The organism is Neglectibacter sp. X4 (assembly GCF_009917365.1).
In the GTDB taxonomy this organism is placed as follows: Bacteria; Bacillota; Clostridia; order Oscillospirales; family Acutalibacteraceae; genus Acutalibacter.
On sequence record NZ_QWLE01000003.1, the window covers coordinates 114175 to 171134 of the forward strand.

A 56960-nucleotide genomic window follows, 5' to 3' on the forward strand; every position below is an offset into this window, starting at 1 on the left:
TCATTGAATCCCATACCTGTGCCATTTCTGCCGCCGAGGTAGTTGTATTCACTCCACAGGGCCTTGCGCTCCGGCGTCCACATGGCTTTCTTGGCGTCAGATTTCCATTTGACGGCTTTTACCTCGCCGCTGTAAAAATGGAACTCCATCGTATCTTTTCCGATGATGACGATGCTCTCAATATGCTCCGCAAAGGAGCTCTCATCAAACTCATCAGTGCCAAGCACATCGGCGCATACACTTTTTAACAGTTTCTCAGGAATATCCCTCGCACCGCAGCTTTCGGTCCTGCCTTTTTTAGAGCCGCAGGTCCAAATAACGTAACCACCCTGTTTCCGCGCGGATCGCACAAAGCTCCGTCCACAGTTCCCGCATTTGATTTTGCTGGAAAAGCAGGACAGATTCAGAGCCTTATTCGCAAAACAGCCAAGCTCTCTGCGCCGCGTCATCTCCTCTTGAACATAGTCAAAAGTGGCCTTGTCGATGATGGCAGGATGCGTGTTTTCAACGTAATACTGCGGTAATTCACCGTGATTTTTCTTCTTATGCTTGCTGATAGGGTCTTCAATAAACTCCTTCTGCAAAAGCAGATTGCCTGTGTAGGTAATATTAGTGAGGATCATCTTGATGTTGGAATCCCGCATCACACAGCCATTTATGCTGCGGATGCCCTCCGCCTCAAGCTCCCGCTCGGTTTCCAGCCGGGATTTTCCATCCAGAAAGTTCTGGAAAATCCTACGGACAACAGCAGCTTCCTCCGGCACAATTACCAACTCATCACCCTCCCAGCGGTAGCCGAGAATTCTGAAATGCCCGTTGGGAATTCCTTCCGCCATGCGCTTGCGGATACCCCATTTCACATTGTCGCTGATGGACCGGCTCTCCTCCTGGGCAAAAGACGCCAGAATTGTCAGCATCAATTCACCATCTCCGGTGAACGAGCTGATATGCTCCCGCTCGAACCGAACCTCCACGCCGATGTCTTTTAGGTGCCTGACAGTTTCCAGCAAATCAACAGTATTCCTGGCAAACCTGGAAATGCTTTTTACCAGAACAATGTCGATCTTCCCGGCCTCACAGTCCGCAAGCATACGGTTGAACTCATCTCGCTTTGCCGTTCCAGTACCGCTCACAAAATCGTCCGCGTAAACCCCTGCATATTCCCACTCGGGGTTCTTCTGAATGAGCGAACTGTAGTAGCTAACTTGGGCAGACAGAGAATGGTTCATCTTCTCGCTTTCGACTGAAACGCGAGCATAGGTGGCAACCTGTTTCCGCTTTTCTAGGCTTGGAGCCTTTGGCTCTACACGGCTTATTTTTGCCATGAAATCACTTCCTTCCGCCACTATATATCCCTCTTTACGCCCTGGAAGTCAACGACAGATCGGAGAATAATGTGCCGAAAACAGGCCGGTATTTCTCCAGGAAGATCGTATCAATCTGACGATACTCTTCCTCCGAAATCAGGCCGTCATGGAGCATTTTTCGTACCATACTCATGGTGGCCTGATAGAGCTTTTCGCTCTGGAAATCATTTCTGCTCACATTGCCCACCTCCGAACCGATGGCTGATGTAGCACTCATGGGAACAGTATTTTCGATGAGAGTTTCCATAGACTTCAAACTCCCGGCCACAACCGGGGCACTTGTATTTGTACACAGCTTTCCGTTTTACGAGGCCGAGGTGTGAATTCCACCACTTGTTCCGGCAGGCATCGGAGCAGAACCGCTTTTTCTTGTGTCCGAAAATCTGATGTATTTCCTTCCCACAGCATTCGCAGAAACTCGTGCCTGTTTCCAAAGGCTCATCCATTGCCACAGGGGACACGGAGTCAGCGCCAATGTTATTCCTGCGGCAGTAGGACTTGACCGTATTCGGGGAGATGCCCAGGGCAAGAGCGATTTTGCCGTAGCCATCACCACGACCGCGAAGCTTAATGATCTCCTGTTTCTGACTAGCCGTCATAGAGCATCGCCTCCGTGCAGTACCATTTTACCCTTCAACTTCCTATGGACACTTTTTTGGGGGTTGGACGGATTTTTTGTAAAAAAATATCCGCCCAGGATCACTCCCGGGCGGATCAGCAAGTCAAATATTCGGTCTATCCATAGCCGCTGTGACAGTTCCCTCTTGTCACTCCATGCTGTTTGTCACGCTGCTTGTCGCAGGAGAAAATCCAGTAATCATGCGGCTTTCCGCGGTTTGTTGTGACAATGTAACATAAAAATCCTTTACGCGCGAATACGCGTGTGCGCCTTATATGCGCATATATGCTATACTATTATATTTTTATTATATATATAAATCTTGTCACAGTTATCACAGGATGGCCACAAACCTAGCAGTATCAAGGCTTCTGGGCGTGTGACAACTCCAGTGACAGCACTGTGACATGACAAGCTCCGCTTGGCCTCGCAAGACGAAGCACGGGGTGTAGCTGCACCACCGCGGCTTGGAGCTCAATTTTTATTCCTTTCAATGAACTGCTCGGCCAGCCTCAAAGCCACGACAGCAGACTTAGCCTCGCTCCTGGTAAGCCCCAGCCTGCCATTTCCAGTGCCCTTTATGGCACTAATGTCCATCAGCTTCTCAATGTCCGTGCGCCAATAGCTGGGCACATCAGCCAAGGTGTTGTAGGTCGGATTTAGCCTGCTGCACTCGTCTTGGACCAGCTTCTTCACCTGTGCTTCTGTCAATTCAGATTCCTCCTTCTTCGTCCCAGTTATGGCCGGATAATCCTTATAAGCCCAATTAGCATCAAAGGGATAACCTCCCACCATGAGCTTATCCGTGAACTGCCAGATGCCGTAGGGCTTCTTGTAGTCACAGGTGGAATTCCACTGAGCCACCCACCTGTCGTATTTGTCCAAGCGGCTGTCGCTCAACTGGTTGTTGAACCAGCTGAGTGAAGCGTAAATGCCCACATAGTACCCAGCGCTTTGCAGCTCCCGACAGAAGGTGTCGCAGATATCCACCAGCGTGTTGTTGCTGGGCATCCCTCGCCGAGCCTTGTAATCGTCCGCATCCTCCATATCGAACCATACGCCGTATGCAGGGTGGTCTATCTGCCCAAGTAGCCGGAGCGTGTGTGCTGCTTCACTCCTGGCATCGGCCACAGTCAGCGCGTAGGAGTAAAGGTACACGCCATAGGGAATGCCAGCCGCCTTGGCCTTGCGGACATTTTCAAGGAAGCGGCTGTCATCCTGGCTCACAATGTCGCTGCCATAGCCGCAGCGGATCAAAGCAAACTGCACCCCCATAGCCTTCAGCTTCTCAAAATCCACCACGGGATTGTTCTCGCTGATATCCACACCTTTAATCGCCATTTTCGTCATTCTCCTTCCCATCAGATTCACTCCGGTCATGGAGCTGCGCCAGAATGTCTTTCATTTTCTTGGGTATAGGAAGTCCCAGATGCCCTGCATTCTCCAAAAGGCTCACACCTTCATTGGAAAGGTAAAAGAAAATTACCGCTGTACGCAAGACGCAGCCCGCGCCTATGATATTTGCGTCCAGGATGTTGGCTACCCCCACCAGCAGGAAAATCAACACCTTCCGGCAGATGCCCCTAAAACCCACCTCGCTGGACAATTGATGGTCAGCTCCCGCGCACATGACGCCGGTTATGTAGTCGATGACCACAAATGCAATCAGCGCGTAGAGCAAGCCGTCACAGCCACCCAGAAAGTATCCCAGCCAGCCGCCAATGGCAATAAAAATGAGTTGTGCAGTGTTCCATAATTCTTTCATGAACTATCCCTCCATATAGATTTCAAAATTACCAGAAATGGAAGATACCCAGCAGGCATCCCCATCTTCCGCCCTTCCAACTGTGACCCTGACATCCAGGCCGTGCTTTCCAGAAAGGTCAAGGTCATTCACAAAAACATAGACGTTGCCCTGCTCTACTGCATCGGTGCAGTCCTCCCAGACCGGCTCCGGAGCATATGGATTGTTACAAACCTCCACCTTAAAAGTGCTGCCATCGCTTATATTTCTCTCCACCTCCAGGCGGGCTCTCCGAGGCATCTTTTCCGCTGGAAATGGCCGGACAGGGGAGACCACAAAGTAATCCGTCTCCTTTTTGAAGCGCAGCATTTTACTCGTACTAGCGCCGTATTTGTCCGTGGCAGTAATATAAGGGGAATAGGTACGTCCATTCCCCGTCAGCACAGCAAACCGCTCCCCGCTCATGTCCAGTTCATACTCCACGCCTGGCTTGGCGGGAAATTCGCGGACGGCTGTATACTTGAAAGCAGATGAACTTATCGGTACAGGAATTCTCTCCGTTACTGTCACCGCGTCGCCATCCGGATCTTCTACTATATAGCGGTACACAAAGCCCTCGCTCATCGTACCGAAGTCCTCGCTTGTGGCGGTATCCCCATTGATCACTGGCTTGTTGTTCTGTACCACGGTAACTGAGGGTGAAACTGTATACCCACTCTCGCTGCCATTGCTGTCTTTAGCCTTGACCCGGTACTGCGCCTTCCCGGCCGTGTGGGAGCTTATGCTGTACTCTGTCTTAGTGCTGCCGCCTATCAGCAGGCTGAATTTACCTCCGTTCACGGAGCGCTCCAAGGTGTAGGAAACCTTATCGCCATCCGGGTCCTCCACAGCATCCCAGCTCAAAGTGAGCTTCTCAGTGCTGCGAATGCGCTTGCTGGAGACGGCCAGCTTGGCGGGAGCAGGCGGAGGGCGGTTGTCCAGAAGGTTCCCGTCGTCGTCCAGCCAAAGGCCGCTGCCGTCCAGAATAAGCATGGGCCGGATGCCTCGAGTGACAATGACTTTCGCCGAATCCCAGCTGCCGCTCTCGTCTGTGTAATTGACCCAATCGCGAGGAGCAGCTATGCTGTGTATTTGGGTGCGCTGCCAGAACGCGACGGGCATACCGTCCAGCGTGGCCTTGCGCAAGGCCGCAGCCTCATCGCTGTCGCCCTGCAGGAAGTAGGCCAAGCAGGCACCGTCTACAGGCATCTTCCCGGCATAATAATCATGGGTGTGGCCCAGTTCGTGCATAGAGGGGATAAAAACCTTGGTCGTTAAGCCGTTGGCCTTGGTCTGGTCAGAACCGTCCGCACCACCTTTGCGGTATGGGATTTTTACGTTCTTTATATGGGACTGCACCTTGGGATCTATCCCTAAGAAGAACTCACCGTTCCTCGACTAATACACACCAGCTTCGAGCGGGTGGCTTGAACGCCACCCGCTCCATTCATGAAGGAGATAAATTATCATGGAAAACTACACCTTTATGATCCAGCCAACCTGCGTCATCAGGGGCAATCGGCTCAAATTCGAGCCGATTGCCTTGTGAGGAGGTGCTGAAAATTGACTGCAATAAAAATCCTGGCTCTTGACTTGGAAACCTTTTCAGATGTGGACTTGAAAAAATCCGGCGTGTACCCCTATGCAGAATCGCCTAGCTTTGAAATCCTGCTCCTGGGTTACAGCGTGAACGACGGCAAAATCCAAGTGGTCGATATCGCCCGCGGCGAGACTGTCCCGGACGAGGTGCTGGCAGCTTTGGCGGATAGCTCTGTGGAGAAATGGGCGTATAACGCACAGTTCGAGCGTGTCTGCTTGTCCGTCTGGCTCCGGCGAAACCATCCGCAGTACTTTCAGAGCTACAGCAGTCCAGAGGATACCGTTGGAAACTACCTGGACCCCTCATCCTGGAAATGCTCCCGCATTTGGGGCGCATATATGGGACTTCCCCTCTCTTTGAAAGGCATCGGTGCCGTGCTGAAACTGGATGAGCAGAAAATGGAGGAAGGCGCTGACCTTATCAAGTATTGTTGCTGATTTCTCTGCTATCGAAGCCAGGGTACTCAGCTTCCTTGCTGGGGAGCAATGGCGCATTGATGTGTTCAAGGATGGGAAAGACATTTACTGCGAAAGCGCAAGCAAAATGTTCCATATTCCTGTGGTCAAGAATGGTATCAACGGCCACCTCCGGCAAAAGGGTAAAATTGCGGAACTGGCCCTCGGCTACGGCGGTTCAGTTGGCGCTTTGAAAGCGATGGGTGCGTTGGAAATGGGGCTGGCAGAGGAGGAGCTTCAGCCGCTGGTGGATGCGTGGCGGCAGTCCAACCCGAACATCACTCGTTTCTGGTGGGATATCGATGCCGCTGTCAAAAAGGCGGTTTTATACAAGACCGCCACAGAAACCCACAGCTTTCGGATTTACTATAAGAGCGGAATGCTGTTTATCAATTTGCTCTCTGGTAGACGGCTGTGCTATGTCAAGCCCCGTATGGGTATCAACCAGTTTGGCAGCGACTCCGTGACCTACGAGGGTACAACTACGGGCAAGTGGGGGCGGATTGAAAGTTATGGCCCAAAATTCGTAGAAAATATTGTCCAGGCGGTCAGCAGGGACATTCTCGCCTATGCTATGAAAACGCTCCGCCACTGTTTCATAGTCGGCCATGTCCATGATGAGCTTATCATCGAGTGTAGCCCAGCCGTTTCCTTGGACGCTGTTTGTGAGCAGATGGGTAGAACGCCGCCTTGGATTAAAGGGCTGTTGCTTCGGGCGGATGGGTACGAGTGTGAATTTTATCAAAAACAATAAAAATACCCCAGAGTGTGCAATTGTGCTCTCTGGGGTATCGTTATTGTTGTGTGTATTGATTAGAAATGACAAGAAACAGCAGCAAATCGCAGCAAACCCATTGCAAATTGCGCCGACATATGATATAATATAGAATGGTTTATTATAATAAACACTCGGAGGTGCAGAGATGGCAGATGTCACTAACGATAAATGGATAAACATTGATGAAGCTGCAAAATATCTGGGGGTCAAGCCTGGGACTATTCGTGATTGGATTAGAAAGGACAAAGGTATTCCAGCCCACAAGATAGGAAAACAGTGGAAATTCAAATGCTCCGAATTAGACGATTGGGTTGCAAGCGGAAAAAGCGCAATGGAATGAATGGCGTTGTATCTAACTCGAGAAGGAATGGTATGTAGCATGATTCGATACGCGGAGTTTTGTACAGGAGTTGGCGGTTTCCGACTTGGGATAGAGGCATCCGGGTTAAGGGCTGCATCCGTCTATACAAACGAAATTGACAACAATTGTGAAAAGACTTATAAGAAGAACTTCGGGCTTGGCTTTGACTCCAAGGATATTTTTGAGGTTGATCCATCTGCTTTGCCTGATTTTGATATGCTGTGCGCAGGCTTTCCATGCCAGCCATTCTCAGTTGCGGGAAAAGAACTCGGATTCAGGGATTCACGAGGAACAATCTTTTTTAAGCTGCTATCCGTGATTGAAACGAAAAAGCCGCAAATAGTTTTTTTAGAGAATGTTCCAAACTTGGTGAGACATGACAAAGGTAGAACATTTCGAGTCATAACTGAAAAGCTGACGGATGCGGGATATAGCATATCTTCTGCCATATTGGATAGTGCATACTTTGGAATTCCTCAAAGTCGCTCCCGTATCTATATCGTGGGATTGCGTAAGGATATCTACGGGGAATGTTTAGTTGCGTTCACGGAGAAACGAACAGAAAAAACATCGTTTCGATCTTTTATTATTCATGGTGATCGTTCTATTCCTGTCACGAAGAGATGGGATGAGTATATTGACTACTATTTGGGAATCAAGACCATAGAGGAGATGTCGTTTGAGGTTCCGCGAACAAGGAAGGCATTGGAGCGTATCGCAACTAATTGTGACCTTAACGATTGCGTTTTTCAGGTGAGGTCAAGTGGCGTAAGAGCATTATCTATTGACAGTCCTCTGCCTACTCTTACAGTCTTGAACTCAGGTGGAGGTGCGCATATTCCGATTCTTTCAAAAGAACGTCGGCACTTGAGCGTTAACGAAATGAAAAGAGTGATGGGATTCCCTGACGATTATGATTTTAGTGCGGTTTCTCGAACGGATGCCGCTAAACAATTAGCCAACGCTGTTTGCCCACCTGTAATTGCGTCCGTGTTCAGGGACATTATAGCAGCAATTGGTTACTGGGAGGAGTAACTGGTTTGAGCAAAAAGAACACGAATATTTATCTTCAGAGACTGAATTCATTCAGCAAAAAAGTTGAGTATAAATATAACTGCATCAGTCTGTTCAGTGGTGGCGGTGGTCTTGATCTCGGCGCTCATTTTGCTGGGTTTAAGACGCTCTTAGTGAGCGACATTATTCCATCCTATACGGAAACAATAAAAACAAATCTGCCTCATGTTTCTGTATATAACGATGATGCAATGGATTTGACTGCTGAAAAAATCAGAGGCCTGGCTAAAATTAATGGTGATGTAGACCTGATTATTGCCGGGCCACCCTGCCAAGCTTTTAGCATTATGGGAAAAAGGCAATCCCTGGATGATCCAAGAGGTAGATTGACAATAAAGTATTTTGAACTTGTTTCCGGCTTAAAACCGAAGGTGTTTCTGTTTGAAAATGTTCCTGGTCTGATGACTGTAAACCACGGAGAGGATTTTAATAATCTTTTGGAGTTTATCGAAAACGAAACAAACTATCAACTGTATAGAACCAAGTTAAATGCATCCGACTTTGGTATTCCGCAAGAAAGGGAGCGGATTTTTATTGTTGGCTTTAGACCTGACATATCATGTGAATCATTTTCTTTTCCAACAAACGCAACCGGATCTTTACATGAGCAACTTCCTGATAAAATGCCAAGTAAATTTGCATTGGAAAGTGTAGAGGGCTTACCCAATCAAGTCATAAGAGTTCATACAGAGGCTGTAAGAAAGCGTTTTGAGGCAGTCCCTCAAGGGGGCAGGGATCGGGGTTCCTACTCAGACAGACTTAGACCGGATATGCCATCGGGTACGGTAATGATTGGTTCCTCCGCAGGAGGAGCAAGACCGTTTATTCATCCATATGAGCCAAGGGCGCTGACCGTAAGAGAAACTGCGCGCCTGCAGAGCTTTCCTGATTGGTATGAGTTTTCTGGCTCAAGGACTGAGCAGTATAGACAGGTAGGAAATGCTGTGCCGCCTTTATTAGCGTATGAAATACTATCGGCGATAAAAAAAGTGTTGGAGGGGAAAAATGTATCCTAATATTCCATATGAAGGTTTATCGTGGCCAATTACTCAACACGCCGGTGTCCTTAAAGTCGAGGTATTTGACGGCTTACTGAATGCTTGTCTCCTATGCAAAGGAGATACTGTAGATGCGGAGAAAATAAATGGATACCTCGTTAATAACGGAATCCTTACAGCCAATGTTCGGGCGGATAGCAATCAAGTCGATGCTTGGAGAGACTATCAGCAGATTTTGAGTGAGTTTGGTCTCATATACTCTACCAGGCTAAGTAAGGTGCTTACACTTACGCCCATAGCAATGGCCTATTTGAACCACAGCCTTTCTTACTCCGAATTGATTACATTACAATTGTTAAGATATCAGTACCCGAATGGGCATAAGTCCCAACTAAGCCCATCCTTGATGCAAAGTTATGGTAAAAACTTTAACTATGAATCTTTCACGGAGTTGCAGGCACATTACAACATACAAGTAAGACCAGCAGTACTGATATGGAAAATTCTATATAAACTGTGGGAGAGTGGCGAACAGCCAATATTGTCATTGAATGAAATGCAGGGCTATGCAGTACGGTGTACGGCCATGTCAGACTATTTTTCTTGCGCTGAAAGCATCATAGAATCTCGGCATGATGGTCAACAGCTTCAGCCATTAACAAGAGCCAGAAGAAATATGGCTGATTGGATGAAATTGCTTTCACAAACACTGCTTTTTAATGTCAGCGGGGATGGAAATACCATAGCATTATCCCCATATTCGATAAAGGAAAGAAAAGCTGTAGATTATGTTTGTAGCCGTCTTTCCGATCCGTTTTCTTTTTGGGAGTACAAGGAAGATAACTACAAACAGGATTGGTTCGATTTTTATGGGGACTACGATAATAGCATCGAATACATCCTTAAGGAAAGTCAATAAAGGGGGATTGAATTATGCCACAGGAATCAATGATATATGAACAGGCGGCAAATTTGGTGATGGAATATCCTAATACCCATACCGTCAAGTTTGAAACCTCTAAGGATGAAATCGTTAGTTTGCTTAACGGCTTTAAAGAGAAATTTGCCCCGGAAGTCCTAAAATCCTTAAGTGACAATGAGTTGCTTGGCTATCTTTTCTTAACTGTAGATGGCAATAATGACAGCCTATGCTATCATTTGGAGTTTAATCCGAAACTGAAAAGGACGTTCGGAAGCATTTCGGGTGGCTCGTCCTTTAAGTTCGGTCTCTTCCAGCGTCAAGAAGATGGAACATGGACTACTGGCGCTCCAAAGACACCACAAGTTCTTTCAGAGACAGAAGCATTGCAGCTTGGCAAGACAATCCGTGACAATCTTGTAAATGCTTGTGAGATGATTCAATCTCAAACGCTTAATTCTGTCGAAGATTATGAAAAGCTGGATGATGACTTAAATGCATTGATGGGGAAATTCGCTTCCTACGCATGGGTACAGAAATATTTTCACATGATTTTTCCTGATAAGTTTATCGGTTGGTATGTAACCGACTGGCTTAAGCATATTCTGTTTGGGTTTGGGATAAATCCAAGCGAAAAATACTATGGAATGAACGGACAGCTTACTCTTATCAAAAAGAGGACAAGCTATATGTCGCCCAACTTCCAAGATATCTGCTATGCGATGTTTGGAGAAATACGCCATTTTTACAGATTGGGATCATCTGATGAGTCTGAACACTACGCCGAAAAATGGAAGGAAAAGGGCATTATTGCTATAGGGTGGAAAGAAACCGGCGACCTACTTAATTATATTAAAAATGGATCTCTTGACAGAGATAAGGTGTCAGAGGCTTTATTGGCGCATTACTATCATAGCGACAAAAAGACGGCATCACGAAAAGCGGGAGAAATGAAATCTTTCTATGAAACATCCTCCTCTTCCGTTATAACCGTGATGGATGGCTCTCAATTGATAGCTTTTGTTGATGGCCTGTCCCCGTATTTCTATGATGTGAGCGAGAATATGGCGCATCAAAAATCTGGAGTTTGGCATTCCTCATTTGATGAATCGGATAGACTCCCGGAGGATGAAGGATACTTAACGACCTGTTACGAGATAAAAGAGCCTGAAAATCTTCTGTTCTTGTATAAAAAGTATTACTGTTCGAACAAATCAGATGGTTCTGCAACTACGATTGACGAGTGTATCCAAATAAAATTTAACACGGGATATCAGTCATCTTTTGAGAGGAATCGCATCCTGTTTGGCGCACCTGGAACGGGCAAGAGCTACACAATCAATAAAGAGTCAAAAGAACTTGTCGGCGAAAACAATGAGGATAATTATGAGCGTGTTACCTTCCATCCGGATTATTCCTATGCGCATTTCGTAGGTACATATAAGCCTGTACCCTCCAAAGACAGTCAAGGTAATGACACGATTACCTATGCCTATGTACCCGGTCCATTTATGCGTGTATATGTTAAAGCACTGAAAAATAGTCGAACTACAAATATCAGACCCTTCCTTCTTATTATCGAGGAGATAAATCGTGCGAATGTTGCCGCTGTCTTTGGAGACATATTCCAGCTCCTTGACCGTGGTGCCGACGAAGTAAGTGAGTACCCTATTCAAGCATCTGAAGACATAAAGGCTTACCTCGCAGGGGAATTAGGCGGGAAACCTGACGATTATGCGAAATTGCGCATCCCAGACAATATGTTTATTTGGGCTACGATGAATAGTGCCGATCAAGGTGTTTTCCCGATGGATACTGCATTTAAGAGACGCTGGGATTTTACATACCTTGGCATAGATGATAGTGATGAACTAATCAGCGGGAAATTTGTATATCTTGCAAATGACAAGTCACAGAAGGTGGAATGGAATAAGCTACGTAAAGCCATCAATAATTTCCTTGCAAAAGAGAAAATCAATGAAGACAAGCAGCTTGGGCCCTATTTCATTTCGAGAAGCATTGTGGTACCGTCAGATGGAGATGAAATCGACAGGGATAGGTTTATCCACGTCTTTAAGAACAAAGTCATTATGTACCTTTTCGAAGATGCCGCAAGGCAAAAACGGCCTAAGTTATTTGAGGGATGTTTCCAAAACAGCACTCGTTACTCCGAGATTTGCAGGGAATTTGATTTGAGGGGCATTGGAATCTTCAACCACGACATCCAGCTCGAAACTGAGCCGGAAGAACCACAATGGACGCCACCTAACGAAGAAAACTGAGGAGGTCGCAATATATGATCTCTGAATTTGTAAGAGAGCAACAAAGATATACCCAAAAAGACCTCTGCAGGATATTGGATTGTTTAGAGGAAAAGGCAATCCCGCTGATTCGGAAGTTAAAAGAATTCGGAGTCCTGAAAGCTGTACGGGCATCAGACCATCAAAGAGATATGTCCAATCTTTTGGATGAAGATATCGAAGTCGCGGATGTTGAAGTGGGCGAAGATGAATACTATTATGTTTTCACATTTGTGGGAGTTATAGTAGTTGCTGGGCATGTCCTAAAATGCTATCCAAAGTATCTGCTCCACTCCAATCAGCTTAAAGAAGAACTTCGCCAGGTGCTGAAGGTCCTTGAAAAATACAATACCAAGGAGCAGATTGTTCGGATGTTCAATGACAGTAGCGAAAGTAGTGCATTTAATCTTCTTGCTGTGCTGCTGTTTCTGTTGCAGGATTATTTTGAAAACGGCGTTTATAACAATACCGAGGATATTATCGAGAGCAATGGTTCTGGTAAAATTTTGTGGGACAAAACAATAAATGAGACTTTCACCATGCTCTCGAATAACCGACCATATTATACTGATCTCCAGACAAGGAAGCGTATTACTGATGACTTCGATTATTTTAAACGCTTACATGAATGCATATTGACCAGGGCGTCTGAAGAATTAAGGGATGCAGAGCTTCTTGATCTTTTTGAAATTACAGGAGTGGATTTGACGGAGGAGGAACTGGATGATTTTGGCGATAAGGAATTCATTCTCTACCGAATTGAGAAGGAATTGAACACCCAGTTCAACACAAGGAAACAGCTTGTTCTGAAAACAATTTATGCCTATATCTACCATAGCGGAAACCTGTATGATACAGACTGCTTGTCGCTCTTTGGAACAAATAGCTTCAATCTCGTATGGGAAGGCATCTGTGCCGACATTATGGATAACCAGCTTAATGTAAGACTTGGCGCACTTCCTTTACCAATACCGCTAAAAGCAGAATATGACAAGAATCAAAGACTTGTAGATTTGATTGAAAAACCCTTGTGGACAGTAACAGGTAAAACCGCAAATGATACGCTGAAACCCGACTTGATTTCTATAAGAGACGGTCAGTTCATCATCTTCGATGCGAAGTATTACAACGCACAGCTCGAACGTGATTGTGTTCCGAAAGGACAGCCTGGCATCGAGTCGGTCACTAAGCAGTACCTCTATCAATTGGCATATCAGAAATTTATAAATGACCACGGCTTTATTACTGTTAAAAATTGTTTTCTTATGCCGACAGAAAAAATGGCGATAGAAGATCGCGGGGAGGCATCAATGGAGATACTTTCAAATCTTGGCTTGCAAAACATAAAAGTGCGTTTTCTACCCGCAAAAATAGCATATGAATATTATCTATCAGGAAGAAAAATGGATGCTGACATTCTTGCACTTTAGTTTTAGGAAGGAGGACGCAAGATGAAACAAATCTGCCTGGGTACGATGATTACCCTCATCTATCAAAGCAGAAGACGCAACGCAGATAAGGTGAAGGATATCTGCCGCGGTATCTTTGCGGCCTATGGACTGGATATTAATGTTTATAACGCGGGCCTTCCGAGCCATTTGAAAAGTGGGCATGATTCTGTACCAAAGGATTTAGAGGATGCGGCGACAACCCTCTCCATTGATGAGATTGATGAAGGCTTTGATAAATATGTTATTCCTCTAATTCATAACGAAAAGCATGAAGCCTTGGTACGTGGTATCAGGGATGTACTGCGTGATGACACGACGATACTTGGCAATACAGTTGTTGGAATTTCTCCGGGATTTGAGAAGGACAATATCCTGAACTATAATTCTTTCGATGAGTCCGCACTTCTTGCGAATGTTGTCACTTACGCAATACGCAGTACCGAGAACAACAAAATGGGTGCAAGCATCAGGGAAATCGCAACTGGCTATGTGGATGGCTTTATCTCCAGCACCGAAGAAATTTACTTTCTCAGTCCAATCGTGGAGCAGGATACTATCATGCCCTTGAAACGGACATTAAAGGACCCGCTGTTCGACCGTGTTTTCAAGATGGCAACGGATGTTACGATTGCTGGACTGAGCAATCCCACAAGAGCGTGTGTATTCTATGTTGATCCAACAAACTGCAAGTTTCGTTTCGGAGACTTGAAGGATTTTATCATCAACAATATCGGCAGCTATGTCTTTTCAAGAGCAGAGAAAAAACGGCTGGTAGACCGGACGAAGAATGAAGCGGCTGTCGGCGCACAGGCAATGCTGAAATTCATACAGAAATATGGCTCCAATGCCGAGACTGTTCTTGGTGAAATCATGCTGTATACATTCTTGGAACAGGAACTTAATGCACCAAAGATTATGAGCAGAATAGAGTTGGATGGGAATCTGCGTTCTGTCAGTAAAAGCGATGGTGTGCATCTGCTCTCTCTGAACCTTACTGGTCAGCCTTTTCATCAGCTTGTGTTCGGCGCATCGGATATCACCGGCAATCTTACTGCAGCCATAGACCGTGCGTTTGACAAGATTGCAAACATTGAAGCCGGTTACAATGATGAAATGAAAATGGTAGAGAACACTCCGCAATGGACGATTTATGATCCTGCAGCGACTACTTTTATGGTCGATCTTATGACTCCGCAGCGTGGTGGTGGCTACAAGCCGGACATGGCATTTGGTGCTTTTCTTGGATACACCATTCAGCTGGATACGCCGGAATACGATAGCCAGAAATACCGGACAGCTGTGAAAGAACAGCTGAAGAAAGACATTGATGCTGCTCAGCCGCATATCACTGATTTGATTAATAAAAAAGGTTTGATGGGACATAGCTTTTATTTCTACGTGTTCCCGTTTAATGATGCGCCAAACGAAAAAAACAGCATCATCCAGGAAATGCTGACGGGAGGTGTTGTGTAATGATTCAGGCACCACGGAACGCAACTCTTGCAGAGGCGCTTTATAGGAATATCGACAAGAACGAGTATTTGCAGGAAATCTACGGAGACCTTCTATACAATTATTCGATTAAACTATTCCATACTGACCGCAGACCGCGAGACATCCCCGTGAAGGATGCATTGCGGTTTGCTGACTTGCTGTCCAAATCCGTTCACACACCTACCGCCGATAGGGACAGGCTGTGGGGACAGGAAATAGCCATACTGCTTCGGCTCCTATATCCGGAAGATGCATCCGCAAAATATTATCTCGGCTCTGTGCTTTCGGCGGTAGGAAACTATCGTGGCTTGAGATCCAAAACGGTCGAGGGCTTTGAGAGCGAAAACCTTCTTGACCAGATTTTCTACGAATATGATAAAGAAGAACACAGGATTCCCGGAAAGAATGATGAATATTTTTTCAATGACCAGATGCTTGTATATAAGGGCATGAAGGAGAAATTCTTCAGCTACTCCGGTCCCACCTCGATGGGGAAATCCTTTGTTGTTCAAACATACATTCAACAGGAAATAGAGAATGGCTCAACCGATAACTTTGCCATTCTCGTCCCAACCAAGGCACTCATCAATGAAGTAAGGAGCAACCTGATCGGTGCCTTGCAGTCAAAATTGAAGGAACTGAACTACCGTATTGTGACGGCCTCCGGAGATCTGGTTCTGCAGCAGGATCACCATTTCATTTTTGTGATGACGCCAGAACGCTTGCTCCATATGATGATCGAGCGAGAGAACATACACATTGACTTCCTATTCATTGACGAAGCGCATAAAATTTCGGCTCGTGGCGGCAGAAGTACATACTACTTCAAGGTGCTTACGCAATTGGGTAGACAGAAAACGCTCCCCACTGTAATTTTTGCATCTCCCAACATACCCAATCCAGAGGTGTACATGAACATCATCCCTGGAATCGAAAAAGCAGATATGAAGAAGCTGGCATCACGGTTTGCACCGGTGTGCCAATTTAAATATTTCCTGAATGTTCCGGGGCGTGGTGGGTATTACTACAATGATTATTCAAAGCAATTCGAGAGGTGCTATACCATACCTGAAGGGCAGGAGTTATGTGATATAGTTGCCACGGTCGGACAGGATAAGCAGAATGTGGTTTATTGTAGTTCCCGCAGAAGTGTTCTGGAGCAGGCGGTAAAATATGCAAGAAATATTCATCCGAAGAATGATGAGACACTGAACGCTTTAGCCACAGAAATCCGACAGGAAGTCCATGATGACTGTTATCTTGCGGATTTGATTGTCAGAGGTGTTGCCTATCATGTAGGATACCTTCCTGCAAATATCCGTCTGCGAATTGAGAAGAGTTTTGAAAAAGGCGATTTGAGGACCATATTTTGCACGAGTACGCTCATTGAGGGTGTAAATCTTCCTGCCGATAATCTCTTCATTACCAGCTATCGTAACGGTCAGAGCAACATGGACGAAGTGGAATTCAGAAACTTGGTGGGGCGTGTCGGCAGAATCAAATATAACCTCTATGGCAATGTCATTCTTGTGAAACTGGATGAAAAACTTAAAGAGGAGCGTTACAAGGAATTACTGCAGACGGATGTGCCGCCACAGGAGTCTGCTCTCGATATAAAGCAGAACACGGACTATATGGGTGCATTGGTCAGGGATCTTGCTGATGGCGATATCGAGATGAGTACATGCCATGATGCAGCGACCGAGACTGATTTTGAAGCCCTGCGTAAGTTCGGGCTGATTCTTACCCGTGATTTGGCATCTGGCAAAGTGACGCCGGTGACGCAGAAATTCGAGAATTTCCTTTCTAATCGGCAGAAACAGCGGATCATAGAGAACTTCCCAATTCAACGCACCAGTGATGATATTACCCTTTCGTATGACCAGGCAGAAAACCTGCATGATGCCATCGTGAATGAAGGCCTTCATTACCCTGAACTTAAGGGTGAAGATGACGAGGTCGATTTCGAAGAACTGGTGGAGTTTATGATGAAGCTTCGGCGGCTGTTTAAGTGGGATATCTATGAGAAACAGACATTAGGTAAACCCGGTACAAACAGACTGGATTCTGTCATACGATGGTATTCCACAATATTGCTCCGATGGATTCGCGGCAACGGTCTACGTACCATTATCCTCAGTGCAATTCGCTATAAGGAGAACAATCCCGAAACAGGCGTTTGGTCGGGACAGTATAAGGTAGCGGACAGATACAATTCGGAGTCAAAGTACCATAAGAACTTGGTAATCGCCGAATCCTTGAGCGTGATTGAGAATGTACTGCTGTTCAGCATTTCCAACTATTTTAGAAAGGTATCCCTGGAATATAAAGCTGTTCACGGAATGGATCACTTTGAAAATGACTGGTACGAGTTTGTGGAATATGGCACAACCAACCCTGACACCATCTTTCTGCAGCAGAGCGGTTTCTCACGTGAAGCATCGATATTCATCCAGAAACCGTCAAACTATAGTAAGTACATCTTGGAAGTCGATGGCAAGAAACGAATAAAGCGCAGCATACTGGAATGCGGAAATATCGGCGTAGAAACCGAGGCTACGGACATTCAGTTTAACATTCCTGAATTATTTATAGATTAATATAGTCACAGAGACCGTTGAGCCTCCTGCAATGATGCAGGGGGCTTATTTTTTTGCTCATTTTAGAATTTTTCTATTCTCCCAAGTCCTACCCAAGTCTTACCCAAGAACATCCCAAATGGTCACATCGCAGTTGCACGCCGTTCCAAGTACAATGAAAGCGCAACGAGATTAGATTCAAACGAATTTCTCAATATGGGAACATGTGTCCTTAGAGTATTGAGGACTCGAATGGATTTGGCCATCGAGACGACTGCACAATCATATGTGCAGTTGTCTGGGCGGTCAACGCTCAAATAAAAATTGTATACGGCCGGAGTGACGTCCGAAGGCAGGATACTACATACCGTTTTCAGGAAAACCGACAGGACTTTTCTGGAAACGAGTCTGGTACCCTCGGTTTCGTGCGTTCTATTTCGACCGTCTGGGGGTATCGCTCCCAGGTATATGCCAGTTTTCTGCCTTATGACCCTCGCGGCCAGAAAGGACGAAAACATGGCAACAAGAGTCAAAAAATTTACGGTCAACTACAACGGTGATCCAATTCGGGAAGGCGAGGTCATGGTGCCTTTCCCCTACACGGAACTTGATGCGGAATGTTGCGTCAACCGTGAGTGCATCAGTTCTGTAACGCAGGGCGGCAGGGTTTTTCGTGTGATTTACAAGGCGGTTCCTGAACGCTGGGCGAAGGTAGCCCGCTCCGCCTTGAATTTGGTGGAGAATGAAGAACTTGGTCACTATGACATCCCGAATTCTATCTCGATGGACAAGCTGTTCGATGAGTTCAACATGGAAGTGGGAACATCTCCCTCCGCCGAGGACATCTTGCTCGGTGATGATGATCAGGATTTGGACGACATGCTATCCACCTTTGGATGTCTTGTTCAAGCGCATCTATGAGGACATGGTGGCGGGACGGCTCAGCCCGGAGCGGTTTGACAAACTCTCCACGCAGTATGAGGAGGAGCAGAAGCAGGTACGGCAGGTCATTGGGGAACTGCAATCGTTGATTGACGATGGTGAGCAGGAAGCCCACGACCTCCGGCAATTTCTGAAAAGTGTCCGCAAGTACACCGACCCGGAAGAATTGACGGCGGAAATGCTGAACGAACTGGTTGACAAGATCATCGTCCACGCTCCTGACAAAAGTAGCGGACACCGCAGGCAGAAGATTGAGATTTACTACAAGGCCGCTGGGATCATCGACATCGCTGACAACCTCTGTGAAGCCGGGGACGGCAGAGGACAGTGGCGTAAAGAGCGGAAAACGGCCTGAAAAAGCAGGACTGTGACCTTTTACAGTCACAGCCCTGCCTTACATAGAATACTTCGTTGCGGCACTTTGCCGTTATGGCGGCGCGCCTGCTTTTTGCCATTCACTGTCCGCTGCTTTCCTGCAGGTTTTTCCAGCCTGCCGGGGTCAGGGCGTTTTTGCAGTAGCTTTCCAGTTGGGCCTTGGTGCAAAGCTTTGCACCGCTCTGGATAATCTGCTCCTGCAGAATAACAGGCAAGGTATTGAAATAGGATTGGGCGGCCCTGTCCATGCCGGGAATTTGTTTCTCCATGCTGCATCATCCTTTCATGGTGGTCTTTTTGTAGCCTGCCCGGTTTTGCCGCCGGTATGCTTAGAAAAACTTTCCCATGATATATCTGTCAAAAACCTTACGATTTTTTTAACTTTCTTGCATGGCCTGTGTGTTTGCAGTAAAATAGGACAGGACGCTCTATTTATTATGTTTTTTGCGGCTGGCTCTTGACACGATATTTATATGATATTATAATAATATCAAGTCAGGCAGGAAATAGAGCTTGCAGGGCAGGCAAACCTGTCTTGGCAAAAAGGAGAAGGGGGTTATTTTGCTATGCTATCCATTAGCGGTGTAACAAAGAAGTATCGGAAAACCTTGGCAAACGACAATATCAGTTTTGCCGTAGGGGACGGGCAGATTGGCATCCTGCTGGGGCCAAACGGCGCGGGGAAATCCACCATCATCAAATGCATTACAGGCCTTTTGCGCTTTACCGGGCGCATTGAAATCAACGGCCTTACAAACACTTCAACAGAGGCCAAGCGGCAGTTGGGGTACATACCGGAGATGCCCGCTGTTTACGACCTGCTGACAGTGGAAGAGCATCTGGAGTTCATCCGCCGGGCCTATAAGGTGGAGGATGAAGCCTACACCCAGCAGCTTCTGGAGCGGCTGGAGCTGTGGGACAAAAAGGATAAGCTGGGCAAGGAGCTTTCCAAGGGTATGCAGCAGAAGCTTTCCATCTGCTGCGCCTTGTGCCACAAGCCCAGGGTGGCTATTTTTGACGAGCCTCTTGTGGGCCTGGATCCCCATGCCATCAAAGAATTGAAGGCTATTTTCCGGGAATTGAAACAGAGCGGCTGCTCTGTGCTTATCAGCACCCACATGATAGACAGTGTGGAGGACTATTGGGATGTGGCAAACATTATGATAGGCGGCCGGTTTGCCGCCACCCGGTATAATGACGGCACAGAGGGCCAGGATTTGGAGGAACTGTTCTTCCAGATTACCGAAGGCAAAGCTCCTGAGGGAGGCGAGTCCCTATGAGAAACGCCTTGGGGTATCTGACACGCACAAAGCTGAAAAACCAGATAAAAGATTTGCTGCACTCTCCGGCAAAGCTGATTTACGTGGTGATAATGTTGGCCCTCCTGGTTTTTTCCGTTATGGGCCGCAGCGGCCAGGAGCTGGAAACGCCCCAGCCCATGTACCAGCTTACTGCCATGCTCACTTTGTTCTACAGCTTCACGTTCCTGATGGCACTGGCAACCGGGGGCAATTCTGCCAAAACACCTATGTTCACCTTGTCGGACGTGACCCTTCTCTTCCCTGCCCCCCTGCACCCTAACCGGGTGCTGGTATACGGGCTTATGCGGCAGTTAGGGCTTTCCCTGGTGATGGCCTTGGTTCTGGCGTTCCAGTATGGCTGGCTGAAGGTGGCGTTTGGCATCACCTGGGGGCATATGGCACTGATTATCCTGGGGTTTGCCATCTGCATTTTCCTGGCTGCCTTCTGCTCCATGGCCATCTACAGCCGCACCAGCGGCAAGGAAAACGCCACCACTACGCTGCGGATATGCATTTATGCTATAGCGGCCCTTTACCTTGTGTGGATGGCTTACACCTGCCGGGACTCCCTCCTCCCCCTGCTTTCCGGCGGAAAGGATTTCTATAGCGCCATGGACAGTTGTGCTTCTTTCCTGTCCTCCTTCCCGGGAATGCTGTTCCCAGCTGGGGGCTGGTCAGCGGCTATTATCGGAGGCGCTCTTACAGAGGATATGCCGATGATCCTTGCTGGGGCCGCACTGTGCCTGGTGCTGATAGCAGCGCTGGCTGTGCTTATTGTCACCTGCAAAAATAACTACTATGAGGATGTGCTGGAAACTGCCGAGCTGGCCCAATCCAATGTGACCGCCCAGAAAGAGGGCAAGGTCAATGAGTTGGTGCCCAAGAATGTGAAGGTGGGCAAGACTGGCCTCCGCAATGGCTGGGGCGCCAGCGCCCTCTATTACAAGCACCGCATTGAAAACCGGCGGGCCGGGGTATTCTTCCTGTCCAACATGTCCCTGATTTTCGTGGTAATCATCCTCTTCTTTGCCTTTGTGATGAAGCAATCCATGGAGGGCGATACCGGGGCCGCAATTATTGCCACATTTTCCATGGCTACCTACATGCAGATCTTCTCGGAGAGCATGGGCCGCTTTAACCTGGAGCTTATCAAGCCTTTCATCTACCTGATGCCTGAACCGCCTCTGAAAAAGCTGCTGTACTGCATGAAGGAAACGCTTATTTCAGACGTGATGGAAGCCGTTATCATCTTTGTGCCCGCGGGGCTACTGGTGAAGGCTGATGTGCTGATCATTGTGCTGTGCATTGTGGCGCGGATTTCCTTCTCGCTGCTGTTTACGGCAGGCAATATTTTGGTGGAGCGGGTGTTCGGCTCGGTTTCTTCCAAAATGATGGTCTTGTTCTTCTACTTCCTGGCGCTGATTGTAATGGCCCTGCCTGGGATTGCGGCTGGCATCGGCCTGATGTTCCTGCTGCCAGAGTCCTTTGGGTTTGCCGGCATGTTCCTGGGAATGACAGCCGTCAATGTGCCCCTATCCCTGCTGGTCATGTACCTGTGCCGCAATTTACTTCAATACGCGGAACTGAATAACCGATAACAAACATGCGGCCCCCTGTCGTTGTGGCAGGGGGCCGCATACATATTATATTTCTTCCTGTTCCTTTTCCAAAAGCCATTGCAGGCCTGTATACCGCCGGGTTTTCCGGTCATTTTCAATCATCGCGGCAATCGTAGACTTCCGTCCTGCCAGAATCAGCAACTGCTTTGCCCGGGTGACCCCGGTATACAGCAGGTTCCGGTAACACAATTGGCCGGGAGGGTTGAGCACAGGGATAATGACAGCGGTGAACTCATTGCCCTGGCTTTTATGTACTGTTACAGCATAGGCAGGCTCCAATTCATTGGCGGCATGGTCAAAGTCATACAATACTTCTTTGTCGTCTATCTCTACCCGGATAGCGCCGCCGGGTTTATCAATCTCCGTGATAACCCCCATGTCCCCGTTGAACACCCCTTCCCCGGAGGTGCCGTCCTCCCGCGTCCAGGGAAGGTTATAATCATTTTTCACCTGCATCACCTTATCCCCCAGCCGGAAAAGCTGCCCGTTTATCCGCGCTTCTGTTTTTCCCTTCCGGGGCGGGTTCACTGCCTCCCGCAAAAGCTTGTTCAGCTCTACTGTGCCCAGCTCTCCCTTACGGCCCGGACACAGCACCTGGATATCGGAAACGCTGGAAAAGCCATAGCTTCTAGGCAGGCGCTGGGCGCAAAGGGAAACAATCAACTGGGCTGTCTCTGCCGGATCTTCCCGGGGCATAAAGAAAAAATCACTGTCCCGGCGGCGAAGCTCCGGCAGCTTCCCCTCCACAATGCGGTGGGCGCTTAAAACAATCAGGCTTTCCATGGACTGGCGGAAGATTTCCTTTAGCTGCACTGTGGGAAAAAGCTGGGAGGCAATTAAATCCCCCAGCACATTGCCCGCCCCTACAGAAGGAAGCTGGTCGCTGTCCCCCACCAGAATCAGCCGGCAGGAAAGGGGCAATGCCCGCAAAAGGCTTTCAAACACATAAGCGTCCACCATGGAAAGCTCGTCTACCACCAGGCAGTCGCATTCCAGGGGATTGCGCTCGTTGCGGGTGAAGACGGGGTTATCCTGCTCGTCCCAGTCTACCTGGAGCATCCGGTGGATGGTTTTGGCCTCCTCCCCAGTCAGTTCGCTCATGCGCTTAGCGGCCCGGCCTGTGGGGGCCGCCAGCAGCACCTTTTCCCCGGAAAGCTTCAGGATGTGGATGATGGCATTCAAGGTGGTGGTTTTGCCTGTGCCCGGCCCCCCCGTGAGGATGAGGATTCCCTTTTCCATAGCAGCCCGGATGGCCTCTTTCTGCTTTTCCGCATATTGTACGCCCTTACGGGCCTCAATAGCCGCAATCTGCACGTCGGCCCCGCCAAGAGCCTGGGGAGGAATACGGAGCATGGCCTTCATCCGGGCAGCTATATAAGACTCGGAAATATGCTGGCGCTCCAGAAAGATAAAGTCCTTGCCATCTACGTTCTCGCATCTCAACTGGAAGCTTTCGCACAGGGTATACACCGCGTCCTGGGCCATTTCCAGCTCTACCCCCAGCATCTGAGCGGCGGCACTGCACAGCTTGTCCCAGGGCAGGCAGGTGTGGCCGTTGTCCAGGTTGTGCCTCAGCACATACAACACCCCAGCCTGCACCCGGCCCAAATCATCCCTGGGCTTTTCCATAGACTCCGCTATCATGTCCGCGATGGTAAAGCTGATGTTCATGCCATCCTCGCACAGCCGGTAAGGGTCTTCCTGAATGCAGGATACGGAATCCTGCCCATAGGTTTTCCACACCTGCACCGCCTCTTCCGGGCGCACCCCATAGGCCCCCAGGTAGGCCATCAGCTCCCGGATGCCGTATACACGCTTCAGTTCCTCCCCAATGGACTGGGCCTTCTCCTTTGTAATCCCCTTGATTTGGGAAAGACGCTCCGGCTCCCGCTCCATCACCTCCAAGGCCTTTTCCCCAAAGGTTTCCACAATGCGCCGGGCCGTGGCAGGGCCTACGCCTTTCACCGCTCCGGAAGCCAGATATTTCATCATGGCAGCGGCTGTGGCAGGGCGGGCACGCTCAAAGGTTTGGGCCTTAAACTGCTGCCCAAAGGAGGGATGGGTATCCCATCCGCCGTATACCTGCAGTTCCTCCCCTTCACTGACAAAAGGGAACTCCCCTACCACTGTCACCAGTTCTTCCCCTGCCGCCATCTCCAGCACAGTATACTGGTTTTTATCGTTGTGGTAGACCACATGCTCCACTGTCCCACTCAGCTCTAAAAGCCCGTTTTCAGCCAAGTTTCCACATCCTCCACTCTCTAAATCCAGCCCGCTGACTTCAAAAGCACCCTGTCAGCCGCGTCACGCTCTCCGGGTTCTTACAGTTCTTCCCATATATGGTATAGCAAATCTTCCTTTTTGGAAACCCGCAAATAGGGATATTGAAGCTGCAAGAACCGGCAGATGCTTGAAAGTTCCGGGTTCTCCTCCGGCAGCAAGCAGATAAGACTGCTGCCGCAGCCCATCCACCGCACCCGCTCTGCTGCCGCCCGCACCATGGCTTCACAGTCGTCCTCTCCCGCAGGGGCCACCACCAGGGCCATCCTCTGGCCTCCTATGGGCCGGGTGGCCCAGAAGGTTATCAGGCGCACAAGTTCCGCCGCGCCCAGAATCATCAGCACGACTCCCGCCACACATAAAAGTATGTTGATACAGAACACCCCCTATGTCCATGGAGGGGGCCGCAAAGGGCCGCTGCCCCCTTTGCTCCATCCTATGCAGAAGGAAGGCGTCCTGTGCCCATGGGGAGCGGGGGCTTTTTAAGCAGAGTTCTTTTAGAGCGTGTTCACACAAAGCAATCACACGCGCCTGACGCTGCGGGGCTTATCCCTGGTATACTGCCACCAAGGCTGTGCCCCTATGTACCCGGATAATCGCCCTGTCAGCGGTAATGCTGTTGCTTACCCCCATCACCAAACCGCCCACAGTGAGATCCTCCCGGGTCAAGGGATACTGCAGCCCTGTATAGCTCACATTGCAGTTTGCGCATCCATAGGGGAAAACAGAAACAGTAGCCCCCTTCATGCCGGTAATGGTCAGCTTTTCATCATACAGCAGGAACACCTTGGTGCGCTCGTCTGCTAAAAAGCCATGGCCGCCATGATCCCGGATAAACCGCAGCACCTCCAGGTTTGCCAGGGTGTGGTCAAAGCGGGGCCCGCCCAGGCACCCCAGCAGCACAAAGTCCCTGTAACCCTTGGAAAGGCCCTTCATGGCGGCAAACATGGTGTCTGTCACGTCCTTTTCCACGGGAAGGGTCATGCACTTCACGTCTTTGGGAGGCGGAGCCTTGGCGGAATCGAAATCGCCCACCACCAGATCCGGCTGCACCCCATTTTTCTGGGCTGTCTCAAAACCTGCGTCCGCGCAAATTACATAATACTTTTCCAGTTCATACTCTTTAAAGACCTGCCCGCCCCGTATGGGCGAAGCGCCTATAATCATACATTCCCTTTTTTCTGCTGCCATTGTTTGACATCCTTTATCTCTTGATACATTTGTACATAGCTTTCAAAGCGGCTTTTTGCCACCAGTCCTTTTTTCACGCCTTTCAGCACCGCGCACCCCTTTTCGCAGGTGTGGGAGCAGGAGGTGAATTGGCAGCCTGCCGCCAAAGGGGCCATTTCCCGAAACCCCTCTATCAGCTTTTCCTTATCTGTCAGCCTGTAGCGCTGCAGTTCAAAGGTGGAAAAGCCCGGCGTATCCGCCACATAACTGCTTCCATCTATTTTGTAAAGCTCCACTTCCCGTGTGGTATGCCTGCCCCGGCCCAGCTTCCGGCTCACCTCCCCGGTTTTCAGGGACAGCTCCGGAAAAAGGGCGTTTAAGAGGGTAGACTTGCCCACCCCGGAGTTCCCGGTGAAAGCGGAGACGCAGCCTGTGAGTATCTCCCGCACCTGCCCTATCCCCTCCCCGGTGACCGGAGAGACAAGGCAGCAGGAAAGCCCCGCAAGCTGGTAGCCCTTCATCAGCTCCTCCAGGGTGCCGTCGGACAGATCTGCCTTAGTGAACACCACTACTGGATCGATGCCGGAAAGCTCTGCCGCCGCCACGGTCTTGTCAATGAGCAGGGGCACCGGGGCAGGATCCTTAGCGGCGCACACCACAAAGAGCTTATCCAGATTTGCTAAAGGCGGGCGCACCAGGACATTTTTCCGGGGATAAATTTCCACCAGCGCTCCGGTTCTGTCCTCCTCGGTAACGCTTACCCGCACCCTGTCCCCAGCGCAGGGGGAAACCCCCTCCTTGCGAAAGCGCCCCCGGGCCGTAACTGTATAAAAGCCTTCCGGTGTTTCCACTGTGTAGAAGCCGCCTACACATTTCCGCACCAGCCCGTCTGTTTCCCGGTATTCCATTCCCGGCTATTCGCCCCCTTCCCCACCGTCTCCCTCCCCGCCGGAGGGTTCATCTGGTTCCTCGTTATTGCCGCCGCCCAAGTTCACCTCATAGGTGTGTACCACCACTGGCTCCTCCCCTGTGTCGAAATTAAAGGAAAGCTCCATATAGGTCTGGCCGTCCAGGGTGATAATCACTGTGTCCACCCCGCTGGTGCCTGTAAAGGCCACCCGGTAGCTGCCAGCCAGGGCGGGGTTGATGGAAAGCTGCTCGGTGACAACGCCGTTGCGGTATACCTGGAGGTTTACATTGGCGTTAACGCTGGCAGGCAGGCTAATGGTCTTTTCCAGCGTTTTTTCCGCGCCCTTGCCAGAGCTTACAATGATATCCACTGTGGCCCCTTCGGAAACCTCCGCGCCAGACTCGGGATTCGTGCTGATCACGATGTCCTTGCCTTCCTTGCTGCTGTCATCATAGGTCACATTGCCCACCACCAGGCCCGCGTCCTCCAGGGTGGCAGTTACGTTATACAAAAGCTGGCCCTTCAGGTTATCCGGCACCTTTACCTTCTTTTTGGCCGGGCCTTTGCTTACCCGCAGGATAACGATGGATCCCGCGTCTACCATTTCGCCGCTGGAAGGCTCTGTGGAGACGATTTTGCCCACTTCCATGTCGTCGTCAGCCACGGTTTCCGTCTTATACTTCAGGCCAATCTCTTTCAGCAGGGCAATGGCGTCAGCGTCTGTGCGCCCTACCACGTCGGGCACAGGAACCTGCTCCACCTTGCCGTTTACCATCAATTCCACCTGCCGGCCTTTCTTCACCATAATGCCAGCGGCAGGGGTCTGCTTTAAAATTTCTCCAGGCTGCCTGTCCGGATCATTGCCCTCGGTGGTGGTAAACTTGAAAAAGTCATTATATTCTTCGTTGCCGATAACCTCTTCGTAAAGCTTTCCTTCAAAGCTGGGCATTTCCATCTGCTCCGCCGTCTCCCCCTCCAGGAGGGTTTCCCAGTTGTTCAAAAGCCACACAGCGCCTACAGCCAGCAGCACAATGATGGCTGCGGCTATTACGCCCTTCACCGCCATGGCCCCTCTGGCTCCCCGGCGGGATCGCACAAACTCCTCCTCATACTCATAGCTGTCGTCATAGGTGGGAGTGAAACGGGTGTTGTCATAGGCGTCCATGCCCCGGGCAGCATCATAGCCGGGCTGGGCATGAAGGTCATAGTGGAAGGACATAGCAGGGTTGCGGCGGAACATATCCAGATCGTCCAGCATCTCCCCGGCGCTCTGGAAACGGTTGACTGGATTCTTCTCCATGGCCCGCATGGTAATCTGCTCCAATCCCCGGGGAATGGAGGGGTTCACTTCCCTTGGCTGGGCAGGCTTTGCCTGTAGCTGCATGAGGGCTACAGACACGGCGTTTTCCGCCACAAAGGGCAGCTTCCCAGTGAGCATCTCATACAGCACTACGCCCAGGGAATAGATATCCGCCTTATCGGTAATATAGTCCCCCCTGGCCTGCTCCGGGGCGATATAGTGTACAGAGCCGATGGCCTTGTCGGTCATGGTCTGGGTTTCGCTTTGGGAAAAACGGGCAATGCCGAAGTCTGCCACCTTGATGGTGCCGTCCTGAAGCAGCATAATGTTCTGGGGCTTAATGTCCCGGTGGATGATGCCCTTCCCATGGGCGTGCTCCAGGGCCAGAAGGATCTGGGTGGTGAAATGCAGAACCTCCTGCCAGCGGATGGTGCCCTCCTGCTCGATATATTCCTTCAGAGAGATGCCGTCAATATACTCCATGACAATATACTGAAGCCTGTCTCCAAAGCTTACATCGAACACCTCCACAATATTGGGATGGGAAAGCAGGGTGATGGCCTTGGCCTCGTTGCGGAACCGCCGGAGGAAATCGCTGTTGTCGGAAAACTCTTCCTTTAAAATTTTGATGGCCACCCACCGATCCTCTACCCTGTCATAGGCCCGGTATACATAGGCCATCCCGCCCACGCCCAAAAGGTCGTGTATTTCATACTTTCCGTCCAGGCGCTTCCCGATAAATTTGTCCATACTTTTACCAAACCTTTCGAAATTTTGCTGTGGCATACAGCCGCTGCTTCCTGGCGCAGCGCCAAATCAAAGTGCCAAGTGAAAATACGCAGAAGGGGCAAAGCCCTTTGCAAAAGCCCCTTTTCTATATCTATCATACAGCCGCGCCGTTTTAGTCCGCGAAAATCAGCGCTGCTGTAATATTATCAGAACCGCCGCAGTCCAGGGCATACTGGATAAACTGCCGGAGAAGCTCTTGGGAATCGGCGGCATATTTCTCCAGATACGCCTCCATCAAGGCGTCATCCACGTAATTGCTCAAGCCGTCCGAGCAGGCAAGGGCTATGTCCCCGGGGCGGAAGTTACAGAAAGTATAGTCCGGACGGACGGTTTCATGCACGCCCAGCACACGGGTGATAATATTCCGGCGGGGATGGCGGCGGGCCTGCTCTCGGGTTATCTGCCCAAAATTCACCAAATCCTGCACATAGGAGTGATCCTCCGTTATCTGGGTGAGGCCGCACTTGTTGCGTATATAAGCCCGGCTGTCCCCCACATGCACCACGTGGAGAACCCCCCCTGCCGCCGCCATCACCACAGCGGTAGTGCCCATGCCCCGCAGCTCCGGGCGCTCCAGGGAGAGCTTATACACGCCGTCATTTGCCCAGCGCAGGGCGTTTAGAAGCAGGCTTTTCATGCTGCCCCCGCTCAGACCTTCCCGGAAATTTTTCGCCAGGTATTCCTCAATGCGCTCCAAGGCCAGGGCGCTTGCAACGCTGCCGCCATTTGCGCCCCCCATGCCGTCGCAAACCACAGCCCATGCGCCGTCTCCCGGAAGCTGCCCGCCCTTGCAGGCATCCTCATTCGCTTTTCGGACGGCCCCAACGTGGGTGTCATGCACAACCCTCATGCCCAGTCCCTCCTTCATGTTTTCGGCGGAGCTGCCCGCAGGAGGCCTCAATATCCGCCCCCAGCGTGCGCCGCACTGTGGCGGTGACGCCATGTTCCTGCAATACCTCTACAAACCGCCGCTGCCGGCGGATACCGCTTTTTTTATACCCGGTGCCTGTCACGTCGTTGACAGGAATCAGGTTTACATGGGCCAGGATCCCCTTAAGCCTTTGGGCCAGTTCCCTGGCGCACCCATCGCTGTCATTGACCCCGGCTATCATGGCATACTCAAAGGAAATGCGCCGCCCGGTTGTGCGGGCATAATACCGGCAGGCCTTCAGCAGCTCCCCTATAGGCCATTTCCTGTTTACGGGCATTGTACGGGAACGGATTTCATCATTGGGGGCATGGAGGGATACCGACAGGGTCAACTGCAGCTTCCTGTCCGCCAAATCGTATATCCTGTCTGCCAGCCCGCAGGTGGACAGGGAAATGGCCCGCATGGAAAGGTTCATGCCCTCCTTACAGGTGGCAAGCTCCAAAAACCGCAGCACGTTTTCATAGTTATCCAAAGGCTCGCCCATGCCCATTAACACAATATGGGAAACGCGCTCCCCTATGTCTATCGACCCTGACTGCACCTGAGATAATATTTCCCCGGCAGATAAGTTCCGGGAAAACCCGCTTTTTCCCGTAGCACAGAAGCTGCAATTCATTTTACACCCAACCTGGGTAGAAATGCAAATGGAAATTCCGTAATGATAGCGCATGAGGACAGCTTCCACATGTTCCCCGTCAAAAAGACGGAAAAGATATTTAATTGTCCCGTCAATTTGTGAAACCTGCTTGCGGACAATCTCCACACCCCGTACCGCATAGTGTTCCGAAAGCTGCTCCCGCAATTCTTTGGAAAGGTCGGACATCTGGGAGAAGCCTTCTGCGCCCCGGGAAAGCCACCGGAACACCTGCCCGGCCCGAAAGCGGGGCAGGCCCATCTCCTTAAAATCGGCGGAGATTTCCTCCAGGGTCATGGATTTGATATCCTTTTTCTCCTCCATCCGGTTTCATCCCTTCCTTTCAAAGGCGGCGGCAAAGAAGCCGTCGGACCCGCCCCCAAAGGGCAGCAGGGTCAACATGTGCCCCGGTTCCTCCAGAAACCGTTTCAGGCTGGGAAGGCGGATGGGGCTGGGGGCAAACTCCGAGTGGGCCTGGAGAAACTTTTCCGCCACAGCGCTGTTTTCCGCCGGGTTCAGGGTACAGGTGGAATATACCAGCCGCCCTCCAGGCTTGACGGCCCCGGCCGCGTTTTCCAGGATGGAAAGCTGCAGGGCGGGAAGCTCCTTGATGGAGGGCAAAGGCTTATAGCGTATTTCAGGCTTGCGGCGTATCACCCCAAAGCCAGAGCAGGGCACGTCGCACAGCACCCTATCAAACTGGGGAAAGCCTGCAAAGCCTTTCTGTGCGTCATGCACCTGGGCCGTAACATTCCCCAGGCCCAGCCGTCCGGCGCCCTTCGCGATAAGCCCCACCCGGCCTTTGTATATGTCCAGGGCGTACACCTGCCCCATGCCCTCCATCTGCTGGGCGATGGTAAAGGTTTTCCCCCCTGGGGCCGCGCAGCAGTCGCACACCGTTTCCCCGGGCTGGGGATCCAGCAGCCGAACCACCCATTGGGCGGAAAGATCCTGCACATGGAACTTCCCTGCCCCAAAGGCCGGCAGAGCCGCAGGGGATCCGCAGTTTTCCAACAGCGCCGCTCCCGGCAGGCCTTCCACACTGGAGCAGGATATCCCTGCCTGCCCCAGCTCTGCCCGGAAAGCTTCCTCCGTGGTTTTCAGCAAATTTACCCGCACATAAAGGGCCGCCTTCTTTTCAAAGGCTTCCAGCAGCCTTTGGGTGGTTTCCCTGCCATACGCGCCCATCCACAGGCGGATTAAAGGCTCCGGCATAGAATAACGCACTGTCCAGGCCCGGGGAGAATCCCCGGCAGGCAGGGCGAGGAAATCCCGCTTGCGCAGAAGCCCTCGCAAAACACCGTTTACAAAGCCTGCTGCTCTTTCCCTGCCAGTTTCCTTTAACACCTCTACTGTTTCATTTACAGCCGCACTGTCCGGCACCCTGTCCAGGAAAAGGATTTGATAGGCCCCGCAGCGTAATGCTTCCAGGGCGGCCCGCTCCGGCTTTTTCTTCGGATCCCGCAGGCACTGGAACAGGTAGTAATCTAAGGTCAGGCGCTTTTCCAGCACCCCATAAAAGATGGCGGAAGCCAAAGCGCCGTCCCGCTGGGAAAGCCTTTGCCCCCGCAAAAGCTTATCCAGCACCAGGTTGGAATATCCGCTGTTTTCCTCCACTAAAAGCAGCGCTTCCAGCGCCGCCCGCCGTCCTGGGTTTGCCATGGCCCGCCCTCCTTTTCCTGCATTACATAAATTTTGCCCCAGCCTGCAGGGGGTGCCCCAGCAGATAGCTTTTCCCGGACATGCGCTTGCCCTCCGGGGTTTGCAGCTCCGTAATCCTCAGGGCCTTTTCCCCGCAGCACGCCAACAGCTCACCCTCTTCGCAGCGGGCCTCTCCCGGCGCGCCGGATGCTTCCGCCACCTGGGAGCCTAGCAGCTTCAAGCGCCTGCCCTCCAGCATGGCGGAGGTACAGGGCCAAGGGTTCAGGCCCCGGATGAGGTTGTGGATTTCTTCTGCCGGGCGGGACCAGTCTATCTGGGACAGCTCCTTTTGCAGCATGGGAGCCAGGGTGGCCTCCTCATGGTTTTGGGGGACAGGCCGCAGTTCCCCCTTTTCAAGCCCTGCAAGGGTTTCTCCCAGAAGCTGTGCGCCCATGTCCTTTAGGCGGTCGAAAAGCTGCCCGGCAGTTTCCTCCAGGCCAATGGCCGTCTCCCGGCTCAGGAGCATGTCCCCTGTGTCCACCCCGGCACCCATGAACATGGTGGTTACGCCGGTTGTCTGTTCCCCGTTTATTACGGCCCACTGGATGGGCGCGGCCCCCCGGTATTTAGGCAGCAGGGATCCGTGGACGTTGATGCAGCCTAAAGGCGGGATGTCCAGCACTGCCTGGGGCAGGATTTTCCCATAGGCCACCACCACAATGGCCTCCGGGGCCAGAGCGCGGATTTGCGCCTGCACTTCTTCCTTGCGCAGTGTGGCAGGCTGATACACTGGCAGGCTGTGCCGGAGGGCCAGCTCCTTCACAGGAGGAGGGGCCAGCTTATGGCCCCGGCCTTTGGGCTTGTCAGGCTGGGTGAACACAGCGCAGACCTCATCCTGCCTGTCTAAAAGCGCCTGCAGGGAGGGTACGGCAAAATCCGGCGTACCCATAAAAATAATCCGCATTTTCATCGCCATACGATAGGAAAGGCTTTTTCATGCAGCCTCCGGAAAGCCCTTGTTCCAGCCTTCCCTATCGCCCTTTCTCACTAAAAATTTTGTTCAGGTGTAATCCCCAGATTCCAGTTCCTCCTGGCTTAACATCCGCTCTGCCTTCTGGAGGAAAACCACGCCCTGGAGATGATCTATCTCGTGGCAGATGCACCGGGCCGTAAGCTCTTCCCCGGCAGTCTCGAACCAGTTGCCGTTCCTGTCCTGGGCGCGAACCTTCACCCGCATGGGCCGGTTTACCAGCGCCCATTGGTCAGGGAAAGAAAGACAGCCCTCAGCCCCGGACTGCTCCCCCTGCTGAGAGAGGATCTCCGGGTTGATAAGCTCCAAAGGCTCCTCGCCCTCCACCGCGTCTATAATGCAGATTTGACGCAGGATTCCTACCTGGGGCGCGGCAAGCCCTGCCCCCTGGGCGGCCTGCAGGGTTTCCTTCATGTCGTCTATAATCTGGTGCAGGCGGGCGTCGAATTTCTCCACCCGTCTGCAGGGTTTTGTGAGGATTTCATCTTCTTCGGTCACGATATTCCGTATTGCCATGAGTTTTCGTCCTTTCTGTTGATTCCGCTTCCCTCCTCCATTTACAGGACGCGGTTTGGATCCGGATCCGGATAGGCGGTAACCGTCCGGAATTCCCGCAGGGCCGCAAAGCCTGTCAGGCTGCGGGAAACAAGTTCCCGCAGGGGCGGAGCTGCGCGGCACTTGATAATCAGCTTATAGCGGTATTTTCCCCCCACCTTTGCCACTGCCGCCGGGGAAGGCCGCAGCACCCGCAGGGGCAGGCTTGGATATTCAGCGGCGGCAAGGCCTGTAAACAGGGAAAGAAACTGTTCCGCCCCAGCCTTTACCACAGATTCCCGCTCCCCCACAAAGCCGATTACCAAGAGATCTACAAAAGGGGGATATAATAGGGCCTTGCGGTACAGCAGCTCCCGCTTGAGAAAGCCGAAATAATCCTGTTCCTTTGCAAGGTGGAGCACCGGGTTTTCCGGCATCCAGGTCTGTATCACTGCCTTGCCGGGATATTTCCCCCGGCCTGCCCGGCCCACCACCTGGGTGAGCAGATCGAAGGTGCGCTCATTGCTGCGGAAATCGTCGCTATAAAGGGACTGATCGGCGGAGAGCACTCCCACCAATGTGACGTTTTCAAAGTCAAGGCCTTTTGCCACCATTTGGGTGCCCACCATCACCTGATAGTCTCCCCGGGCGAACTCCTCCAGCCGGCGCTCCAGGGAATACCGGGCGGCTACTGCGTCGGTGTCCAGCCGGAGCACCTTGGCTTCCGGCAGCAGGCCCTGAAGCTGTTCCTCCGCCCGCTGGGTGCCCAGCCCCCGGTATTGCAGGTTCTCCTTCCCGCAGGCTGGGCAGGCTTTGGGCATGGGGATGGAATAGCCGCAGTAATGGCACATCAGGCGGCGGTTGGCGCTGTGGAAGGTCATGGAAATGCTGCAATGGGGGCAGCGTATGACCTCCCTGCAGGAGGGGCAGGAGACAAAGGTATGATATCCCCGGCGGTTTAACAGCACAATGGACTGCCTGCCCGCCTGGAAATTTTCCTGCAAGGCCCGGGCCAGGGTTGGCCCGATGGCGGCGTCCTCCCCGGGCAGGGCCTCCTCGTTCATGTCCACCAGCTCCACCTCTGGAATCTGCGCCGGGCCAAAGCGCCCCTCTAATTGAAAGAAGCTGTATTTTTTCTGTTTTGCCAGAAAGCAGGCTTCCACTGAAGGGGTGGCGGAGGCCAGCAGGCACAGCCCCCGGTTTTGCAGGCAGCGGAACCGGGCCACCTCCCGGGCGTCAAACCGGGGGGATGCTTCCGACTTATAGGCAGGCTCCTGCTCCTCATCTATAACAACAAGCCCTAAGTCCTGCACCGGGGCGAACACAGCCGACCGGGTGCCCACCACCACAGAAGCTTCGCCCCGGCGGATGCGCTTCCACTCATCCATGCGCTCTCCCAGGGAAAGCCCGCTGTGCAGCACCGCCACCTGATCTCCAAAGGCACTGTGGAACTGGCGCAGGGCCTGGGCTGTCAGGGAGATTTCCGGCACCAGCACGATAACCCCCCGCCCCTGCTTCCGCACATGGCGGATAAGCTGGAGATAAACAGAGGTTTTCCCGCTGCCTGTAACGCCATACAGCAGGGCGCAGGGCTGAAAAGCCTCCTGCCTGCCTGCTTGCTCATAGGCCTTTATGAGGCCTTCCAACGCCTGCTGCTGGCTGGGGGAAAGGCAGGCCTCCCCCGCCTCCTGCCGGATGTCCCTGGAAAAGGCGGGGCGGCGGTACACCTCGTATTCAAACAGCTCTGCCGCACCTTTTTCTGCCAAGGCCCGCACCACCCCGGGGGACGCGCCTGTAAAATAGCACAGCTCCTTTTCAGAAGCTTCCCCTACATCTGTCAGCGTGTCATACACATCCCGCTGCCGGGGTGTCAGCTTTCCCTGAAAGCCAGGGTTTGCCCGCACCATTTTGGCAAGGCTGTCCTTCATGCGGCTGGCGGCCGTGTTCACTTTGCACACAGCTTCCCGGGCCAGGAGGGCCTGAAAATCCGGGCAGTCCTCTGTAATCCCCAGCTCTTTTGAGAGCTTTTCAAAGGGTACTGCCCGACCCGCCTTCTGCAGGGCCATAAGGATCTGCCAGCTTAAAGGGGAATAGCCCTCCCGGTCGAAATCCTTAAAGCCGGGAGCCAGCAGGAAGCTGTTCCGCACCCGCATCTGCAGCCCTGCCGGAATCATCAGCTTCACAGCCTCAAACAAAGTGCAGTAGGTGTGCCCCTGAAGCCATCTGGCAAGGTTCAGCAGTTCCTCTGAAAGCAGCGGCTCCCTGTCCAGCACCCGGCTTATTTCCTTCAGGCCAGGGGCCTCCTCCCCGTCCAGGGCGAAGATAACCCCCACCCTCTCCCGGCTACCCTGCCCAAAGGGCACCAGCACCCGCGTTCCTGGGAGGACCTGCTCCCGCAGGCTTTCCGGCAGGGAATAGGTGAACAGCCTGTCAAAGTGGTAGGCTGTTTTTTCCACCGCCACCTGGGCAAGGCTGCTCATTCTTCAAAGCTTTCCGGCTCAATAATATGGTATTTGTCCTGCACAAAGTCCTGCACCGCCAGGTCTACCGGCTTATCCGCCAGCATAGCGCCTTCCCGGTCGGCCTTTTCGGCAATTTCCCTGGCACGCTTTGCCACAGCAATCACCAGGGAATAGGCGCTGGTGTGGGGGGTTGTGATAATGTTTGCACTGGGTTTAAGCATTTGGATACACCCTTTCTATACAATCTCTGTTTCTCGCATATCTTCTCTTTTCCGCCCGCAGGATGGCCTGCACGTCTGCCACAGCGTCCTCCAGCCGGTCGTTGTACACAATATAGTCATACTCCCTGGCGCAGGGGATTTCCCTCTTTGCCGCCTCCAGCCGGCTTTGCACCACCTTATCCGCTTCGGTGCCGCGGCCCCGCAGGCGCTTTTCCAGCACCTCCATGGAAGGGGGCAGGATAAAGATGGAAACGCAGTCCGGGCAGAGCTTTTTAATCTGCGCCCCGCCCTGCACCTCAATTTCCAGCACTACGTCCCGGCCTTCCGTAAGCCAAGCCTCTACCGGGGCCTTGGGGGTGCCGTAATAGTTGCCCACATACTGGGCATACTCCAGCATTTCCCCTGCGCCAATCATTTTCTCAAAGTCCTCTTTGGTGGTGAAATAATACTGTTCCCCATGCACCTCCCCGGGCCTGGGTGCCCGGGTGGTGGCGGAAACAGACAGCCGCAGGTTTTCATCCTGGGCAAAAAGCTCTTTCAGCACTGTGCCCTTCCCGCCGCCTGACGGGGCGGAAATTACCAGCAGCAGCCCTCTCTCCTTACCTTCCATGCTTGCTCCTTTCTCCATGACAGCAGGGCTTTGTCCCTATGCTTCCTCCTCAGCGGCAGGCCCTTCCTCTTTGCCGTTAAAACGGCTGGAAATAGTTTCCGGCAGCAGCGCGGACAGCACCAGGCTGCCGCTGTCCATCACCAAAACGGCCTTGGTGCGCCTGCCGAAGGTGGCGTCTACAGCCACACCCTTTTCCTTTGCCTCCTGCACCATCCTTTTAATGGGGGCAGATTCCGGGCTGACCACCGCCACCACCCGCTGGGCGGAAACCATGTTGCCAAAACCAATATTGATAAGCTTCATGCCTTTCCTCCCCGCTACTCCACGTTCTGCACCTGTTCCCGGATTTTCTCAATTTCCGACTTAATGTCCACCACCAGATGGGCAATCTCCGGGTTCAGGGATTTAGAGCCTATGGTGTTTACCTCCCGGTTCATTTCCTGCACCAGAAAGTCAATTTTCCTGCCTGTAGGGCCGCCCGCCTCCAGCAGCCCCCGAAGCTGCCCGAAGTGGCTGCGCAGGCGCACTGTCTCCTCGTCTATGGCCACCTTGTCCGCAAACACAGCCACCTCCGTCAGCACCCGCTGCTCGTCCAGGCGGCTGTCCCCGATAAGCTCTGTAATCCGGGCCTGCAGCCGCTCCTGATACTGCCGCACTGTCTCCGGGGTGCGGGACTCAATCTCCTGCACCAGCGAGAGAATCGCCTCCGCCTTTTCCTTAATATCCTTCTCCAGCCGCCTGCCCTCTGTCTCCCGCATCTGCAAAAGGGACGCCACCGCAGGCTCTGCCACCTCCTGCACAGCCTGCCATAAAGCTTCCTCATCCTCCGGCGCCTTGCGCACAGAAAAAATATCCGCATACCGGGTTAAAAGAGGCAAATCTACCTCTCCCGGCAGGCCATAGCGCTCTTTAACCTCCCGCAGAGCGTTTACGTAAGCCCCTGCCAAGGCATGGTTCACCTCCACCTGGGTGCCGGCGCTTTCCAGGTTTTCCACTTGCAGGAACACGTCTATTTTGCCCCGGGCCATTCTTTCCTGCAGATAGGCTTTCAGACGCTCCTCCAAAAACAGACAGCCCCGGGTTATGCGGGCGTTGCACTCGAAATATTTGTGGTTCACGCTTTTCACCTCGAACACAATGTGCCGCCCGTTTACTGTGCCCTCGCCGCGCCCGTATCCTGTCATACTTTTCAGCATACTAAAAACCATCCCTGTCCCAACATCCCTGCCCGCGTCCCGTGGCCTGGGATGTATATTTTATCTTGCTTGGGAGAAAATATCCCACTCTAAGAAATTTTACCATTTCTCCCTGTGCAATGCAACTGCTTTTCCTTTATTTCATAGATTCTTCATAAAAACTGCGGCTTCCATACAGGCAGCCGCAGGCGTTTAGACGGGGAAATACCTCTTATTCGTATTTTACAATCAAACTCATAGGCCCGAAAGAGTGGGCATCATCGGTTTCAAAGCCCCTGGCCTGAAAGAAGCCGAAGAAATCCGGGAAGGCTGTTTCAATTTTCCCTGCCCCAAAGGTTTCCCCGTAAGAGGCCGCAGAGCGCATAAGGGTGTCCAGAATGAAGATCTGTTCCCCCTGGGGCTTCTGGCTGCTGTCCCAGCCTGCCGCTTCCAGTTTTAAAATCCGCAGGGTGTCTTCCCAAAGCTCCACTGCCGCATGGCCTAAAGGCTCCCCCTTGTCTTTCATCAGCAGTACGCGGGCTTCCCCGCCGGACAGGGGCAGCCTCTCTAAAAGGGAGCGCTCCTTTTCCCTGTCCTCCATAGGCAGAATCTCTATCATTTCCGTTTTCCTCCCTTTTTCGCTTCCGCTATAATGCCCCGCACTTCCTCATGGGTCAGTTCCCGGTATTTCCCCTGAGGAAGCATTCCCAGCCGCACAGGACCCATGGCAATGCGCTTAAGCCTTGCCACCTCCAGCCCCAAGGCTTCGCACATCCGGCGTATTTCCCGGTTGCGCCCTTCGTACAGCACAATTTCCACCACAGCCCGGCCCCGCTGCTCCTCCAGCACCCGCACCTTTGCCGGAGCCGTCATTTTTCCGTCCAGCTCAATGCCTGTGCTCAGGCGGTTTAGCTGTTCCTCCGTCACGCCGGGGCGCAGGGTGACCCGGTAGGTTTTCGCCACGTGGCCGCTGGGATGGGCGCAGAGATTGGCGAATTCCCCGTCATTGGTCAGCAGCAGAAGGCCTTCCGAGTCCTTGTCCAGCCTGCCCACCGGGTACACCCGGCAGCCTGCGTCCGCCACAAGCTGTGCCACGCACCTGCGCCCCCGTTCGTCCGCCATGGTGGTGACAAAGCCCCGGGGTTTGTGCAGCGCCAGATACACGCGGCCTTCCCCTTCCCGGGGAAGCCGCTGGCCATCCACTGCGATGATGTCTTTCCCCGGAACGGCCCCGTCCCCCAGCTTTACAGGCCTGCCGTTTACCTGTACCCGGCCTGCCTGTATCATTTCCTCTGCTTTCCGCCTGGAACACACGCCCCGCTGGGCCAAAAGCTTCTGCACCCTTATTTTTTCCGCCATTTTCCATATCCGCAGCCAGAGCCTCTCTCCGCTCCCATGCCGCCCTTTCCTTTATTTTTTACAGTGCCTTATGCCCATTCCCAGTGGAAAAGCCGCTGCCAGAAGCCGGGTTCTTTCTTTTCCGCTGCCGGGACGCTTTCCGCCGCCACAACAGGCAGGCTGTAAATTTCCTTTCCACCTACAAAATACTGCACCTGCCCCACCTTGTCCCCAGCGCGCACCGGGGCATAGAGGAATTTCGGCAACAGCACCCGGCGCTCAATCCGTTCCGCGTCCACAGCCGGCAGGGAGCGTATTTCCCCGGCAGCGCCCTGCACCTGGACGCTGTCAAGGCTTCCCCCTGCCAAAGGCACCTGGGCCGTCACCTGGGCGCCGTCAAAGGCTACGCTTTGCATCATGGAAAAGCCATAGTCCAAAAGGGCTGTATGGTCATCCCAGTCATCCGGAGCGTTCAGGGTAACGGCAATTAAGGTGGCGCCCTCCCGCCGGGCAGCGGACACAAGGCACCGGCCCGCCTTTTTGGTAAAGCCGGTTTTCACGCCAATGCAGCCCTCATAAAGCTGCAAAAGCTTATTGTGGTTGGTGTAGGAAACCGTCCCCGCCGGATCTAAAAACTCCACCTGCCGGGTAAAGCACTTGACGATATCCTCAAAATCCTGGTTTTCCAGGGCAGTCTTTGTAAGCAGGGCCATGTCGTAGGCTGTGGAAAAATGGGCCTCGTCGTCCAGCCCCGAAGGGGTAACAAAATGGGTATCCTTCATGCCGATTTCCACGGCCCGCTCATTCATAAGCGCCCCGAAGCCCTCCTGGGAGCCTGAAAGGAACAGGGCGCAGGCATTGGCTGCGTCATTGCCGGAGGCCAGCATCATCCCCGCCGTAAGCTCGGAAAGACGCAGGCGGTTCCCCGCCTGCAGGCCCATGGAGGAGCCTTCCACTGCCACCATTTCCTCGGTAATATCCACCACCGGATCCCCCGCCCGGGCCGACTCCTCTAAAGCCAGCAGCGCCGTCATAATCTTTGTGGTGCTGGCCATGGCATGGCGCTCATAGGCGTTTTTTTCATAGAGCACCGTTCCCGTTTCCCCGGAAATCAGCACCGCGCATTCCGCGGAAACCCCTGGCTCCGCCCCCTGGGCAAGGCTTGGAAACGCCCACAGAAGCCCTGCTGCCAGCAGGGCTGCAAAGCACTGCCTGCCCCGTTTGGTAAAACTGTTCACATCACATCACCCCGTCTGCTTTTTCCATACAGCCTATGCAGACGGGCCTTGTTCTATGCAGTCAAGCCTGCTCCTCCGGCTCTCCGGAAGCTTTCCCTGCCGGGGCAGGGGTTTCCTCCGCGCTTGCAGCTTCTTCCTCTTTCTTTTTGAACAGGGAGGTAAGCTGGTCGATCACCTGGGGCACCTTTTCCAGCGCCCTGTCCACAGGGCTGAAATAAGGTTCGATTTGCAGCACCCGCACATTCCCGTTGGAGATGGACAAAAAAGCCACCGGGCTTACGGTTATCCCCGCGCCGCCGCCCCCGGCAAAAAGCCCTGCGCCGGGCTGGGCCTTGGAGGGCAGATCGGAGCCGCCGGAAGCGAAGCCGTAGCTAATGCGGGAGATAGGGATAATCACTGTGCCGTCCGGGGTGGTGACGGGCTTGCCAATCACCGTGTCCGCGTCCACCATTTCCTTGATTTTGTCCATGGTTACGCCCATCAGCCGGTTTACCTGGTTGTCACTCATATGCATACATTCCTTTCAAGTGGTTTTCTTATCAGCTTTTACACTGCGGGGTTTGCTTTTGGATTTAGGCCCTGCCCGCAGCTTGCGCAGCAGGGGAATGGCGCTCCACAAAACCTTCAGAGCCATATGCAGGGCAAAGATGGGCCGCAGGGAAAGGCAGGCGGAAAAGTCCACCCGGTTTTCAGCGGCGCTGTAATCCAGATCCACTGTAACGCCTTTCTTTTTGCAGGGCATCAGGGAAAACAGCAGGCCGCAGGCCCCGTAAACCCCGGCGCTTAGCTGCCCGTAGCGCACAGCGGCGTCTGCCGCGTCATAAGACCCGGCAAGGCACAGGTACAAATCAAACTGCCTGAGCTTCAGATGGGAAAGAAGCCTGCCTGTGGCCCGGGACGCCGCCCCGATGAAATCTGCCAGGGCCTGCAAAAACCCCCAGAAGCCCTCCCGCTTCAGGGCCTGCTTCAGCCTGCCCGGGCCTTCCTTTTTTGCAGGGGGCGTTTTTTCTTCCTCCTGCGGCTTTTCCGTTTCCTCCTCCCCCTCCAGGGGGATGGGGATACGCAGCGGCCCATACCCTATCACCAGCAGGAAGGCTTCCCGGAAGGCCAGCTCCACCCGCACCGGGATAAGCAGCAGCAAAAGCAGCACCAGCAGGATACTCCCTAGGATATAAAGCGCCAGCAAGTGACTCCCCCCTTCCCATTCAGATCTTACAGCGATAGCTGCACCGGATCAGGCTCCTCCTCAGCTTCCTCCTGTTCCTCCCCGCTGCCGGGCGGGGGCAGCTCGTCTATGGAGGAAAGCTGGAAGCACCGCAAAAAATTTTCCGTGGTGCCGTACAGCAGGGGCCTGCCGGGAAGCTCCAGCCTTCCCCGCTCCTCCAAAAGCCCTTTTTGCACCAGACTTCCCAGCACACCGGAGCAGTCCACCCCCCGCACCTGCTCCACAAAGGCTTTCGTCACAGGCTGGTTGTAGGCCACCACTGCCAGCACCTCCAGGGCGGCCTGGGAAAGGGGCGTGTTCCGCTTTAAGTCCAGCACCCCCCGCACCGGCTCGATAAAAGCCGGGTTGGTGGTAAACTGGGCGCTGTCCCCTAAAAACAGCAGGTGTATGCCGCTTTCCGGGGTATTATATTTTTTCTGCATCTGCTGCACAGCCTCTTCCACTACATAGGTGCGCACCCCTAGCACCTGGGCAATGCGCTCCAGGGCCACAGCTTCGCCCCCCGCAAAGAGGATGGCCTCAATTTTTCCAAATAATTCCGTTTCCTTCAGCTTTCTTCCCCTCCCTGCCTTTTCTCCCGCAAAAGCCGTACGGGGCTGTCCTCCCTGTCCCCTTCAATGCGGATGCGCCGGCTTTTCACCAGCTCCAGCACCGCCAAAAACAGGGCCACCCGCTCGCTTCTGTCCCTCTTCCCGGCAAAAAGCCCCTGGAAGGTAACGTGCTGCCCCTTCCACAGGCGACGCAGGATGAACACAGCCTGGCTTGCCACTGACACAATCTTCCGGGAAACCAGCGCCGAAAAGCTTTCAGGCTTAGGGGGCAGCAGGCTCCTGCCTTTGCCCCAGGCCGCCTGCAAAGCCTGCAGCAGTTCCCGGGGCTGGTGGATTCGTTTATAAAGGTTGTCTGCCGGAAGGGGCATGGGGGCGCGCACCAGGCTGTCAAAGCTGGCCTGTTCCCCCAGCCGCTGGGCCGCAGCCTTGCACTGCTGGTATTCCAGCAACTGTCCCGTAAGTTCCAGGCGGGGATCCTCCTCTTCTTCCCGCTTGGGCAGCAGGGAGACGGTTTTGATATGCACCAGCCTTGCCGCCATCTCTAAAAACTCGCTGGCAATATCCAGGTTTTCCTCCCGCATCAGCTCAATCTGCTCCATATACTGCTCCAGAAGCTCGGCGATGGGGATATCGTAAATATCTATTTTGTTTTTGGAGATAAGGGCCAGGAGCAAATCCAGGGGGCCTTCAAACACCTCCAGCTTATATTGCAGCTTGTCCATTTTACTTGCCATCCAGGGTACAGGATACGCGCGAAAAAGAGTGAAATACCTGCTTTTCGTACCCGGCACCGTTCCTTTTTTCCTTAATTTTTCACGTTACAGGCCAAAAAGCCCAAAGGGCAGCCCCGCAACGCGGAATATCACATTGGCTACCGCCTGCTGGGCCATGGAAAAAGGCCCGGAAAGCTTGCCGGATACCAGCAGGATCATAAGGATGAAAGAAAGGGCCTGCTGGTTCTTATAAAAAGCGGCAAGGGCGCGATCGCTTAAAAACATGCCCACAATGCGGGAGCCGTCTAAAGGCGGGACAGGCACCAGGTTAAAGACCGCCAGGGAGATATTTACCACCACGTAGTAATAGAGGACTTGGAAAATAAAATACGTGGCGGCGTTAAACCCATGGCGGGCAGACCCCGCCGCCATGCCTGTGGCAAGGAAAGCCCCTAAAAGCGCTGCCAGCAGGTTGGAAAGAGGGCCTGCCAGGGCTGTAAGGGCCATGCCTCTTTTGGGGGTTTTGAAATACCGGGGGTTTACGGGAACGGGCTTGGCCCAGCCAAAGCCTACCAGCAGGATGGCCAAGGCCCCTAAAGGATCCAGGCTTTTAAAAGGGTTCAGGGTAAGCCGCCCCGCGTTTTTCGCTGTGGGATCCCCCAGCTTGCAAGCCACCCAGCCATGGGCGAACTCGTGCAGGGGCAGCACGCACAGCACCACAAACCCTACGGAAAGCACCTGGGCCAGAGCCTGCCCCCAGTCCACGCCCCGGCCGTCGGAAAGGCTTTGTATCACATTTATCAGCATTCTGCAGTTCTCCTTTTTCTCTTTGCAGGATTTTCCTGCCCCTCTATTATAATACGGTTTTGAAAAAGCCGCAAGGGGAGAATCACAGGGAATGCCTGTTCCAAAGAATTTAGGCATTCCCTTTATCGCATATTTTCCTCTCTAAACGCAAAAGGCTTGACAAAAAATGGCAGGCATGTTATCGTTTTTATTGATAAAACAAGTATATCATAATGAGGAAAGGGCTCTTTCCTCATTTAGTGGGATATCCCACTAAAAAATTTTTTCGAGGTGAGAGAGCTATGCAGGAAAAAAAGGCCTATCTTGAATGTATGCGGATACTTGCCTGCTTCCTGGTGTTTGTCAACCACACCAACAGTTCCATTTTCCTGGACACCTCCCCTTCCCCCACCTGGTTCCTTTCCGTAGCGTATTTCTTTGCCAGCAAGACGGCAGTTCCCCTGTTCCTGCTGGTTTCCGGCGCTTTGCTGCTGGAAAAAAGCGACACTCCGGAAAAATCCGCGCAAAGGCTTCTGCGCACAGGGCTGGTGCTTTTTGTTTTCTCCACAGGATACTATTTCTTTTATGCCTGGCGCAAGGGCACTCCCCTGGGCCTGCGGGACTTTCTGGGAAAACTGCTGCATGGCAATATCACCAACGCCTTTTGGTATCTGTATCTTTACCTTGCCATTCTTTGCACACTGCCGGCTTTGCAGTGTATGGCAAAAGCACTGGACAGGCGCGTCCTGCAATGGATCCTGGTTTTGTCTGTAGGGGTGTTGGGTGCTGTGCCTGTAGCACAGATCTTCCTTCCGGAGTTTTATCTCTCTCCCCGCTTCTCTCAAGGGCTGTTCAGCCCGTTTTTGGGCATGGTGCTGTGGGGCTATGCCATAGAGCGGTATATGCCTGTTACAAAGGCCAGGGCAGGCATTGCCGGAGCCTTGTTTTTGCTGCTCACTGCCCTGCAAACAATTGCCACCTATAAGCTCTTTCAACAAAACCCCCAAAACTATCTGGTTTTGGACAACGCAACCTACCTGCCCATTTCCGCCTCGGCAGCTTGCCTGTATATCATCATAAAATACGCATACACCCAGTTTCCCCTGCCGGAAAAAGTACAAAAAAGCGTTTGGGGCCTTGGCAGGCTCACCTTCGGCTGCTATCTGCTGGGAGACGCCGCTATAAACCTGACAAAGCCCCTTTTTACCTTTCTCAAAAAATACTTGCACCCCCTGCCCGCCGTATTCCTCTGGGAACTGGTATTGTTTGCTTCCTGCGCCGCAGTGGTGTTCCTGTGGAAATGGTGCTGGGCGCAAAGGCGCACAAAGCGCGCGCTGGGAGGCAGAAAGAAGGCCCCGTAAAAGCATGGGGCCTTCTTTCTATGTCTAAAACGCAAGGTTATGGGAATTACTCCGCCTGCCTGAGATACTCCAGAATCTCCGCCGCGTTGGTGTCCGGCTTCACCTTGGGCATCACTTTTTCAATGTTGCCATTTTCGTCAATGACAAAGGTGGAGCGCACCACGCCCATGCTCACCTTGCCATAGTTTTTCTTCTCCTGCCACACGCCATAGGCCTGGATGGCGGCAAGCTCCGGGTCAGAGAGCAGGATAAAGGGCAAGTCATTTTTCGCGGCAAACTTCTGGTGGGATGCCACAGAGTCCTTGCTGATGCCAATGACCACAGCGTTCATTTTTTGAAAGTCCTCATAAGCCGCCCCAAAGGCACAGGCCTGACGGGTGCAGCCGGGAGTGTTGTCCCGGGGATAAAAATACAGCACTACCTTTTGGCCCGCAAAACCGGACAGGGAAACCATATTGCCGTCCTTATCGGGCAGCGTAAATTCCGGGGCTTTCATTCCAGTTTCCAGCATTTCAGCGTCCTCCTTCAATAAACACAAATTGATTTTCTGTTGATAATCCTGCCTCAAAGCGATATCCCAAGTCGGAAAAGGCCTGAAGTTGTTCCCGCTTTTCTATGCGGTTTTCTGCCAGCCACCGCACCATCTGCCCCCGGGCCATTTTACATCTGGTGCCCTTTTCCAAAACTTTTCCATCCTTCCGCTGGCCGAACACACAGGTGAGCACATCCACCGCGGAAGGCAGATGGGGCAGCACAGCCCGGCTGTACTCCTTTGAAGCCAGGTTCACTATAAAATCCGTCTCCGCCGCCAGCGCTTCCGCCAGCCTGCCGCCCCAAAAGGCATAGAGGTTCCTGAACCCCTCCAACGGCAGCCTGGCCTGCATTTCCAGCCGATACGGCGTTACACCGTCAAAAGGGCGCAGAACGCCGTAAAATCCGGATAAAATCCGCACATGCTCCTGCAAATATGCCAGTTGTTCTGCTTCCATCACGCCAGGGGCCATATATTGGTACTGGATGCCTTCATAAGACAAAACCGCAGGGGTAAGCCCCTGCCGCAAATCCATATGGCGCAGGCGCCCCACATTTAATTTGGCAATGGCATCATTGCACTTCCAAAGCTTTTGCAGTTCCCCGGGAGGCATAGCCCGCATCGCCTTTAAAATCTGCCCGGCCTGGGGCAGGAACCGGGGCAGGCCCGACACAGGGAAGCTGTCTGTGTCCATGTTCATCTTCTTTGCGGGGGAAATGATTACGCGCATAGGGATCACCTGCTTTCTCCATTCCCTGTCCGTCCCCTGCCGCAGAAAAGGCCTGGTTGTCCGCCAGGCCCCTTTTCCGTTCTTATTTCTCTGCCAGCCCTTCCAGGGTACGCCCGTCCTAAAGTTTCTTCGTTTATTTACTTTTGGACAACAGCGGAAAAAATATAACCGTTGCCGCCATCGCCTATCAAATACGTTATGCCATTAACAGTCTTGTTAAACCCGCCGCCAGAGATTCCCTGCGCCGCCATGGTTCTGGCTTCATCCTCTGAAAGGGATGGATCAAGCGTCCGGATAAAAGCAATAGACCCTGCAACGATCCCGGCTGCCCCAGTGGGGTTATTGTGCCCGACTATGATAGAAGCCTCCACAACCTTCCCTTTTTCCGCATTCAGATTCACTATACAGCCCCAGGGATCCTCTTTATCAAAAGATGGTTTATGGATAATATAATATTGTGTGGATCCGTCCTGGGTTTTCATCCCCATTTCCTTGTCCGTCACAATTTCAAAATCCGTTTCCAGCAGCTTTTGCGCCTTGCCAATAAACTTTGCTTCAGTATTGCCGCCCCCGGAGGTTATCCCGGCAATGCCCAGCAGCACAATGATAAGAACCGCCACAACGCCAAAAGCAACCAGTGTCTTTTTACTGAATTTTGCCTTTTTTATAGCAGCGGCGCCTTCCCCTGCCTGGGCGGCGGCATACACCCGCTGGGCCTGCTCTGCCGTTTCCGCCACTGCCTCGCTGACGGCCTGCTGGGCCTCCTGCACAGCGGCTCCGGCGGCAGCTTTAGCCTTTTGGGCGGTTTCACTGTTCAAGGCCTCCTGGGCTTTCTGGGCAGCGGCTCCCGCCACCTCCCTGGCCTTTTCCTTAGCTTTCTGGGCCGCTTCGCTGCTCCAGGCCTCCTGGGCTTTCTGGGCAGCGCTTTCCGCCATCTCCCTTGCCTTTTCTTTCGCCTTCTGGGCTGTCTCGCTGCCCATAGCCTCTTGGGCCTTTTGGCTCATTTTCGATAAAAAGTCCTGCTTCTCTTCCACAATTCTCCACTCCTGCTTCCGGATAAATTAAGCTTTGGCTTTCCGTTTCCCCAGCCTTATTTCTCCACCAATTCCTTTAGGGTGGTGGCAAGGCCAGCCAGCCCCTGGACATTGGAGGGGATGATGATTTTGGTTGCTTTGCCGTCCGCCGCCTTGCCGAAAGCTTCCAGGCTCTTGAGGGCAATCACCTGCTCGCTGGGGGCGGCTTCATTCATCAGCTTGATGGCGTCTGCCAAAGCGCGCTGCACGGAAAGAATGGCCTCGGCCTCGCCTTGGGCCTCCCGGATTTTTGTCTCCTTCACAGCTTCGGCCCGCAGCACGGCAGACTCCTTCTGTCCCTCCGCAATGAGGATGGCGCTGCGCTTCTCGCCCTCCGCGTCCAGAATCTTCGCCCGGCGCTCCCGCTCTGCTTTCATCTGCTTCTCCATGGAATCCTGGATTTCCGCAGGCGGGATGATGTTTTTCAGCTCCACCCGGTTGACCTTAATGCCCCAGGCGTCAGTGGCCTCGTCCAGAATTACCCGGATTTTCGAGTTTATCACATCCCGGGAGGTAAGGGTGTGATCCAGCTCCATGTCGCCGATAATGTTGCGCAGGGTGGTAGCGCTCAGATTCTCAATGGCGGACAGGGGGCTTTCCACGCCATAGGCATACAGCTTGGGATCGGTAATCTGGAAATACACCACCGTGTCAATCTGCATGGTGACATTGTCTTTGGTGATAACCGGCTGGGGCGGGAAGTCGATAACCTGCTCCTTCAGGCTCACCTTTTTGGCAACGCGGTCTAAAAAGGGGATTTTAAAGTGCAGGCCCGTCCCCCAGGAAGCGTGAAACGCGCCCAGCCGCTCCACTACATAGGCGTGGGCCTGGGGCACAACTTTGATGTTGGAAATAATGACAGCCAGCACGAAAACAGCCAGCACAATCCAGCCTAAAGAACCAGCGAGCTGTTCCAGATAAATCAAACCTTCCATAAAAATGCTCCTCTCCAAATCGTGTTTATTCCTTGGGGGCAACGATAAGCTTCACGCCCTCAATGCGCTCCACCGTCACCTGCTCCCCAGCAGGGATTTTTTCCTGCGGCCGCGCGCTGCGGGCAGCCCAGCTATTGCCCAGCACAGACACGCGCCCTTGGGCAAGCAGGTTGTCAATGTCTTCGGTGACAACCCCCTGGGCGCCCAGCACCCGGTCGGCATTGGTGCCCACAGGCTCCGGCTTTTGCAGGCGCTTTGCCAAAGGCCGGGTGAAAACCAGCGCCAGGCAGGACAGTGCCAAAAACAGCGCTATTTGCAGCCACACAGCCCCTCCTGCCAACGCGCAGATAAGGGCAGCCAGGCCCCCGGGCACGAACCAAATGGATACCAGCGCCGGCACAGCAGCCTCCACCACTGCCGCCACGATGGTTATCCCAAGCCATATACCTGTCATCATACCGAACCCCCTTCTTTTGCGGCAAAAATTTTTCAGTTAAATTATACAACAGTTTTAGGGGAATTGCAAGCCTTGCCGCTTGTACATCCGAATATTCTATGATATAATAACCGCAAAGCGGTTATTATATTTGATTAAAATTGCCCCGCCCGGTTCTTCCCTTTGGTCAGACGGGCGATGGGCATATATCAACGCGCTTCGCGCTTATGATATAATGTCCCCAGAGAAGAAAGGACAGAAAAGCCGCTGGGAACCGGGATTCACTTCTTAGCCTCATCTGCCGAGCGGCGGGAACTCCAGGGTTGCTTTATGCATGATTGTGATAGTATTAAAGGATATTTCGATATCTTCCGCTCTTTTTCTGTGATAGTATTATAAAAACAAAAAACGCCTTTACAGCCCGGGGATTGTTTGAAAACAAGAAAAAGGGCTGAATTTTTGAGACAGAACATAGCGGTTTCAAGGCGGAAGCCGCATGTTTTGGACAAAAGGACGGCGTTTGCGATTTTTCAAACAAGCCCTAAATTTGCTTTTTAAGGAGATGTCTGCAATGGAAACCATATTTGATTTAATCCGCGCAGGAAAGATGGAGCTGCCCGAAACGCCCTCTCTGGTGGTGGACGGCGGGATTATGCGGGATAATATTGCCCGGATGCAGGAGGGCGTTTCCGCCTGCGGGTGCGCCCTGCGCCCCCACATCAAAACCCACAAAATCCCTTATTTCACAAATTTACAGCTACAGGCCGGGGCTAAGGGCATTACCTGCGCCAAGGTCAGCGAAGCCGAAGTGATGGTGGACGGCGGCGCCCAGGACATCTTTATTGCTTACCCCATGGTGGGGGATTTCCGGGTGAAGCGGGCTTTGGCGCTGCAAAAGCGTATGCGCCGGCTGATTCTGGCAGTGGACAGCCTGGAAGGGGCCAGGGCTTTAGATGACGCTGCCAAAGCCGCAGGGGTTTCCTGCGAAGTGCGCCTGGAGGTGGACACAGGAGCGGCCCGCACAGGCGCTTTGCGGGAAAAGTGCGTGGAACTGGGAACGGAAATCAACAAGCTGGGGAATCTGCGTCTGACAGGCATTTACACTTTCAAAAGCCTAATATTGGAAGGCGCCCCCACAGAGGACGCCCAGGCTGCTGCCCTGGAGGAGGCCCGGCTGATGGACGAAACCGCCAAAGCCCTGCGGGCCGCCGGGGTGGACATCCAGGATGTCAGCATCGGCTCCACGCCCACAGGCTTGCTGGCTGCCCGGACAGGCCTTGCCACAGAGGTGCGTCCCGGCACCTATATTTTCAACGACTGGATGGTGATGAAGGAGGGCTGCGCCCAGTTCTCCCAAATTGCAGTGCGCCTATACTGCACAGTGGTAAGCACGCCCCGTCCGGATTTAGCCGTAATTGACGGCGGGGTAAAAACCTTTCCCATGGACGCGCCTGTAGGCGTGCCGCCTTACTATTATCCCGGCTATGCCGTAATTTTAAACAAGGAGGGCAAGCCCCAGGAAAACCTTACCCTGCGCCGCATGAGCGAGGAGCACGGCATTGTCACTGCGGCAGACGGGGAAACCGGCCTGCGGGTGGGGCAGCTTCTGGAGCTTATCCCCGTCCATGTGTGCCCGGCTGTGAACCTGCAAAACAAGCTGTTCCTGTACGAGCGGGGCCAGCTTACCAGCCTGCCTGTGGCGGCCCGGGGCATGTTGGTGTAACGGTATGCTGCATATTAAAAACGCGCTGATTTGCGACGGCACAGGCAAAGAGCCTTATCCGGGAGAAGTGCTGGTAGACGGGAACAAAATTGCCGCTGTTGGCCCCGCCTCTTTCGGGGAGCTGGACGCGGAAATCTGGGATGCCCAGGGGGAACTTATCACCCCCGGCTTTATAGACGCCCACCGCCACTGCGACCTGGCCGCCCTGTACGACTCAGATTTTGGCGAAATTGAACTGGCCCAGGGCATTACCACCGCCGTTATGGGCAACTGCGGCCTGGCCCCTGCCCCCTGCGCCCCGCGATACCGGGAGGATTTATACGATTTCCTGGAGCCATGCCTGGGCAAGGCCCCAAGAGAAAGCTTTTTCCCCCTTGTGTCTGACTTTATGGAAGCCCTTGCCGCCAAAAAGCATTCCCTGAACCTGGGAGTGTTGGCAGCCACCGGGGCGGTCACCACAGCGGCAAAGGGTTTTGGGAACGTGCCCTTTGACGGGGAATCTCAAAAAAAGGCGGAAGGCTATATCCGGGACGCCATGGAAGCCGGCGCTTTCGGGCTTTCCTGCGGCATTATGTACACGCCGGAGTGCTACAGCACCTGCGAAGATTTCGCTTTCATGGCCCGCATTGCTGGAGAATATGGCGGGTATCTCACCGCCCACATCCGGGGAGAGGGCAACACCTTGACGGAATCGGTGGAGGAAGTGCTGGAAATCGGCAGGCAAGCCGGGACAGGAGTGAACATCAGCCACTTTAAGGTGACGGGCCTGAAAAACCATGGCGCTGGCATTGAGCGTGCCATTTCCGCCCTGGAAAAGGCACGCTCTGCCGGGCAGGACGCCACCGCCGACTGCTACCCCTATACAGGCGGCTCCACCACCATCCTCTCCCTCCTCCCTCCCACTGTGCTTGCAGCGGCTGGCCCGGATGTATGCGGCTTTTTAGGCGCCCGGGAAGGGGAAGCGCTTTTGGCCGGCGAAATTCAGAAGGAGTTTCCCGGCTGGGACAATATGGTTTCCTCCATCGGCTGGGAGCGCATTATCATAAGCTCTGCGGCAAACCCGGCATGGCAAAGCCTTGCGGGAAAAAGCTTTACGGAAGCCGCCCGGGAAACAGGACTTTCAGAAAGCGGGCTTTTCTGCCACCTGTGCAGCGAAAACCAGGGCAAGGCAGGAATTATTGTTATGAGCATGGCCCAGGCAGACGTGGACAGGGTGCTCTGCCTGCCGTATGTTTCCCTGATTTCCGACTCCCTCTACGGCGGGGGCGGCATGCCACATCCCCGGCTGTACGGCTCCTTCCCCAAGTTCCTGCGGGAATACGTCCAGGAGAAAAAGCTGCTCTCCACAGGGGAAGCCATCCGGAAAATGACCTCCCTCCCCGCCAGGCGGCTGGGGCTTCGGGACAGGGGCCTGCTGGCCCCCGGCATGGCGGCGGACATCCTGCAGTTTGACCCGGCAAGGTTTACAGACCGGGCCACCTGGGAGAACCCCAAACAACTGGCCTCTGGCTTGACAAAAATACTGGTAAACGGCTGCGAACCCGCTTCTGGCGCTGGAAAGGTGCTGCGGCGGGAAAACTGACAAACAGAAAGGAAGATTGACAATGAGCAGGATTGAAGAAAAATTACGGGAAATGGGCCTTACCCTGCCCGAGCCTCCCGCAAAGGGCGGCATGTACGCTCCAGCAAAGCGCTTTGGGGGCAGCCTGGTATATATTTCCGGCTGCGGGCCTTCCACAGATGGCAGCGCCATCACGGGAAAGCTGGGAGAAGATGTAACCACAGAGCAGGGCTATGCCTACGCCCGGGGCTGTATGCTCAACGTGCTGGCTGTGCTGAAGCGGGAGATTGGCGACCTGGACAAGGTGAAAAGCGCGGTGAAGGTTACCTGCTTTGTAGCCTCTGCCCCGGATTTTTACGAGCAGCCCCAGGTGGCAAACGGCGGCACCCAGCTTCTGGTGGATCTCTTCGGGCAGGAAGCCGGCGCGCCCAGCCGTTCCGCCATCGGCGTGAGCGTGCTGCCCGGCAACATGCCTGTGGAGACAGAAGCGCTGTTTGAAGTGGAATAAACCGGTTTACAGAAAAGCCCGTCTTTTCCCGCTGCGTATGGGAAAGGGCGGGCTTTTTTGCGGTGCCGCCCTGCTTAGGGATTTTCCCCAGGCTACGTTTTAGTAAATCTGCCTGCAAAAAGGGGCTGATTTACGTGACTATCCACACATTTTTCTGGGAGCCGCATAAATTTTTCTGAAATATTGTCCTCATGGACTTGCAATTTCAAAGAAAACGCAGTATACTTTATAAAGTTTATAAAAACGTGCTGGGGTGTGCAGGCCAATGAAAGCAAAGGAACTAGCGAAAAAGCTGGGGGTTTCCCCTGCTACCATCTCTCTTGTGCTCAATAACAAGCCGGGCATCAGCGATTCCCTGCGCCACTCCCTGCTGGAAAAAATCCAGGAGCTGGGTTGCGAAAGCATGTGCTGTGAAGGGTGCCTGCCCTCCTCCGGCCGGCAGGATGAGCCTGCCCAGCCAGCAAACCATTCCCGGCAGGTGATAGCCTACTTAATTTACACCAGCAGCGATGAGGCCGACGACCGCTTCGCCTTTTATCCGGCAGTGCTGGAAGGCGCGGAGATGGAAGCCCGGGAGAACGGGTATAACCTGATGGTGCTGCACATGAGCTGCCAGGGAAACGCCAACCTGCGCCGCCTGCTGCAAAACGGCGGAGAGGCCATGGGGGCCATTGTGCAGATAAGCAACGTGGACGAACACGCGCTGAATGATATCAGAAGCCTGGACATTCCCTGCGTCCTGGTGGATTCTTACAGGCCGGATGTGCGGGTGAGCAGCGTTTCCATCAACAACGAGCAGGGTGTTTTCAGCGCGGTGCGATATTTAAAGGAAAAAGGGCACCAGGAAATTGGCTATGTATACAGCGGCTGGGATCATGACAGCCAGCGGGAGCGCCGCCGGTGTTTCCATCAGGCTCTTTTGGAATATGGCCTGCCGGACAACAGGAGCTACTATTTCCAGGCTGGCGCCAGCGAGGACATTTACGATCCCGACAGGCTGGAAAACCTGCTGAAATCTGCGCCCAAGCTGCCCACTGCCTTTCTGGCGGAAAATGACCGCCAAGCCTGGCGCACTATTAAGGCCCTGGAGCGCTGCGGTTACCGGGTGCCGCAAGACATCTCTGTTATTGGCTTTGACAACCGCTCCATCTGCACCATGGTTGAACCCAATATCACCAGCATTAAGAATTACCGCCACCTGATGGGGCGGGAGTGCGTACTGATGCTGCAAAACCTGCACCGCCTGAAAAAGCAAGGTTTTAAGAATCCCTGCCTGAAGCTGGAACTTCCCACAGAGCTGGTGGAACGGGACAGCGTGCGGGATCTGACCAAGAAATAAAGCCCCTAAAGAGTTTATAAATTCTTTTGCGCTCTATCTGGTATACTATTATATAGAGAGATAGCCGCTCCCCTGCATAGGCAGGGGGGTTTTTTATTGCCCGGCAGATTCCCAGCGGGTTTGCCGCCTGGATAACCCCTCCCTATCCTGGGATTCCCCGGTATCCCAATGCCATTTCATAAATGCACTGTGCTAAATTGCTGAAAACTGCTGGTGTAAAGTGAAATTTTTGGGTTTATAAACTTTTCTAAATTTTTTCAAAAATTCTTTATAAAAACCCTTGACATCTTTATAAATCTGGTTTATAATAAGCACGTAAGCTAAAGAGAACACAGACGAGTTGAAGAAAGACAATTAAGAAAGGGGTAGTACTCATGAGCAAGAAAGTAGAAACTGGTTACACTTCCAAGATGATGAACAAAGCGGCGCATGACAAGAGAAAAGCTGCCCGCAAAGCATCCCAGATGGCGGCAGATTTCGATCGTGCTGCAAGGGCTATGGCCAACCGTGATGTCTGTTATGTGAATGTGTATGGTATCGCTGCTCCCGTATGCCGGCTGTAAAATCCGGCAGGAAAAAGAGACGGGCTTGATTTGAGAAGAGAGGTAATGTTTTATGAATAACTATAGCGAAAAGAAATTGCAGAACTTTGTAAAGACCCAGAAGGAAAAGAGAGAGCTGCGGCTGTTAAGCCGCCGGGCCAGCGCTTTTGAACGCTTCGCCGGGGAGTTTGCCGACACCCATGTTTCTTACCAGAACATCAACGGCTTCATCCTTCCCCTGCTCACCGCCTGAAAACCCAAACACAACAAACAACTTTGCACAGTAAAGGAGAAATATACTATGAATAAGCTTTTTAACTCCAAGAATGTATCCAACAGCCAGGTTTACAAGGAAGAGCGCGCCCAGCAGAAGCTGAGCCGCCGGGCCAGTGCTTTCGAGCGCTTTGCCGGGGAGTTTGCCGACACCCATGTCTCCTACCAGAACATCAACGGCTTTATCCTTCCCCTCCAGACAGCCTAAACTACTTTTAGCTTACAAGATTACAATCTACTTTAAAGGAGAGTTTACAATGAATAAGAAGGCAGAATCTGTATATACTTCCCGCATTATCAACCAGAATGCCCATCAGGCCCGCAAGGCCGCTCGTATGGCCCGGCGTCAGGCCCGTGCCCTGCAGAATTACGCCGTTGCCGCTGCCAACGCAGATGTGTTCTACGTAAGCGTAAATGGCATCAGCGCTCCCGTCTGCCGCTAAATTTGAGTACAAGTAATTTCAACAATACATCCTCATCAAAAGCAGAAAAGCCACGGTTTACCGTGGTTTTTTTGCTTTTTCCCCACAGGCCGCTGGAATGTATGTGCAAATTTTTCACAATGGCCCCATCTGGGAGAAATATCGGGAACAGAACCCCTGTTCATTCACGCTGTTTCCTTGCTTTTTTCCGAAAAGAAAGCTATACTATATATACATAATTTTTCAATAATGTTCAAATACGTTCTACCATAAAGGAGGTTATCCTATGAAAGGTCAAAAATTTTTTCCCTGCTGCTGGCCCTGTGCCTGGTTGTATCCCTTGGCGCCTGCAATCAGAAATCGGAGCAGGACAAAAAGTTCGACGAGCTGACCCGGAAGGACAGCTCCGCTGCTGACATTTTCCCTGAAAGCGCCCTGGAGAGCGAGGCTTCCAGTGCTCCTGGAGAAAGCAGCGATGCCGCCCCCACCCCGGAGCCTACGCCTTATGTAGACCCGGAAGGGCTTACGGGGGAACTGACGGTGCTGGGGCCTGCCGACACGTCAGACGGAATTGCGAAAACCGCTGTAGAGTATCTGGCAGAGGAATTTATGAAGCTGCACCCAGGCGTGAAAATCAACGTGGAATTTATCTCCAGCATATTTGATGACATGCCCCGCGCCCAGCGTCGGGAACAGGCCCGAAGCCGCATTTTGGCGGAACTGGGCAGCGGTGAGGCGGATTACCTTCTGTATTCCCCCATTGAGGAGCTGAACATTTACGGCCTTTCCCAAAGCGGGATGCTTCTGGACTTACGGCCCTACTTTGAAAATGATCCCAGCATCAACCCTGACGACTACTACACCCAAGTGCTGGACGCCATGTCTGTGGACGGCAAGTATACGGTTATGCCCTTCAGCTTCGGCTTTGAGGGGATGATGCTCAACCGCCCCCTGATGGAGGAAATGAAGGTGGACTTGGACAGTATCCAGGCCATCGACTATAAGATGCTTTTGGACTGGTATGAGCAGGCCAAGGCCATTGACCCGGAGGCCCAGGCAACCTTTGGCGCTTTGACCCAGGAGTACCTGTTTACCTATGAGGCCCCGGCCTATGTGGATCTGGAGAACAAGGCCACGTCTTTCAATTCCCCGAAATTTATTGAATTTTTAACCCGTACCGGGGCCTTGGAAGAGCCGGACAAGGAGGCCCTGGGCCACTACCAGTTCCTCGGCGAGGATATTCTTACGGTGGAGTGGTTTATGGAGAAGAAATTCAGCGGCGAGGAATTAGACCGGGAGTTTATAAACGAGTATTGGCAGCAGTTCTATGACAACGCCCATCAGGCTGTGGCAGCCCCTACCGGCATTGCGGCCCAAGAGCTGGGGCTGGTCAGCGGGCTGATGAAAAACCTGGCGGGGCCATATCCTGCCGTAAGCACCAAGGGCCAGCTTGGCGTATATACTACGGAGGATTTTGCCATTCCCGCAACCATGAAAAACCCGGACTTGGCCTGGAAATTTATCTCCTACTGCATCAGCGAACGGGAGGACATGCAGTTGAAGGCGGGCCGGGCTTACTACACGGCACGGCTTCCCATCAACAAGAAAAATTTTGCCAAACAGATGGAATTCTGCCGCACCAGCAGCATGATGTACCAAACCGCATCTTACTATTTAGAGGATTTCCACCAAAAAAATCTGGACGCGGATCTTGCCGTCAAAAAGCTGGATGAATTTCTTTCCATGCCCCTGGTGAATGGCAAAACCCATGTGATCGACATGAGCGAATACCTCACCGAATTTTACGACAGCAAGCTGACTACTCCTGAGCAGTGCGCCGAAAAAATCCAAGGGCGGATGGACATCTGGCTGCATGAGTAATGATTTCAGAACCTGAAAGGAGACTTCGCTATGAAATGCAAAAAACTGTTAGCCATTCTGTTAGCCCTGTGCCTTATCCTGTCCCTCACGT

The 56960-nt window shown here is 52.8% G+C and carries 57 protein-coding genes and 2 pseudogenes (2 of these 59 only partly in view); 24 read left to right on the forward strand and 35 right to left on the reverse strand.

The window, feature by feature from the left end:
• The 6 genes and pseudogenes from D1841_RS03610 to D1841_RS03635 all read right to left on the reverse strand — a co-directional run.
• Positions 1–1325, reverse strand: the 5' portion of a protein-coding gene (locus D1841_RS03610) for a recombinase family protein (RefSeq protein ID WP_160642026.1). The gene continues 37 nt to the left of window position 1, outside the view; 1325 of the gene's 1362 nt are visible here — the first part of the coding sequence; it begins with the start codon at positions 1323–1325; its stop codon lies beyond the left edge, outside the window.
• 34 nt (positions 1326–1359) lie between these two features.
• Positions 1360–1545, reverse strand: a complete 186-nt coding sequence (locus D1841_RS03615) for an SHOCT domain-containing protein (RefSeq protein ID WP_160642027.1) — start codon at positions 1543–1545, stop codon at positions 1360–1362.
• A complete protein-coding gene (locus D1841_RS03620; protein WP_160642028.1) occupies positions 1532–1966 on the reverse strand; it encodes a helix-turn-helix transcriptional regulator in 435 nt (144 codons plus the stop codon). Before D1841_RS03620 ends, D1841_RS03615 begins: the two co-directional genes overlap by 14 nt.
• A gap of 494 nt (positions 1967–2460) precedes the next feature.
• Complete coding sequence (locus D1841_RS03625) at positions 2461–3327, reverse strand: glycoside hydrolase family 25 protein (protein WP_160642029.1); 867 nt, start codon at positions 3325–3327, stop codon at positions 2461–2463.
• Positions 3317–3751 carry a holin family protein gene (locus D1841_RS03630; protein WP_160642030.1) on the reverse strand — a complete coding sequence of 145 codons (435 nt, stop codon included), beginning with the start codon at positions 3749–3751 and terminating at the stop codon, positions 3317–3319. Before D1841_RS03630 ends, D1841_RS03625 begins: the two co-directional genes overlap by 11 nt.
• Before the next feature lie 3 nt (positions 3752–3754).
• A pseudogene (locus D1841_RS03635) lies at positions 3755–5149 on the reverse strand (DUF6273 domain-containing protein); the annotation flags it as partial.
• Between the two features lie 192 nt (positions 5150–5341).
• Between D1841_RS03635 and D1841_RS03640 the strand changes: the two are divergent.
• The 11 genes and pseudogenes from D1841_RS03640 to D1841_RS03690 all read left to right on the forward strand — a co-directional run bounded on the left by D1841_RS03640 (position 5342) and on the right by D1841_RS03690 (position 19075).
• Positions 5342–6578: pseudogene (locus D1841_RS03640) on the forward strand (DNA polymerase).
• A 169-nt stretch (positions 6579–6747) separates the two neighbouring features.
• Entirely contained in the window at positions 6748–6942 is a 195-nt protein-coding gene (locus D1841_RS03645; protein WP_160642032.1) for a helix-turn-helix domain-containing protein, read from the forward strand.
• 39 nt (positions 6943–6981) lie between these two features.
• Positions 6982–7998 (forward strand): DNA (cytosine-5-)-methyltransferase, encoded by a 1017-nt coding sequence (gene dcm / locus D1841_RS03650; RefSeq protein ID WP_160642033.1) that lies wholly within the window; start codon positions 6982–6984, stop codon positions 7996–7998.
• A 5-nt stretch (positions 7999–8003) separates the two neighbouring features.
• Entirely contained in the window at positions 8004–9053 is a 1050-nt protein-coding gene (locus tag D1841_RS03655) for a DNA cytosine methyltransferase (RefSeq protein ID WP_160642034.1), read from the forward strand.
• A complete protein-coding gene (locus D1841_RS03660; RefSeq protein WP_160642035.1) occupies positions 9043–9954 on the forward strand; it encodes a hypothetical protein in 912 nt (303 codons plus the stop codon). Before D1841_RS03655 ends, D1841_RS03660 begins: the two co-directional genes overlap by 11 nt.
• A 14-nt stretch (positions 9955–9968) precedes the next feature.
• Positions 9969–12236, forward strand: a complete 2268-nt coding sequence (locus D1841_RS03665; protein WP_160642036.1) for an AAA family ATPase — start codon at positions 9969–9971, stop codon at positions 12234–12236.
• Positions 12237–12250: 14 nt separating this feature from the next.
• Complete coding sequence (locus D1841_RS03670) at positions 12251–13684, forward strand: LlaJI family restriction endonuclease (protein ID WP_160642037.1); 1434 nt, start codon at positions 12251–12253, stop codon at positions 13682–13684.
• Between the two features lie 21 nt (positions 13685–13705).
• Complete coding sequence (locus D1841_RS03675) at positions 13706–15178, forward strand: DUF1837 domain-containing protein (protein WP_160642038.1); 1473 nt, start codon at positions 13706–13708, stop codon at positions 15176–15178.
• Positions 15178–17799: a DEAD/DEAH box helicase gene (locus D1841_RS03680; protein ID WP_160642039.1), complete on the forward strand. Its 2622-nt coding sequence runs from the start codon at positions 15178–15180 to the stop codon at positions 17797–17799. Before D1841_RS03675 ends, D1841_RS03680 begins: the two co-directional genes overlap by 1 nt.
• Positions 17800–18294: 495 nt before the next feature.
• On the forward strand, positions 18295–18699 hold the full coding sequence (locus D1841_RS03685) for a hypothetical protein (RefSeq protein ID WP_160642040.1): 405 nt from the start codon (positions 18295–18297) through the stop codon (positions 18697–18699).
• Positions 18635–19075, forward strand: a complete 441-nt coding sequence (locus D1841_RS03690; protein ID WP_166554225.1) for a DUF4368 domain-containing protein — start codon at positions 18635–18637, stop codon at positions 19073–19075. Before D1841_RS03685 ends, D1841_RS03690 begins: the two co-directional genes overlap by 65 nt.
• Before the next feature lie 100 nt (positions 19076–19175).
• Here the strand turns inward: D1841_RS03690 and D1841_RS03695 are convergent, their stop codons facing one another.
• Positions 19176–19364 carry a hypothetical protein gene (locus tag D1841_RS03695; protein WP_160642042.1) on the reverse strand — a complete coding sequence of 63 codons (189 nt, stop codon included), beginning with the start codon at positions 19362–19364 and terminating at the stop codon, positions 19176–19178.
• A gap of 297 nt (positions 19365–19661) precedes the next feature.
• Here D1841_RS03695 and D1841_RS03700 point away from each other — a divergent pair, with 297 nt between their 5' ends.
• Positions 19662–20375 (forward strand): ABC transporter ATP-binding protein, encoded by a 714-nt coding sequence (locus D1841_RS03700; protein WP_160642043.1) that lies wholly within the window; start codon positions 19662–19664, stop codon positions 20373–20375.
• Positions 20372–21994, forward strand: coding sequence for a putative ABC exporter domain-containing protein (locus D1841_RS03705; RefSeq protein ID WP_160642044.1), 1623 nt, complete (start codon positions 20372–20374; stop codon positions 21992–21994). The genes D1841_RS03700 and D1841_RS03705 overlap by 4 nt, the downstream gene beginning before the upstream one ends.
• 45 nt (positions 21995–22039) lie before the next feature.
• Here the strand turns inward: D1841_RS03705 and D1841_RS03710 are convergent, their stop codons facing one another.
• The 23 genes from D1841_RS03710 to D1841_RS03820 form a co-directional block, all read right to left on the reverse strand.
• A complete protein-coding gene (locus D1841_RS03710) occupies positions 22040–24256 on the reverse strand; it encodes an ATP-dependent RecD-like DNA helicase (protein WP_160642045.1) in 2217 nt (738 codons plus the stop codon).
• Positions 24257–24336: 80 nt separating this feature from the next.
• Positions 24337–24633 (reverse strand): hypothetical protein, encoded by a 297-nt coding sequence (locus D1841_RS03715; protein WP_160642046.1) that lies wholly within the window; start codon positions 24631–24633, stop codon positions 24337–24339.
• Between the two features lie 208 nt (positions 24634–24841).
• Positions 24842–25486, reverse strand: a complete 645-nt coding sequence (locus D1841_RS03720; RefSeq protein ID WP_160642047.1) for a thiamine diphosphokinase — start codon at positions 25484–25486, stop codon at positions 24842–24844.
• Complete coding sequence (gene rsgA / locus D1841_RS03725; protein WP_160642048.1) at positions 25459–26373, reverse strand: ribosome small subunit-dependent GTPase A; 915 nt, start codon at positions 26371–26373, stop codon at positions 25459–25461. Before rsgA ends, D1841_RS03720 begins: the two co-directional genes overlap by 28 nt.
• 6 nt (positions 26374–26379) lie before the next feature.
• Positions 26380–28425 carry a Stk1 family PASTA domain-containing Ser/Thr kinase gene (gene pknB, locus D1841_RS03730; protein ID WP_160642049.1) on the reverse strand — a complete coding sequence of 682 codons (2046 nt, stop codon included), beginning with the start codon at positions 28423–28425 and terminating at the stop codon, positions 26380–26382.
• Positions 28426–28576: 151 nt separating this feature from the next.
• Complete coding sequence (locus D1841_RS03735) at positions 28577–29314, reverse strand: Stp1/IreP family PP2C-type Ser/Thr phosphatase (protein WP_160642050.1); 738 nt, start codon at positions 29312–29314, stop codon at positions 28577–28579.
• Entirely contained in the window at positions 29298–30353 is a 1056-nt protein-coding gene (rlmN, locus tag D1841_RS03740; protein ID WP_160642051.1) for a 23S rRNA (adenine(2503)-C(2))-methyltransferase RlmN, read from the reverse strand. Before rlmN ends, D1841_RS03735 begins: the two co-directional genes overlap by 17 nt.
• A 6-nt stretch (positions 30354–30359) precedes the next feature.
• On the reverse strand, positions 30360–31691 hold the full coding sequence (gene rsmB / locus D1841_RS03745; RefSeq protein WP_160642052.1) for a 16S rRNA (cytosine(967)-C(5))-methyltransferase RsmB: 1332 nt from the start codon (positions 31689–31691) through the stop codon (positions 30360–30362).
• A 22-nt stretch (positions 31692–31713) separates the two neighbouring features.
• Positions 31714–32634 (reverse strand): methionyl-tRNA formyltransferase, encoded by a 921-nt coding sequence (fmt, locus tag D1841_RS03750; protein WP_160642098.1) that lies wholly within the window; start codon positions 32632–32634, stop codon positions 31714–31716.
• Positions 32635–32730: 96 nt separating this feature from the next.
• Complete coding sequence (gene def / locus D1841_RS03755; RefSeq protein WP_160642053.1) at positions 32731–33216, reverse strand: peptide deformylase; 486 nt, start codon at positions 33214–33216, stop codon at positions 32731–32733.
• Positions 33217–33257: 41 nt separating this feature from the next.
• Positions 33258–35714 (reverse strand): primosomal protein N', encoded by a 2457-nt coding sequence (gene priA / locus D1841_RS03760; protein WP_160642054.1) that lies wholly within the window; start codon positions 35712–35714, stop codon positions 33258–33260.
• Positions 35711–35917 carry a DNA-directed RNA polymerase subunit omega gene (locus tag D1841_RS03765; protein ID WP_160642055.1) on the reverse strand — a complete coding sequence of 69 codons (207 nt, stop codon included), beginning with the start codon at positions 35915–35917 and terminating at the stop codon, positions 35711–35713. Before D1841_RS03765 ends, priA begins: the two co-directional genes overlap by 4 nt.
• Positions 35910–36527 (reverse strand): guanylate kinase, encoded by a 618-nt coding sequence (gmk, locus tag D1841_RS03770; RefSeq protein WP_160642056.1) that lies wholly within the window; start codon positions 36525–36527, stop codon positions 35910–35912. The genes D1841_RS03765 and gmk overlap by 8 nt, the downstream gene beginning before the upstream one ends.
• A 36-nt stretch (positions 36528–36563) precedes the next feature.
• Positions 36564–36830, reverse strand: coding sequence for a DUF370 domain-containing protein (locus D1841_RS03775; RefSeq protein WP_160642057.1), 267 nt, complete (start codon positions 36828–36830; stop codon positions 36564–36566).
• Between the two features lie 14 nt (positions 36831–36844).
• On the reverse strand, positions 36845–37723 hold the full coding sequence (locus D1841_RS03780; RefSeq protein ID WP_160642058.1) for a YicC/YloC family endoribonuclease: 879 nt from the start codon (positions 37721–37723) through the stop codon (positions 36845–36847).
• A 211-nt stretch (positions 37724–37934) separates the two neighbouring features.
• Positions 37935–38321, reverse strand: coding sequence for a hypothetical protein (locus D1841_RS03785; RefSeq protein WP_160642059.1), 387 nt, complete (start codon positions 38319–38321; stop codon positions 37935–37937).
• Positions 38318–39061, reverse strand: coding sequence for a pseudouridine synthase (locus D1841_RS03790; protein WP_160642060.1), 744 nt, complete (start codon positions 39059–39061; stop codon positions 38318–38320). The genes D1841_RS03785 and D1841_RS03790 overlap by 4 nt, the downstream gene beginning before the upstream one ends.
• Before the next feature lie 68 nt (positions 39062–39129).
• The gene (locus tag D1841_RS03795; protein ID WP_160642061.1) at positions 39130–40278 is read right to left on the reverse strand and encodes a D-alanyl-D-alanine carboxypeptidase family protein; all 1149 of its coding nucleotides are present in this window, start codon (positions 40276–40278) and stop codon (positions 39130–39132) included.
• A 61-nt stretch (positions 40279–40339) separates the two neighbouring features.
• Positions 40340–40786, reverse strand: coding sequence for a GerW family sporulation protein (gene ytfJ, locus D1841_RS03800; protein ID WP_160642062.1), 447 nt, complete (start codon positions 40784–40786; stop codon positions 40340–40342).
• 15 nt (positions 40787–40801) lie between these two features.
• Positions 40802–41464: a hypothetical protein gene (locus D1841_RS03805; protein WP_160642063.1), complete on the reverse strand. Its 663-nt coding sequence runs from the start codon at positions 41462–41464 to the stop codon at positions 40802–40804.
• A gap of 26 nt (positions 41465–41490) precedes the next feature.
• A complete protein-coding gene (scpB, locus tag D1841_RS03810; protein WP_160642099.1) occupies positions 41491–42054 on the reverse strand; it encodes an SMC-Scp complex subunit ScpB in 564 nt (187 codons plus the stop codon).
• Positions 42051–42776: a ScpA family protein gene (locus D1841_RS03815; RefSeq protein WP_160642064.1), complete on the reverse strand. Its 726-nt coding sequence runs from the start codon at positions 42774–42776 to the stop codon at positions 42051–42053. The genes scpB and D1841_RS03815 overlap by 4 nt, the downstream gene beginning before the upstream one ends.
• Positions 42777–42872: 96 nt before the next feature.
• Positions 42873–43574 carry a site-2 protease family protein gene (locus D1841_RS03820; protein WP_237076183.1) on the reverse strand — a complete coding sequence of 234 codons (702 nt, stop codon included), beginning with the start codon at positions 43572–43574 and terminating at the stop codon, positions 42873–42875.
• Positions 43575–43855: 281 nt separating this feature from the next.
• Between D1841_RS03820 and D1841_RS03825 the strand changes: the two genes are divergently transcribed.
• The gene (locus tag D1841_RS03825; RefSeq protein WP_160642066.1) at positions 43856–44914 is read left to right on the forward strand and encodes an acyltransferase; all 1059 of its coding nucleotides are present in this window, start codon (positions 43856–43858) and stop codon (positions 44912–44914) included.
• A gap of 46 nt (positions 44915–44960) precedes the next feature.
• Here D1841_RS03825 and bcp read toward each other — a convergent pair whose 3' ends face one another.
• The 5 genes from bcp to D1841_RS03850 all read right to left on the reverse strand — a co-directional run bounded on the left by bcp (position 44961) and on the right by D1841_RS03850 (position 48641).
• Positions 44961–45425: a thioredoxin-dependent thiol peroxidase gene (bcp, locus tag D1841_RS03830; protein ID WP_160642067.1), complete on the reverse strand. Its 465-nt coding sequence runs from the start codon at positions 45423–45425 to the stop codon at positions 44961–44963.
• A 1-nt stretch (position 45426) separates the two neighbouring features.
• Positions 45427–46176, reverse strand: coding sequence for a peroxide stress protein YaaA (yaaA, locus tag D1841_RS03835; protein ID WP_160642068.1), 750 nt, complete (start codon positions 46174–46176; stop codon positions 45427–45429).
• Between the two features lie 137 nt (positions 46177–46313).
• The gene (locus tag D1841_RS03840; protein WP_160642069.1) at positions 46314–47210 is read right to left on the reverse strand and encodes a hypothetical protein; all 897 of its coding nucleotides are present in this window, start codon (positions 47208–47210) and stop codon (positions 46314–46316) included.
• 56 nt (positions 47211–47266) lie between these two features.
• Positions 47267–48184, reverse strand: a complete 918-nt coding sequence (locus D1841_RS03845) for an SPFH domain-containing protein (RefSeq protein WP_160642070.1) — start codon at positions 48182–48184, stop codon at positions 47267–47269.
• A 25-nt stretch (positions 48185–48209) separates the two neighbouring features.
• Positions 48210–48641 (reverse strand): NfeD family protein, encoded by a 432-nt coding sequence (locus tag D1841_RS03850; RefSeq protein WP_160642071.1) that lies wholly within the window; start codon positions 48639–48641, stop codon positions 48210–48212.
• Positions 48642–49191: 550 nt separating this feature from the next.
• On the opposite strand from D1841_RS03850, the gene D1841_RS03855 reads away from it, so the two are divergent.
• The 10 genes from D1841_RS03855 to D1841_RS03900 all read left to right on the forward strand — a co-directional run.
• Entirely contained in the window at positions 49192–50343 is a 1152-nt protein-coding gene (locus tag D1841_RS03855; RefSeq protein ID WP_201751212.1) for an alanine racemase, read from the forward strand.
• Positions 50344–50347: 4 nt separating this feature from the next.
• Positions 50348–51925, forward strand: coding sequence for an amidohydrolase family protein (locus tag D1841_RS03860; protein ID WP_160642072.1), 1578 nt, complete (start codon positions 50348–50350; stop codon positions 51923–51925).
• 22 nt (positions 51926–51947) lie between these two features.
• Positions 51948–52412, forward strand: coding sequence for a RidA family protein (locus tag D1841_RS03865; protein ID WP_160642073.1), 465 nt, complete (start codon positions 51948–51950; stop codon positions 52410–52412).
• Positions 52413–52677: 265 nt separating this feature from the next.
• A complete protein-coding gene (locus tag D1841_RS03870; protein ID WP_160642074.1) occupies positions 52678–53751 on the forward strand; it encodes a LacI family DNA-binding transcriptional regulator in 1074 nt (357 codons plus the stop codon).
• Between the two features lie 374 nt (positions 53752–54125).
• Positions 54126–54314 carry a hypothetical protein gene (locus tag D1841_RS03875; protein ID WP_160642075.1) on the forward strand — a complete coding sequence of 63 codons (189 nt, stop codon included), beginning with the start codon at positions 54126–54128 and terminating at the stop codon, positions 54312–54314.
• A 52-nt stretch (positions 54315–54366) separates the two neighbouring features.
• Entirely contained in the window at positions 54367–54546 is a 180-nt protein-coding gene (locus D1841_RS03880; protein ID WP_160642076.1) for a hypothetical protein, read from the forward strand.
• A gap of 48 nt (positions 54547–54594) precedes the next feature.
• Entirely contained in the window at positions 54595–54774 is a 180-nt protein-coding gene (locus tag D1841_RS03885; RefSeq protein WP_160642077.1) for a hypothetical protein, read from the forward strand.
• Between the two features lie 49 nt (positions 54775–54823).
• Positions 54824–55009, forward strand: a complete 186-nt coding sequence (locus D1841_RS03890) for a hypothetical protein (RefSeq protein ID WP_160642078.1) — start codon at positions 54824–54826, stop codon at positions 55007–55009.
• A gap of 519 nt (positions 55010–55528) precedes the next feature.
• Positions 55529–56869, forward strand: a complete 1341-nt coding sequence (locus tag D1841_RS03895) for an extracellular solute-binding protein (RefSeq protein WP_160642079.1) — start codon at positions 55529–55531, stop codon at positions 56867–56869.
• A gap of 30 nt (positions 56870–56899) precedes the next feature.
• Positions 56900–56960 carry the beginning of an ABC transporter substrate-binding protein gene (locus D1841_RS03900; protein ID WP_160642080.1) on the forward strand. 1496 nt of this gene lie beyond the right edge of the window, so 61 of the gene's 1557 nt are visible here — the first part of the coding sequence; it begins with the start codon at positions 56900–56902; its stop codon lies beyond the right edge, outside the window.

What these genes read in the sequence shown, in the direction of transcription:
- D1841_RS03620 (WP_160642028.1), bottom strand. Translation starts at nt 1,966, where the DNA reads ATGACGGCTAGTCAGAAACAGGAGATCATTAAGCTTCGCGGTCGTGGT.
- D1841_RS03625 (WP_160642029.1), bottom strand. Translation starts at nt 3,327, where the DNA reads ATGGCGATTAAAGGTGTGGATATCAGCGAGAACAATCCCGTGGTGGAT.
- D1841_RS03630 (WP_160642030.1), bottom strand. Translation starts at nt 3,751, where the DNA reads ATGAAAGAATTATGGAACACTGCACAACTCATTTTTATTGCCATTGGC.
- D1841_RS03645 (WP_160642032.1), top strand. Translation starts at nt 6,748, where the DNA reads ATGGCAGATGTCACTAACGATAAATGGATAAACATTGATGAAGCTGCA.
- dcm (WP_160642033.1), top strand. Translation starts at nt 6,982, where the DNA reads ATGATTCGATACGCGGAGTTTTGTACAGGAGTTGGCGGTTTCCGACTT.
- D1841_RS03660 (WP_160642035.1), top strand. Translation starts at nt 9,043, where the DNA reads ATGTATCCTAATATTCCATATGAAGGTTTATCGTGGCCAATTACTCAA.
- D1841_RS03665 (WP_160642036.1), top strand. Translation starts at nt 9,969, where the DNA reads ATGCCACAGGAATCAATGATATATGAACAGGCGGCAAATTTGGTGATG.
- D1841_RS03670 (WP_160642037.1), top strand. Translation starts at nt 12,251, where the DNA reads ATGATCTCTGAATTTGTAAGAGAGCAACAAAGATATACCCAAAAAGAC.
- D1841_RS03675 (WP_160642038.1), top strand. Translation starts at nt 13,706, where the DNA reads ATGAAACAAATCTGCCTGGGTACGATGATTACCCTCATCTATCAAAGC.
- D1841_RS03680 (WP_160642039.1), top strand. Translation starts at nt 15,178, where the DNA reads ATGATTCAGGCACCACGGAACGCAACTCTTGCAGAGGCGCTTTATAGG.
- D1841_RS03685 (WP_160642040.1), top strand. Translation starts at nt 18,295, where the DNA reads ATGGCAACAAGAGTCAAAAAATTTACGGTCAACTACAACGGTGATCCA.
- D1841_RS03690 (WP_166554225.1), top strand. Translation starts at nt 18,635, where the DNA reads ATGATGATCAGGATTTGGACGACATGCTATCCACCTTTGGATGTCTTG.
- D1841_RS03695 (WP_160642042.1), bottom strand. Translation starts at nt 19,364, where the DNA reads ATGGAGAAACAAATTCCCGGCATGGACAGGGCCGCCCAATCCTATTTC.
- D1841_RS03700 (WP_160642043.1), top strand. Translation starts at nt 19,662, where the DNA reads ATGCTATCCATTAGCGGTGTAACAAAGAAGTATCGGAAAACCTTGGCA.
- D1841_RS03705 (WP_160642044.1), top strand. Translation starts at nt 20,372, where the DNA reads ATGAGAAACGCCTTGGGGTATCTGACACGCACAAAGCTGAAAAACCAG.
- D1841_RS03715 (WP_160642046.1), bottom strand. Translation starts at nt 24,633, where the DNA reads ATGATTCTGGGCGCGGCGGAACTTGTGCGCCTGATAACCTTCTGGGCC.
- D1841_RS03720 (WP_160642047.1), bottom strand. Translation starts at nt 25,486, where the DNA reads ATGGCAGCAGAAAAAAGGGAATGTATGATTATAGGCGCTTCGCCCATA.
- rsgA (WP_160642048.1), bottom strand. Translation starts at nt 26,373, where the DNA reads ATGGAATACCGGGAAACAGACGGGCTGGTGCGGAAATGTGTAGGCGGC.
- pknB (WP_160642049.1), bottom strand. Translation starts at nt 28,425, where the DNA reads ATGGACAAATTTATCGGGAAGCGCCTGGACGGAAAGTATGAAATACAC.
- D1841_RS03735 (WP_160642050.1), bottom strand. Translation starts at nt 29,314, where the DNA reads ATGAGGGTTGTGCATGACACCCACGTTGGGGCCGTCCGAAAAGCGAAT.
- rlmN (WP_160642051.1), bottom strand. Translation starts at nt 30,353, where the DNA reads ATGGAGGAGAAAAAGGATATCAAATCCATGACCCTGGAGGAAATCTCC.
- rsmB (WP_160642052.1), bottom strand. Translation starts at nt 31,691, where the DNA reads ATGGCAAACCCAGGACGGCGGGCGGCGCTGGAAGCGCTGCTTTTAGTG.
- fmt (WP_160642098.1), bottom strand. Translation starts at nt 32,634, where the DNA reads ATGCGGATTATTTTTATGGGTACGCCGGATTTTGCCGTACCCTCCCTG.
- def (WP_160642053.1), bottom strand. Translation starts at nt 33,216, where the DNA reads ATGGCAATACGGAATATCGTGACCGAAGAAGATGAAATCCTCACAAAA.
- priA (WP_160642054.1), bottom strand. Translation starts at nt 35,714, where the DNA reads ATGAGCAGCCTTGCCCAGGTGGCGGTGGAAAAAACAGCCTACCACTTT.
- D1841_RS03765 (WP_160642055.1), bottom strand. Translation starts at nt 35,917, where the DNA reads ATGCTTAAACCCAGTGCAAACATTATCACAACCCCCCACACCAGCGCC.
- gmk (WP_160642056.1), bottom strand. Translation starts at nt 36,527, where the DNA reads ATGGAAGGTAAGGAGAGAGGGCTGCTGCTGGTAATTTCCGCCCCGTCA.
- D1841_RS03775 (WP_160642057.1), bottom strand. Translation starts at nt 36,830, where the DNA reads ATGAAGCTTATCAATATTGGTTTTGGCAACATGGTTTCCGCCCAGCGG.
- D1841_RS03780 (WP_160642058.1), bottom strand. Translation starts at nt 37,723, where the DNA reads ATGCTGAAAAGTATGACAGGATACGGGCGCGGCGAGGGCACAGTAAAC.
- D1841_RS03785 (WP_160642059.1), bottom strand. Translation starts at nt 38,321, where the DNA reads ATGATAGAGATTCTGCCTATGGAGGACAGGGAAAAGGAGCGCTCCCTT.
- D1841_RS03790 (WP_160642060.1), bottom strand. Translation starts at nt 39,061, where the DNA reads ATGGCGGAAAAAATAAGGGTGCAGAAGCTTTTGGCCCAGCGGGGCGTG.
- ytfJ (WP_160642062.1), bottom strand. Translation starts at nt 40,786, where the DNA reads ATGAGTGACAACCAGGTAAACCGGCTGATGGGCGTAACCATGGACAAA.
- D1841_RS03815 (WP_160642064.1), bottom strand. Translation starts at nt 42,776, where the DNA reads ATGGACAAGCTGCAATATAAGCTGGAGGTGTTTGAAGGCCCCCTGGAT.
- D1841_RS03820 (WP_237076183.1), bottom strand. Translation starts at nt 43,574, where the DNA reads ATGCTGATAAATGTGATACAAAGCCTTTCCGACGGCCGGGGCGTGGAC.
- D1841_RS03825 (WP_160642066.1), top strand. Translation starts at nt 43,856, where the DNA reads ATGCAGGAAAAAAAGGCCTATCTTGAATGTATGCGGATACTTGCCTGC.
- bcp (WP_160642067.1), bottom strand. Translation starts at nt 45,425, where the DNA reads ATGCTGGAAACTGGAATGAAAGCCCCGGAATTTACGCTGCCCGATAAG.
- yaaA (WP_160642068.1), bottom strand. Translation starts at nt 46,176, where the DNA reads ATGCGCGTAATCATTTCCCCCGCAAAGAAGATGAACATGGACACAGAC.
- D1841_RS03845 (WP_160642070.1), bottom strand. Translation starts at nt 48,184, where the DNA reads ATGGAAGGTTTGATTTATCTGGAACAGCTCGCTGGTTCTTTAGGCTGG.
- D1841_RS03850 (WP_160642071.1), bottom strand. Translation starts at nt 48,641, where the DNA reads ATGATGACAGGTATATGGCTTGGGATAACCATCGTGGCGGCAGTGGTG.
- D1841_RS03855 (WP_201751212.1), top strand. Translation starts at nt 49,192, where the DNA reads ATGGAAACCATATTTGATTTAATCCGCGCAGGAAAGATGGAGCTGCCC.
- D1841_RS03860 (WP_160642072.1), top strand. Translation starts at nt 50,348, where the DNA reads ATGCTGCATATTAAAAACGCGCTGATTTGCGACGGCACAGGCAAAGAG.
- D1841_RS03865 (WP_160642073.1), top strand. Translation starts at nt 51,948, where the DNA reads ATGAGCAGGATTGAAGAAAAATTACGGGAAATGGGCCTTACCCTGCCC.
- D1841_RS03870 (WP_160642074.1), top strand. Translation starts at nt 52,678, where the DNA reads ATGAAAGCAAAGGAACTAGCGAAAAAGCTGGGGGTTTCCCCTGCTACC.
- D1841_RS03875 (WP_160642075.1), top strand. Translation starts at nt 54,126, where the DNA reads ATGAGCAAGAAAGTAGAAACTGGTTACACTTCCAAGATGATGAACAAA.
- D1841_RS03880 (WP_160642076.1), top strand. Translation starts at nt 54,367, where the DNA reads ATGAATAACTATAGCGAAAAGAAATTGCAGAACTTTGTAAAGACCCAG.
- D1841_RS03885 (WP_160642077.1), top strand. Translation starts at nt 54,595, where the DNA reads ATGAATAAGCTTTTTAACTCCAAGAATGTATCCAACAGCCAGGTTTAC.
- D1841_RS03890 (WP_160642078.1), top strand. Translation starts at nt 54,824, where the DNA reads ATGAATAAGAAGGCAGAATCTGTATATACTTCCCGCATTATCAACCAG.